Source organism: Rhizobium sp. BK008, assembly GCF_014197345.1.
Lineage (GTDB): Bacteria > Pseudomonadota > Alphaproteobacteria > Rhizobiales > Rhizobiaceae > Rhizobium > Rhizobium anhuiense.
In genome coordinates this window covers 1-54,245 of sequence record NZ_JACIFK010000004.1, presented here as the reverse complement: position 1 = coordinate 54,245, position 54,245 = coordinate 1, and the positions used below count along the sequence as shown (strand labels likewise).

Sequence of the window (54,245 nt, the reverse complement as noted above, 5' to 3'; positions counted from 1 at the left end):
TGACGGCGATCGTCATCTCCTTCTCCTTCCTCGCCTTCCTGCTGGTGCTGACCTATCGCGCCTATCAGGACCTCGGCACCGACGACACCAACGACATGCGCGCCGCCGAGCCCGACGACCGGCCGCTGCCGCCATTGGGGTATTGAGGCGGATGCTGGTGCGGATGCTTGCCCCATGGCAAACCCTTTCTCGCGGTAGTGGAGGCGTCACCTGATGGCCGCCCCAACCACCGTCGATCTCTCCGATGCCCTGATCGCCGCCCCGGTGCCGCTCGCCCATTGGCTCGCCATCCTGCCGGTCGCCCATTGCATCACGCTCGGTGCGGTTCTGCTGATGCTCCGTGGCTATCCACGTGTGCAGGCCTGGCTTGCCATATCAGGGCTTGCGGGCCTGGCGCTGATCGATGCGGCGCTGCTCGCCAAGGTCGCAGCCGAAGGGCCGCTGACCATGGTCATGGGGCGCTGGCTGCCGCCCTTCGGCATCGCCTTCACCGTCGATCTCTTCGGTGCGCTGATGACCTTCACAGCAGCTCTTGCGGCGCTCGCCGGCGGCATCTATGCGCTGGCCGATATCGGTCAGAGCGGCCGGCGGTACGGGTTCTTCCCGCTGCTCATGCTGCTGATGGGCGGCGTCACCGGCGCCTTTCTCACAGGCGATATCTTCAATCTCTATGTCTGGTTCGAGGTGCTGCTGATCTCTTCCTTCGGGCTGATCATCCTCGGCTCCGAACGTGAACAGATCGACGGCGCGCTGAAATATGCGGTGCTCAATCTCATCGCCACGACGCTGTTCCTGATCGGCGTCGGCATTCTCTATGCTGCCTTCGGCACGCTCAACATGGCCGATATCGCCGCAAGAGCGAGGGATTTGCGCGGCACCGCACCGCTGATGACGCTGGCGAGCCTCTTCCTGCTCGCCTTCGGTATGAAGGCGGCCGCCTTCCCGGTGAATTTCTGGCTGCCCGCCGCCTATCATACGCCGCGCATCGTGGTCTCCGCGCTGTTTGCCGGCCTGCTCACCAAGGTCGGCATCTACGCGCTGATACGGGTGATCGTCATGCTGCTGCCGGTGGAACGCGCGGAACTGAGTCCGCTGATCGCGCTCACCGCTGCCGCTACCATTGTCGTCGGCGCTCTCGGCGCTCTTGCCGAAAACGATATCCGCAGGCTGTTCGGCTATGTCGTCATATCGGGCATCGGCAACATGCTCGCCGGCGTCGCTCTCGGCGGCGTCAGCGGCCTTGGCGGCATCAGCGGCGCGGTCTTCTATGCGCTCCATTCCATGGTGCTGATGACCGCACTTTATCTTGCCGCCGGCGAGATCGCCCGGCGCGGCGGCGGCTTTTCACTGTCAGCCCTCGGCGGGCTCTACCGGCAAAGCGGCGGCTTCACCGCGCTCTCCCTGGTGCTCTTCCTGGCTGCCTGCGGCTTGCCGCCCTTTTCCGGCTTCTGGCCGAAAGTCATGCTCGTCAAGGCCTCGCTCGATAGCGGCGCCTGGTGGCTGGCGGCGGCGATTCTCGTCGGCGGTTTTTTGACGACGATCGCCTTCGGCCGCCTCTTCCTGCTCGTCTATTGGCGCCCGGCGGCGATGGTGCTCGCTCCGTCGAGAGCGAACTGGCGCACCGGCCTGCCGCTCGCCGCGCTGACGGCGCTGGTCATCGGCTTCGGCATCCTGCCGGAGCGGCTGCTGGCGCTGTCGCAATCGGCGGCCGCCGGCCTTGTCGAACCAGGGGCCTATCTTCATTCGGTCTTCCCGGGAGGCGCGCGGTGATCGCCTTCCTCTTCAACCTGCTGCTGGCCATTGCCTGGGTCGCCGTCACCGGCAGCGCCTCGCTGCACAATCTCGTCTTCGGCTTCCTGCTTGGGGCCCTGGCGCTGGTCGTCATCCGCGACTCTTTCGGCGGCAAGGGGGGGCATATCCCTCGCATCGGCCCGCTGCTCTCGCTCGCCGCTTTGTTCCTGAAGGAATTGTCGCTGTCGGCCTGGAAGGTCACGGTCACCGTGCTCTCGCCCGATATGAAGCTGAAGCCCGGCATCTTCGCCTTCCCTTTGACGGTGACGAGCGATTTCGAGATCACCTTGCTCGCAAACCTCATCACCCTGACGCCCGGCACGCTTTCGGTCGACGTCTCCACAGATCGCCGCACGCTCTATGTCCACGCGCTCGATTGTTCCGATGCGGAGGCGAGCAAGCGTGACATCGCCAACGGTTTTGAACGCAAGATCATGGAGGCCTTCCGGTGATCACACCTGCCGCCATCGTCGCGGTCGCATCCTCGGCCGCACTCATCATCCTCGGCCTGGCGCTGATTCTGACGGTCTGGCGCGTCGTCGCCGGGCCGACATTGCCGGATCGTATCCTGGCGCTCGACATGCTGACCGGCATCGCCATCGGTTTCATCAGCGTCATCGCGGTCAAAACCGGCTTTTCGCTCTATATCGATATCGCCATCTCGCTCGGTCTCGTTGGCTTCCTGGCGACGGTCGCCTTCGCCCGATTCGTGCTGTCGCGCGGCAACATCAAATCGCCGCCTTCCGCAGCTGCAGCAAAGGGTGGCGGGAATAAGCGCCGGGCAGGGGGCAAGACGCGATGATGGATTATCTCGTGGCTGCGATCACCGCTGCGTTGCTGATTGCCGGTGCGTTCTTTGCGCTGGCGGCGGCGATCGGCCTGATCAGATTGCCCGATCTCTACATGCGCATGCACTCGGCCTCGAAGGCCGGTACGGTCGGCTCAGGCCTGCTGCTGCTTGCCGCCGGCCTCTATTCGCAAGATCTGGCGATTCTCGCCCGCGCCATTGCCGGCTTCGTCTTCTTCCTGCTGACGGCGCCGGTGTCTGCCCATCTGCTTGCCAGAGCTGCCCATCATTCGGGATATGATCTGGCTGCACTCTCGGTTCGTGACGATATGCCGGATCGCTGAGCCTGTGCTGTTTGGCGACTTTACCAGATTTATGCAAAACTTATGCACAGGAAGCTGTGAGTAAAGCTTGCCGGAAAGCCCTTCAATTCTTCATCTGTCATTTTTTCTCAAGAAAAACGACAAATAATAATTGGCCTTTTGGCCAAACGATGGTATTTGAAAATGCAAGTAGAGTTCTGATTGTGAATTGCAATCGTACTGCTTCCAAGTCCCTCAGTTTTGATTTTTAATGTCTAAACTGAGGCCGTCGCGTGGAGCATGACGTAGTGGTTTCCAGTCAGGCAGTATAAGAATAGGTATCGGTCTTCGGAATCTAGGGGTGGATTTCGCGTTTTTCGAAACAGAAGGTCGCTTCCTGTACTTTTGCTGTTCGCTTCTACGAGGCGGGTCTTTGACGTGTCAGTCAAAGACCGTTTGAGCATGCTAACAGGAGAAAGAATATGACGGATATAGCGACCGGCAATGCGCCGGAGCTGCTTGTGGAACTGACGGCCGACATCGTCGCGGCTTATGTCAGCAACCATGTTGTACCGGTCAGCGACTTGGCCAATCTGATTTCCGACGTGCATTCGGCACTGAGCAACACGTCCGTTCCGCAGCCTGCTGCGGCGATCGTCGAAAAGCAGAAGCCTGCAGTTTCTGTCCGCAAGTCCGTACAGGACGAGCAGATCACGTGTTTGGAATGCGGCGGCAACTTCAAGTCCCTCAAGCGTCACCTGATGACGCATCACAGCCTCTCGCCGGAAGAATACCGCGAGAAGTGGGACCTGCCGACCGATTACCCGATGGTAGCGCCCGCCTATGCCGAAGCGCGTTCGCGCCTGGCAAAGGAAATGGGCCTGGGTCAGCGCCGCAAGCGCGGCCGCGGCTGAGCTTTTTCGAAAGCGTCGACGACAAGAGCCGGGCCTAGTGCCCGGCTTTTCAATTTGTGGAACTTCGCTCTCGACACGGCGTCATGCCATTGCTGTCCGGTTCGCGCAGGCGCGGCATCACCTTCGCCCCGTTTACGGGGGCCGAAGGATGGGTCGAGACCCTGTGGCTCGAACCCGGTAGGTTAGAGTGAGGGGCCGGTCTCATGTTTTTGTGTGCCGTTTCAAGGCGAGGAAAATAATCTTTCCAGTATTTCGAGCCTGCGCAAATGATTCGTGCGGATGTCCAGAGAGCGTGCGCGATCCCGTCTTATGCTTTGCCGGCGGACTTAGAATGTATTCCTATACTATGAGAAAGTGTGAATATACTGGATTCACCAGAGCGGGCGCTTGCGAATCCACCGCCTGTTTGCTTCAAAGCCGATCGGCCATGATCGCGTTCAAGCCGCGACGCGGACTTTCGCCTCTTCGCGGATCCGGTTCACCATCGAGCGCAGTCCGTTCGAGCGCTGCGATGATAGGTTCTCCACCAGCCCGATCTTCGAGAAAATCTCGAAGGCATCGAGCCCGGCAATTTCGGATGCCGGCTTGCCGGAATAGGTGGCCAGCACGATGGCGACGAGACCGCGCACGATATGGGCGTCGGAATCACCCTCGAAACTCATGACCGGGTTGTCGGGATCGCCTGTCGTATGCGTCACCAGCCAGACCTGGCTGGCGCAGCCCATCACCTTGTTCTCGGAGGTGCGCTTCTCCTCGGCCAGGTCGGGCAGCGCCTTGCCGAGTTCGATGACATAGCGGTAGCGGTCTTCCCAATCGTCCAGGAAAGCGAAGTCGTCGATGATCTGGTCGAGGGATGCCATGGAGAAGCCTTTCACTGTTAAAGCAGTTCCAGCAAAAGTGCGCAGCGGTTTTGCGTCCGGAATGCGTGAGGAAATGCTCTAGATGTGCATATAGGTGAAAGACCGGCAGTTTTGAACCACTAAAGCAATTCCAGGAAAAGTGTGAAGCGGTTTTCCCAGGCAAAGCGCGAAGCGGTTTGGCCAGGAATTGCGCAAACAATAGAAAAAACGCCGTGAGGGATGGGCATCCTCACGACGCAGCAACATGCTGAATTAAACAGGGCAGGCACGTCAGGCATGGGGCATCTCCGCGTCATGCGGACCACCGATGCAAGCTGTAAAACCGAAAGGCACTGCGGGCGGGTGCCCGCGAAATTTCGTCAGATCGCCGGCTTTGGCGTCGGCAGCGGAATCGCGCCCGTTACCACCGTCTCGGCTGCGGCATCATCCTCGACGGGCGGGCGGTAAGGCATCGGCTGGTTGAGCGCGGCCTTTGCCTCGCGCACCTTTTCCTGGATGGTGGGTGCTGCCAGCGAAGGCATGTTGAGTGCGACCGGCGTCTGCGGTTCGCCAAGCTTAGCGGTCGCCGGCGCCTCGTCCCTGAACTGGCTGTCGAGAAGTTCATAGGCGACGCGGGCGCCCTCGCGGGCCCGGTAACCGAGTGCGGTGAGGGTTTCGCCGCCCTTGGCGCAGACCTCGGGTTTTTCCGAGCACATGCCGGTGAGATAGTCATAGGCGCCGCTGGCCGCGGTGAAGGCGTCAGAAAGCTGCAATTGCGGGCCGCTGGCGAACTTGTCGGAACTCTCCGTGCTGAAGACGGAGAGAAGCACGAGCACAAGGCCAAACCAGAAGGATCCTTTGATCAGAAACCACATTGTCGTTGCCCATCCTGTTTCCCGTCCGGTTCTTGTCGCCGAATCAGGCCGGTTGTCCGGTGTGTTTTCACCCTACCGCCAAGTTGCGAATGCCGCTTTTCGAAACTCACGCGCATTTGCGGCAAATTTAGTTCAAATTTTAGCGAACGGCATTTGAGGGACATTTTAGTCGAATGCGAGCGATCGGCGTTAAGCATCAGGGCAGGACCTCCTTGCAATTGCAGGGCTTTTGCCGGCTCGCCTTGCCACAGGAGTTAACGCAATGCTGAAATATGAGGAAAATCCGTCGCTTACCTGCTATTAACCACAAAAGGCAAAGACGCTTCCAGATGCCTCAAAACGGGAAATTCGGTCGTTTCAGGCTGTGAACTGCGCTTTTGCCTTATCCTTTCTTTAAGTCGCCAAGGCCTATTGTCCGGATCGATAGACAGCCTTTTGGGCGGGTATTGCGTGCGTGTATTGAGTAACATTGGCGGCTGGGTGACGGCCCTCGTAGACCGGGCAGCGACAAGCTGGCTCTCCCGGACCGGGGGCGGTGAAGCCGTGCGTCAACGCGAGCTCGCGATCCTGCGCCGCCTCGTGCTGTTCTCGTCGGTCGCTCTTGTCGCCGCGCCCATCGGTCTTTCGGCGGTCACCAGTCCGGCTGTCGCGCTGCCGGCCGGTGTCGCCATGGTCTGCGCCGCCTTTCTCTTTTCCGCCGTCGGCAGCATCGCGCTCGCCCGTCAGGGTTCGTCCGCCGGTATCGCCACGCAGTCGGCCGAGGATTTCTTCCTTGCCGCCACTCCCGGCCTCGTCTTCTTCCTCGACCCGCACGGCAGTGTGGCGACCGTCGGCGGCCGCGACCGGCGCGATTTCCTCGCCTGGATGCGCGATCCCAAGGGCAGGGGCTTTCTGGAGCAGGTGCATGTCTCCGACCGCATTCTTTTCCTGCAGGCGCTCGATGACATGCGCCGGGGCGAGGATGCGGCAAGCGTCGATCTGCGCCTCGATCGGCCCTCGGTCTCGCGCGATCAGCGCCAGTTCGCTTATCTCAGAATGGACATGACGGCCCGGCGCGATGCCGACGGCGAACTTGCCGCCATCATTGCCCAGCTGCGCGATGTCTCCGTCGAGCAGCAGCTGCGTGACGAAGCCCAGAACCGCGCGGCCGATGCCGAATCGGCAAACGACGCCAAATCGCGCTTCCTCGCCGCCGTCAGCCATGAGCTGCGCACGCCGCTGAACGCCATTCTCGGTTTTTCCGATATCCTGATCGGCGAATATTTCGGCAAGTTCGAAAACGACCGCCAGCGCGAATATGTCGGTCTGGTCCGCGAATCCGGCGCGCATCTGCTGTCCGTCGTCAACACCATGCTCGACATGAGCAAGATCGAAGCCGGTCGCTATGAGCTGATCCTCGAAGCCTTCGATATTTCGAGCTCCGTCAAATCTTGCGAATCGATGCTGGCATTGCAGGCCAAGACCAAAGGCCTCACGCTGACCAGCCGTATCCAGCGCGGCCTCGGCGAGATCGTCGCCGATCAGCGCGCCATCCAGCAGATCCTCATCAATCTCGTCGGCAATGCCATAAAGTTCACCGAGGCCGGCGGCGTCGTCTCGGTCGATGCGGCGGCGCGCGACGGCATCCTCAAGCTGACGGTCAGCGATACCGGCATCGGCATCCCGGCCGACAAGCTGGCCTCGCTCGGCCAGCCCTTCGTCCAGATCCAGAACGACTATACCCGCCGGTTCGAAGGCTCCGGCCTCGGCCTTTCCCTGGTCAAGGGACTGGTGGCGCTGCATGGCGGACATTTCGCCATCGCCAGCCAGCCGGGCGAAGGCACGATTATCACCATCGAGATCGCGGTGGACGGCTCGGGCGCCAAACACGCCGAAGACGCCGGCCATGGTGCGACTGTCGAGTTTCCGCCGCGGCTGAAGGGCGCGGTCAATACAGGTGCAGAACTGGAAGAGGGGCGCTTCGATGGCCGCGCGCAAGCGAAAATCGCCTAAGGGAAAAAGGGGACGGCAGCAGCCGGGCCTACTGATGTCAGGCGCCGCCGCCCTCGGCGGGCTCAGCCTGCAGGGCGCATCCGCGCTCGGCGGCGTGATCGGCCGCAATCCGTCGGTCGCCGGCGGCACGATCACCTTCGTCGTTATCTTCTCCTTCGTCGCCGCCAATGCGCTCTGGTATCAGCCGGGTCTGCATCCGCACCCGATCTTCCGCACCCGCGATCCCCAATCTCCAGCCGTGCTCGGCGCCCGCCGCCTGGCCGAGGATCAACAGGGCGACGTCACCACCTTCCGGATCGAACGGCCGGAGGATGCCGCCACCACCAACGCGACGCCAGCGCCGGCGGCACCCGGTCAGCAGCCGAGCCAGCTCGTCATGGAGATCCAGCAGCAGCTGGTGCGCCGCGGCCTCTATAACGGCACCCCCGACGGCATCATCGGTCCGCGCACCAGTGCGGCCATCCTCTTCTTCGAGGAGACCGTCGGCATGGCCCAGACCGGCGATCCGACGCCGGAGGTGCTGGCGGCGCTGAAGACCGATGCATCAGGCCCTTCGACCGTGCCCGCCGAAAAGCCGGCCGAGGATGTGAGCTCGAAGGCGGCGGCGGAAGACCCGGTGGCAGCCGCGATCCGCAGCGCCGAAAAGACGGTCAAAACGTCTCCATCGGCCGCAAAGCAGGTTCCCTCTGGCGGACTCACCAATGTCGATCTGGTGCTGAAGATCCAAAAGGGCCTTTCCAACATGGCCTATGCCAATGTCGGCGTCGACGGCGTCGCCGGCGAGCAGACCCGCGCAGCCATCCGGCATTTCCAGAAGCACTACAACCTGCCCGAAAACGGCGAGCCGACCGAGGCGGTGCTGAAGAAGCTCAAGGAAATTGGCGCGATCTAGCGGCTCCGCAGTTACCGAGCGGGCCTTCTCTCTACAACCTAAGTCTAAGGTGCGGCCGCTGTTTGCAACTTGTTAACCATGTTGCCTGAAGCTTTTCTGATTGAGGCGGGGGAGCGTCGGCATGCATGCGCTGAAGGCGATAGACGATCTGGCCGGAGAACCGGCGGTCGAAGCGGAAGGCCCTGATCCCGAGGCGTTGCGCCATATCCTGCTGCGCCTTGCCGAAGAGGCTTCCACCCTTGGCATCGATCTCGTCGATATCGCCGGCGCCATACAGGATATGGCGGGAATGTCGGCTCGGCATGCCTCCGCCTTCGATGATGTCACCCGTACCGCGCTTTCGATCGCCGAGACCAACCGCTCGGTCGCCGTATCGTTGCGCGAAACCGACCGCACGGCGGCAGAGGCTCGTAACATGTTGAAGGAATCGGCCGACCGTCTGACGGGCTCGGTCGCCGAGATCGGCCACATGGTTCAGTCCTCGAACGAGATCGGCACTGAGATCGCCGGCTTCTCCAAGTCGCTTGCCGATGTCGACAACATCGCCGAGGAGATCAGTACCATCGCCCGCCAGACCAACCTGCTGGCGCTGAACGCCGCGATCGAGGCGGCGCGCGCCGGCGATGCCGGCAAGGGTTTTGCGGTCGTTGCCGCCGAGGTCCGGGCGCTGTCGCTGCAGACATCGAAGGCGACCGGCTCCATCCAGCAGACGCTCGACGAACTGCGTGTGAAGATCGACCGGCTGTCGGCCGTCGGCAGCGATGCGCGCGACAGTGCGGCCGGTGTGCGCGACAAGTCGGAGGCGATGCGCGGGGCCTTCGAAAGCATGGAACATGTCATCACCCGCATCCTCGACAGTTCGACTGTCATGGCCAACACCACTGAGGCTGTCGATCTGCAATGCGCCGGCTTCGTCGGGAAACTCGGCGAGATGTCGGCCGAGGTCGCCGGTTCGAATGTCAGGTTGCAGCAGGCGGCAAAACGCGTCGACAGCGTCGTCGGCCTCTCGGAAACCCTGATCCAGCTGACGGCGAGCGCCGGCGTCAAGACCGCCGACAGCCGTTGGATCGAGGAGGCGCAGTCGGTGGCGAGGCAGATTTCCGCCGCCTTCGAACGCGCCGTTGCCGAGGGACAGATCGGGCTCGATGCTCTGTTCGACCGGCGTTATCGGCCGATACCGGGCTCGGATCCGGCCCAGGTGATGGCCGCCTTCACGGAACTCACCGATCGCCTGCTGCCACCGATCCAGGAACCCGCGGCAGCTTCGGACGAGCGTATCGCCTTCTGCGCGGCAATCGACGAGAACGGCTATCTGCCGACCCACAACCGCAAATTCTCGCAGCCGCAGCGCCCCGGCGACGTCGTCTGGAACACCGCCAATTGCCGCAATCGCCGTATTTTTGCCGATCGCGTCGGCCTTGCCGCCGGCCGCAGCACCGCGCCCTTCCTCGTCCAGACCTATCGGCGTGACATGGGCGGCGGCAATTTCGTGATGATGAAGGATATCTCCGCTCCGATCACCGTCCGCGGACGGCATTGGGGTGGATTGCGGCTCGCAGTCAAAGTCTGACCCTCGTCAAACCCTGACTCCATGGGTCAAACACTGACCCTGCATTGCCGCCGCCGGCGCGCCGGTCTATACCGCGCCGATGAGATTACGCGCCGACATCTTCGTTTCCGCCCTCCTGCGTCGCGTCTTCGCTAGCGGCGATTTTGCCGCCGTCGAGAAAAAGGGGGCGGAGGAGGCGGGTGCGATCTTCATCCGCCAGCATTTTCGCGACGGCCTGGAAACGCTCTATACGCCGGCGCCGCAGACCGCCTTCGACGAAGGCCAGGCCGGCGACCGGCTGTTCGAGATCCGCCTGTTGCGAGCCGAGCCGGAAGCGGTGCGCGCCATGCTGGAGCGTGAACGCAGGTTCGATCCCGATCTCTGGATCGTCGAGCTGGAGGCGGAGGAATTGGGAGACGTGATCCCGCTTGCCAAGGACGGCTGACAGCCGCCCCCTCGTCGGCTCAGCGATACCGCCGTCCCATGACGCGCATGTCGCGTTGCGGCGGCGTCTGGCGGATGAAGCGGTGGTTCGGCGTTTCCTGAGGGGGCGTCACATTCGGCGCCTCCGGCTTATAGGTGTAGCGATCGGCGCGCCGCCAGGCGTCCACACGGTCGTGGCATTCTTCCGGATCAAGTGCATCGAGCACCATCCAGCCGCGTGTGACGTTGTGCTGCTGTTCGGCAAGATGCGGATAGAGCCTTTCGAGCACGAAGACGGCATCAAGAAAACCCATGCCGAGGCTGGTCAGCGTCGTGGCGAGCTGTTGGCCGGAAAGATCAAGCATGATGCGCTCGGCAAGCCAGCGGCTGGCGGACAGCGCATCGGCAAGGGCTGTTGCGAAATGCGCCGCCTCGCGGGAGCGGGCGAAGCGCACCAGCAACGCCTCCTGAATGTCGGTGAGCGTGCGCAGGCCGAGCCTGTCCTCGTCGGCACGGCCGAGATGACCGGCAAGCCCGAGAAGGCGCTCGCGCAACGCCTCTTCGTTGGCCACCCGCTGTTCCTCCAGCGCATCCGCCTCATTGGTTTCGGTGGGCGTCGGCGAAAGCGGGACTGCCGGCGATTCCGTGATCGGCGCCGAGGCGGCGGCCGATCGCGGCTGGGTCTGGCGCAGCGCCACCAGCGCATCGATGACCTTCGGCGAGAGTGAATCGCGGCTGACGATCGCCTTGACATGCGCAGCACCCTGCATGCGCGCGATGGTGATCAGCGTATCGTCGGCAATTGCCTTTGAGGCGGCAAGAAAAGGGGCGGCGATCTCGATCGGCTGATTGCCGATGAACAGCGCCACGGCGGCCGGCATGTTCTCGCATTGGGACAGGGCTGCGACCGCCTGGCGCTTGGCCTCGTCGGAGGAGGCTTGGAACAGCGGCATGAAAAGCTCGGCAAATTGGCGCAGTTCGGACCGTGTCGGATGCGACAGGTTCTCAAAACTGCTGACAGTCGCCATCAATACCACGTCCTTTTTCCTGACGGCCAAGGGGCCTTCTAGGTCTCGAAACCGGTCACGCACAACAATACCCCGAAAACGCAGAATAAGGGGACCACAGGCCGATATGCGCTGGCGGAACGCATGTCGGGCCATACGGTTATGAATAAATCCTACACCGGTACGGTTAATGCATGCTGAAGATTTTATTAAAATGTAACAGAAATATACACGCAACGCGTGTCGCGGCACGGTTGGCCGGCAATATCAGAATGCGCGGTTTGAAAGGGCGTTGGGCCGCCTGCGTATCGCCGCTGTGATTGCGGAAAAGTTCAGGCGATCCTGTGATCGCGCAGCGCGTGCAGCAGCTTTTCGCGGCTGTCGTAACCGGCTTGATAGAGGTCGAGTGCGGTGGATGCCGCAAACTGCGCCTCGACGCTTCTGATGTCGATGCGCCGTTCCGCGCACCAGTCGTCGAGCGCACTGCGCAGCACGTCGAGATCATCAGGCGAGAAAGAAGAATTCACCAGCAAAGACACCGCTTGCACTCCGCATTCCGGCAAGAGCGTGGATGATCCGCGATCGATCGGGGCCCGGAAACGTATGATCGATGAGAGCAACAATACGCGCATCTCAGTCGCTCGCAATTAAATATTTTCATGAAGCATTTTTGCAACACCGCCTTTTTCCGCGCGTGTAAGCTTGCCGCCTCAATGCCAACTATATGAATTGTTTCTAATTTTACGCGTCGATCTCCAACCCGGTCTTTCCGTGGGCGGCGTGAAACCAAATCAACTCTTCGCGCGTTACAGAGGAAGTGAGGTGAACTGTGTTTGGCATCCGCCGAATATTAGTAAACTGTTAACTGTCATCTGTCTCAATTCGGATAGGAACGACGCGATTTGAGTGTTTGGATCGTTGAAACTCCGCATCACGGTATTTCAATCAGGTGCCGTGGGAAAGGCGCGAATGCCCTCGGTCCGGTCATCCCGGTTCCGCAGGACGCGCCGGCCCGCACATTGGCGGGCAGGGTGAAATCCATCGCAAGTTCATCCGTCTCGGGCAGTGCATGGAGACGAGAATGGCAATAGTAGTCGCATTGGCGGATCGGCGGCCGCGGGCGCCGCGTCGTCCGGACAAAGAGCCCCGCGAAGCCAAGATCCTCTGGTTCACCGGCGTTCGCTACGAGCGCTTGGCCGAGAGCCCGAAACATCGTCCGGCGCCCGCGCCGCGCGTCAACAAGAAGTAACCGCTTGTTCAACCTCAGCGAGCGGTGAATTGCTCGCAGCCGGCTTCCGTGAGAAAGTTGCGCGCGGCCTCATTAAAGCTCGCCTGCGGCGCCAGCGTCCGCAGCACGGCATAGCCGTCCGGCCGTGCCATTTCCACCAGGATCGCCTGCTGCAATTCCTGCGGCAGGTTCTTGCGCAGGTCCGTCAACTGGATCGGACCGCCGGCCAGCACATCGAGCGCCCCGCCGACCGACGTCCTGTCGTTCATGCTGAAGACCTCATTGGAGGCGCTGTCATAGATCGCGATCGACCAGAAGGGCACATTGCCCTTGGCGGTGAAATGCACCGGCCCATCTTCGATGTCGAAGGAGCAGACAGCGGTGCGCACGAAGGGGTCGCCATTGGCAAGGCCGGCCTCGTCATACCGGTCGGCGAGCAGATAGAAATTGTTGAGATCGCCCTCCGCCTCCACGCGGGTCGCCGCATCCCTGCCGGTGAAATGCGGCAGTGACAGGATGATGACGAGATGCAGCAGCGCTGCGCCGAAAAGACCGGTGAGGATAGCGAAGAATATCCTAAGCATTGCCGCATCCGGTCTTGGTGAGCTTCGGCATGGCGAGGTCGATCACGCCGGAGCTGCCGGCGGTCGGGGTGTCGAACAGCGTCAGCACCAGCCGGAAGGTGCCGGCTTCCGGCAAGGCTAGCCAGTTGCCCGGCTGCGCGACGGCTGCGATCTCGATCGAGAAGCTGCTGTCCGGCTGGCGAAGCACCGTCCAGGAATTCAGCGCCGAGGGATGTCCGGTCTTCACCGCCGCCGGATTGCCGCCATTGTCGGCGGTAAAGAGGGTCCAGAGCCGGGCAGGCGGCGTCTGCCCGCTGATGCGGTAGCGGCAGTTGGCATTCAGCCGGCCGCCCTCGTCGTCGACGCTCGCCGTAAAGGTCAGGCCCTCGGCGCTGCCATAGAGCAGCTTGCCGGCGCGCGCCCGGTGCGACTTGGCGTAAGGGTCGGCTTCGACCGTCTGCAGCGCCGGAAACGCCTCCCAGGCGCCGAGCTTGATCGCCCCGAAACCCTGCGTCGCATCCAGCGCATAAAGCGAAATCATGATCCCGCCGCCGAAGGCGACGATCAGCGTGATCGCGATAAAGAGGGGGAATCGAAACACGTCAAGACCTTGGAAACCATATCGGATGAAAGGGTTACCACTGATTCTGGCGGGGTGGAATGGCGCGCCGCGACATAGGCGCCGATTGATCCCCGGTTGGTGGTGGCAGCCGGATGAGGGGCAGGCACCGAAGATCTGCCGGGTCGAGGATTTCTGAATCTGCGCGTGATGCCGCCAACTACTCCGCGCTCGCCACCTTCGCAGGCGCGAGCGGAGCGGCATTCTTCAGCTTCTCGCCGAGCTTCTTGAGGATGTCGGTCGATTGAACCGAGAGCATGCGCGGCCGGATGAGCTGCGGCAAACCGTCCTGCGGCTTGGCGGCGGCGGTTTTGGCGAGGTCCTTTTCCGAGGGCAGGGGGTTTTCGATGCCGGGAATGGCGCGCAGCGTCACACCCTGATGGGCATAGTCCATAGCGCGCTTGAAGGTCATCGCCGGCAGCGAGCCACCGGTCATCTCGTTGGTCGATGTATAGTCGTCATTGCCGAACCAGACGGCGCAGGTGTAGTTGCCGGTGTAGCCGACGAACCAGGCGTCGCGATAGGCCTGCGTCGTACCGGTCTTGCCGGCGGTCACAATGCCGTTGTCGAGGGCTGCCTTGCGCGCCGTGCCGACATAGGGAACGCGCGACAGCATCTGGTTCATATAGGCGTCGGCCTGTTCCGAGAGCACACGTTTCGGCGCCGGCTCGTCGCGGTCGAAATCATAGAGCACGTCGCCGTCGTAATCGAGGATCTGGGTGATGCCGTGGCGGCGCGACTGGTAGCCGCCGGCCGGGAAGGTGGCATAGGCCGTCGCCTGGTCGAGCACCGTCACCTCGGAGGTGCCGATCGGGATGGTGACGTCGTCGCGGATCGGCGTTTCGACGCCGAGGTTCTTCGCCATCGCCCGGATCGGCTGAATGCCGAGTTTTTCCTTGGCGAGCCGCACCGGCACGGTGTTGATCGACTGGGCGATCGCGGTCTCGAGCGTGATGCGGCCGGCATAGCGGTTGGCATAATTATGCGGGCTCCAATTGCCCCAGGAGATCGGCGCGTCGACGATCGTCGTCTGCGGCGTCATCCCGCTCTCCATCGCCACCGAATAGGTGTAGACCTTGAAGGAGGAGCCCGGCTGGCGCAGTGCCCTGGTGGCGCGGTTGAACTGGCTCTCGCCATAATCCCGGCCGCCGACCATGGCGCGCACGGCGCCGCCGTTTTCGATCATCACCATGGCACCCTGCTTGGCGTGATAGGCCTCGCCATATTCGCGCAGCGACGTTTCGACCGAATCCTCGGCCGCCTGCTGGATGCCCATGTCGATCGTCGTGCGCACGATCAGCGAATGCTGGTGGAAACGCGGTGAAAGCCGCTGCACCTCGTCGAAAGCCCAGTCGAGGAAGAAGTCAGGCGATTCCACTTCGTTGCGGTCGACGACGGTCGCCGGATTGCGCCGGGCGGCGATCACCTGGCCTTCGGTCATCAGTCCGCTCTGCACCAGATTGGTCAGCACTTCGTTGGCGCGAGCACGCGCTGCCGGCAGGTTGACATGCGGCGCATATTTCGCCGGCGCCTTGAACAGGCCGGCAAGCATGGCGGATTCGGCAAGGTTCACATCGGTGATGTTTTTGCCGAAATAGAACTGTGCCGCCGCCGCGGCGCCAAACGTACCGCCGCCCATATAGGCCCGGTCGAGATAGGTGGAGAGGATTTCCTTCTTGGAAAGGTTCGCCTCGAGCCACAGCGCCAGGAAGGCCTCGGTGACCTTGCGGTCGATCGAGCGTTCGTTGGACAGGAACAGGTTCTTGGCGAGCTGCTGGGTCAGCGTCGAGCCGCCCTGGACGACCTCGCCGGCGCGCGCATTCTCGCTCATGGCCCGGAAGAGGCCGATGAAATCGATGCCGAAATGGTCGAAGAAGCGCCGGTCCTCGGTGGCGATCACCGATTTGATCAGCGAATCCGGCAGCTCGTCGATCGGCACGGAATTCTGGTGGATGACGCCGCGGTGGCCGATGACGTTGCCGTAGCGGTCGGTGAAGGTGACAGCGAAATCGCCGCGATTGCGCCAGTCCTCCTTGGTCGCCTCGAAGGCGGGCTGGGCGAGCAGCAGCATCAGCACCGAGCCGGCCGCCCCGAGCGTCAGCCCTTCGCCGGCAAGTTCGAAGACCATGCGCTTCCAGCCGCGCACGCGGAAGCGGCGGAAGAAGATGGTGATGTCTTCCCAGATCTCGGCGGCGCGGAAGCCGGCGTTCCAGACGGTCGAATCGATCCAGGAATCGATGCGCAACAGAATGTGACGGCTCTTCCTAGGCCGCTTGTCCGCCGCCCCGTTCGCCACTTTTCCGGGCTCGTTGTCTGGCCCGTTTTCTGGGTTGTCCGGATCCTGCACGTCCTGTATTCCCGCCTGATCGTGCTTCGGTCATCTCCGACGAAAGCGCAAGGCCCGCATATGGCCGCAAAGCTCTCCGATACCAGGAGAGAATTCTCCGAGTACCAGGAGTATATTGAAGAATTGATTGATTTTGCGGCTGATAACAAGAGAGATGCATGAGGGTCACGCGAATTTGCGGGCCGCTGTTGCAAGAAACGAACGATGAACGATCTGCCCTTCTGGAAGAGCAAGACGCTGGCCGAAATGACCGTCGCCGAGTGGGAAAGCCTCTGCGATGGCTGCGGCCTCTGTTGTCTCAACAAGATCGAGGAATGGGACAGCGGCGATATCTATTTCACCTCGGTGAGCTGCAAGCTGCTCGACGGCGAAAGCTGTCGCTGCTCCAGCTATGAGAACCGCTGGGACTTCGTGCCGGATTGTGTGCAGCTGACCAAGGAGAACGTGCCCGATATCGCCTGGCTGCCGCCCACCTGCGGCTACCGGCTGGTCAATGAAGGCCATGACCTCTACTGGTGGCACCCGCTCGTCTCCGGTGACCCGGAAACCGTTCATGCCGCCGGCATTTCCGCGCGAGGCCGCACGATCAGCGAAAACGAGATCGATATCGACGATCTCGAGGACTACGTCGTCGACTGGCCGCTGACCGTGGGTGAGGTAAAGGACGATGAGGAAGCCTGAGGCGGCCGGCGCTCCCGGCTTTCTGTTGCGGGGCGAGTGACGCATTCGCACTGCCGCCTCCCGTGCGAGATATAAAATTGGCGCCGGCCGCTGCTTGATTATTGAAAAGTGAGACCCCACTTGCGGTGCGACCCGCTGGTCCGGGCCCCTCTGGCGAGAGCTTCGGCACTCTTGCGATGTCGGACCTCTTCTCCGACAACCAGTGCCGACAGGGGACTATCCTTGAATCTCTCTTTTTTGTTCGTCGAGTGGCTGGGAACGCCGCTCTGGATGTGGTCGAGCTTTTTCGCCCTCGTCATCGCCATTCTGTCGTTCGATCTCGGTATTCTTCATAAGCAGAACAAGGAAATCGGCGTCGGCGAAAGCGTCAGGCTTTCCGCCCTCTATATCGCGCTCGGCCTCGCCTTCGGTGGTTGGGTATGGTGGTATCTCGGATCCGAGGCGGGCCTTGCCTATCTGACCGGCTTCGTCGTCGAAAAGACGTTGGCCCTCGACAATGTCTTCGTCATTGCCCTGATCTTCTCCTTCTTTGCCGTGCCGCGCATCTACCAGCACCGGGTGCTCTTCTGGGGCATTCTGGGCGTCATCCTGTTGCGCGCCATCATGATCGGCGTCGGCGCCACGCTGGTCGCCGAATTCGCCTGGCTTCTCTATATCTTTGCCGCGTTCCTGATCGTCACCGGCATCAAGATGCTGTTCGTCAAGGAGGCCGAGCCTGATGTCTCGAAGAACGTCCTCGTCCGCTTCATGCGCAGCCGCTTTAACGTCACCGACGAACATCACGGCGAGCGGTTCTTCGTCAGAAAGGCAAACCCCAAAACGGGAGGGATGACCTGGTTCATCACTCCGCTCTTCATGGCGCTCGTGATGGTCGAAGTGGCAGACGTCATCTTCGCCGTGGATTCGGTGCCTGCGATCTTCGCGATCACCACCGATCCGTTCATCGTCTACACCTCGAACATCTTCGCGATTCTCGGCCTTCGCGCCCTCTATTTCGCGCTGGCGGCGATGATTCATCGCTTCCGCTATCTGAAGCCCGCGCTTGCCATCGTGCTGATCTTCATCGGCTCGAAGATCTTCCTCGCCGATCTGCTGGGCCTGGAAAAATTCCCGGCCGCGCTCTCGCTCAGCATCACTTTCACGATCATCGCCGCCGGCGTGGTCTGGAGCCTTCTGAAGACGCGGGATCCGCAGCAGCCCGCCTGAGCGGGCTCTGCACACGCAAACGCTAACAAAGGAAGGAACCGGATATGATTTCGAATTTCATCGGCTGGATTTTTGCCCTCCTCGTCGTCGGTCCGCTGCAGGCTGAGATACAGGAGCAGGCTGAGCGCGCCCGGCTTCCCGTGGAGATCGTCCGCCAGTCCCAGGCCTGCCTGGCATCCCAGGGGCCGCAGCTCATCGAGCGCGCCGCCGGCGACTACGGCTGGGCGGCGGCCACAGTCGTCAGCATAGCGATCGGCTATACTGCGCCGGCAGAACTTCTCGACGGCAGCGACCCACAATGCGCAGCCCTTGCCAGCGCCCTGAAGGGAGCCGGCGAGGGTGCGTGACCGCGACCAGCTGAAAATGGACCGTGTGATTGATCACGACGGAAATAGACGACCGCGCGGTGTGGCCACCGCGCGGCTTCGGGAGATGCTGGAACTCGCCCGGGCGAAAGGCGGACTCTCCATCGGCGAGGCTCTGGAGGCGATGGGCCCGACCAGCATCGCCTTCACCATCCTGTTCCTGGCAATCCCGGCTCTAACCCCGATCCCCGGGCCGTTCGGAATGGTTTTCGGCACCGCGCTTGCGCTGGTCTCCCTCCAGATCGTCGCGGGTGGCCGGAAGGTCTGGTTGCCCGCTATCATCAGGGATCGCCGGGTTTCGTCCGTGGCGCTTGATCTTATCGTGGGTCACGCGGTCCCGGTGATCGCCCGGGTGGAAAAGCTCGTGCGCGCCGGCCGGCTGCAGGCCCTCACCGGCCGAACGGTACAGGCGCTTCTCGGCATTCCTGTCTTTCTGCTCGCCGTCGTGATCGCGCTGCCGATCCCCTTCGGCAATATTCTGCCGGTGTTGTCGCTGGTGGTGCTCGCCGTTGCCCTGATGGAGCGGGATGGTCTCGTCACCCTGATCGGACTGCTGCTCACATCGGCGACGATCGTCGCGACCGCCGCCTTGCTTTATTTTATCAAGGCGATGATCTTCACGGCCTCCTAGGCTGAATGGACAGGTACCGCGCCGAGGAAACGCCGCAACTCGGTCTCGACATAGGCAGCCACCGGCCCTTCGGCGCCAAAACCCCACCAGAGCAGCGAACCCTGCCATTGCGACAGCATCAGCCGGGCGATCGTCTCCGGCGCCTTCGCCGATCCGAAACATTGCGCGATATCAGCCATCAGCGCTGTTCCCCAGGCAGCACCCCGGGCGCGCAGCACCGGATCGCGGAAATCCTCGCGAAGCACCAGCAGTCCTTCGCCATAGGCGGCGGCATCGTCCCCGTAGTCCTGCGACAGGCCGACGAGCAACGCGACGGCGCCGTCCGGGGTTTTCGGCACGGTCCCGGCAAGTCGCGCCGTTTCCGCGTCAAGCCTGTCCCAGGCATAAAGCAATGCTGCGCGCAGCATCGCCGCCTTCGTTGCGAAACGCTGCACCAGCGTCGAGCCGGAAAGGCCGCTTGCTTTCGCCACCGCCGCAAAGGTCGCCGCATCCGGCCCCTGTGCCTGGATCAGCGCAAGCACCATGGCGAGAAGCTGTTCATCGGAAACTGTGCGGCGGCGCGGCATGAAATTCCTCTCGCATTCATGTTGAATGTAAACGATCATTCGTTTATATACAACCAACCCCGGAAACCCGGGGCGCTTTCCATTTCGGCGTGAGAGCCGTTTTAGCGTGGAGGATGGAGAAGTGACAGCGAACTTGCGGGAGAAAGTGGCGTTGGTGGCGGGAGCTACGCGCGGCGCCGGCCGGGGCATTGCGATGGAGCTCGGCGCCGCCGGCGCCACCGTCTATGTCACCGGGCGTACGACACGCGCGCAGCAATCCGAATATATGAGACCGGAGACGATCGAGGAGACGGCCGAGCTGGTGACCGCTGCCGGCGGCAAGGGCATTGCCGTGCAGGTGGACCACCTCGTCAATCAACAGGTCGAGGCGCTGGTCGCCCGCATTCGCGAGGAAGCCGGCCGGCTCGATATTCTCGTCAACGACATCTGGGGCTGCGAGAAGCTGTTCGAATGGGACAAATCAGTCTGGGAGCATTCGCTGGACAAGGGCCTGCACATGCTGCGGCTCGGCATCGAAACACATCTGATTACCGCCCACTACGCGCTGCCGCTGATGATCGAGCGGCCGGGTGGACTGCTGGTGGAAGTAACCGACGGAACGGCCGAATACAATGACACGCATTACCGGCTTTCGCCCTTCTACGATCTCGTCAAGACAGGCGTCACCCGCATGGCCTGGGCGCATGCGCAGGATCTGGCGAAACACGGCGCCACCGCCGTGTCGATCACACCCGGCTGGCTGCGCTCCGAAATGATGCTGGATGCCTACGGTGTGCGCGAGGAGAACTGGCGCGATGCGACGAAGATACAGCCGCATTTCGCCATTTCCGAAACCCCGCGTTTCCTCGGCCGCGCCGTTGCGGCGATTGCCGCCGATCCCGACCGCGGCCGCTGGAACGGCCAGTCGCTATCGAGTGGCGGCGTGGCGAAGACCTACGGCTTCGACGACATCGACGGTTCGCGGCCGGATTGCTGGCGCTACCTGGTGGAAGTGCAGGAGCCGGGCAGGCCGGCGGATGTGACGGGTTATCGCTAAAGCGAAACTGCGCGGGGTTTTGCGTCTGCAAAAGCCCGACCGATTCCAGGGAAACCGTCAACCGGTTTCCCTGGATTTTCGTAAAAACAAAAGGTCAGAGCGGTCTGCGCTTCAAAAGCGGAACCGCTCAGAGCCCGCCGGTTATCTTGCTGCGGCGAGCCGGGCTGCGTCGCGAAACGACACCAGCCGCTTCGCCTGTTCGTCCCACAGCACCAGTTTGACGCAGCGCAGGCTGTCCATGAGCGTGATGCGGCCGATATCGGCAAGCTCAGGATGGTCTCGCAGCACCTCCGGCAGCCGGTAGTAGGGCACCCGGCTCGACAGATGATGCACGTGGTGGATGCCGATATTGCCGGTGATCCAGCGCAGCACCGGCGGCAGGTCGTAATGCGAGGCACCGTGCAGGGCCGCATGCTGGAACTGCCAGTCCGGCTTCTTCGACCAATGTGTTTCCTCGAACTGGTGCTGGACGTAGAACAGCCAGACGCCGGCAGCGCCGGCCAGAAGCACGATCGGCAGATGCACCAGCAGAAAGGGGACGATCCCGACTGCCCAGATCAGCAGTGCGGCGGCCGCTGCGATGGCAAGATTGGTCGCCATGGTCGAGATCCAGGGCAGGGCGCCGGAGCGCATCATGCCGAAAGGCAGGCGCTGCTTGATGAGAAACAGCCATGCCGGTCCAATGCCGAACATCACGATCGGGTGCCGGTAGAGCCGGTAGCCGATCCGGCCCCAGCGCGACAGCGCGTTGTATTCGGCAATCGTCAGCGTCTCGATGTCGCCAACGCCGCGCTCGTCCAGGTTCCCGGCCGAGGCGTGGTGTTCTGCGTGCGCCCGACGCCAATAGTCGTAAGGCGTCAACGTCAGGATGCCGATCGTGCGTCCAACCCAGTCGTCGACGCCGCGACGGGCGAAAAACGAGCCGTGGCCGCAATCATGCTGGATCATGAACAGCCGGAGCAGGAAAGCGGCGGCGGGAACGACGAGGATGAGACCTGGCCAGAAGCTGTAATGAACCGCCGCCCATGCGGCGGCCCAGAACAGCGCGAAGGGGACGACCGTGACGGCAAGCTCGAAGGCGCTGCGTCCGGCCCGTGGCTGGCGATATTGGGCAAGGATCTTCAACCAGCCCTTCTCGGTGAAAAGGGCGGTTTGATCTTCGGATCGCTTCGGGTTTTCGTCAGGCTCGCCCGAAGGGGCAACCCGGATTTCCTCGCACTCGCTGCGGCGCGCAGATTCGATCACAGAATAGCGCCGTGAAAGGCAGCGACAGTCGAAAAGCCGAGTGCAATCACCACGGCTGAGCGAATGAGGAATAGCGGATAGTCGAAGCGGTACATGGTATGAAGAGGGGTCATTTTGTGTGGCACCTTCCGTTTTCTTTAAAACACGTTCATGCGTGATCCCGTCACGCCAGAGCGCGGCGTGCTGAAAGGGCACGCTGTGACTTTGAATCTGCGCATAATCCTTCCGCAAATCGATCTTGATTTGCGCTGTTATGCGCCATCGATGATGAGAGCCCCGTCCAGGGCTCGAGACGAGCCCCTATTTTTTTGGAGCACTGCCCTGCGGGGCGGCTTTGGTCGCCGTCTTCATCTGGTTGGCGAATGTGCTTTCCACTTTCGCAGCTTGCTTGTCCTTTTTTGGCTTCCGGACCTCGCGATTGCTTCTTACCTGTCCTTTTGCCATGGATGAGTCTCCCTTTGGATCGACATTAAAAACCGCGGCCTGCGTGGTATTCGCCCCGCTTGTCGGTCGCGACTGGAGATCGCGGGAACGTCATGAGGGGCAACCCGACAACACCGGGCCGCAGGAATGGAATGAAAATGATGCCTGCTGAAACCGCATCGCAGTCTGGAGGCGGATGACCGGAGAGGTCACCGAAAGCCAAACCCGACGTTGAGACGGGACGTCACCATGCTTTCGCGATCGGGAAAATGGCGGGGCCGGAAAACCGGTCACCGCAAATGCCGCATCGGCCAAATCAGCGAGCCCTCTTCATAGAATAAAATTGAGGTGCCATTAAGGCCATCGCCGCAGGAAAGCCATATTTCCACAGGGCTTATTCATTTAATGGAAACAGCCGGATCAGCTTCGTTCTTTCCATCTCGGCCAGGCCTGATGCCGACATGATGCCGCGAGCCAAACAGAGTTCGATATCCCGCCCGATATCGAGTGGCACCCGCATGCCACCGGCCTTGAGAAGGCGGTCGGTCATCGACAGAAGCAGATCCACTTTCGCCTGGCAGCCGTCGATCTCAAGGAGCGCCACCCGGCGCTCCTTGTCGATGTCTGCAAGATCCTTGTCCTGCTGCCGTTGCTGGTAAGCTCCGAATTGCACCCATCCGAAATAGGCGGCCGCTGCGACTGAGATACAAAGCAAGAGGGTTTTCCGCACAATAATCCTTCGGAGCCGGGCGGCTGGCTAGCCGGCGGCACGTCTTTCGCGGGGCAATCCCTGTATCGCATATCGGTTACAGACAGGAGTTACCACTTTCGGCGGGGCCTTCGGCTTGCCGAAATGGTGTTCGAGCGCCCGTGAGAGCATGGCCGGCGAGGTGACGCCCTCTTGGAACAGCCTGATCAGCAGGATGGCCGCGACGTTGAAAACCCGTTCGTCATCGATCAGGATTCTGGCGTCGTAGCCGGCGTCGTCGAGCACGCCCTGAAGCATGTCGAGATCGGACGAGGTCAGATGCGGCTTTTCTGAGGTGGAAGACATCGGTCCTCCTTTCGTCGGGGCGAGGGTATAAAAACCCTCAGTCGGCAGCGCCCGTGCGATGGCTGCCGAAGGCGGGACCATGCGCCTTTCGCTGAGGCAACGCAACGGGAATCTTGCTGCGGATATCGCACCGGTTGATGGGCAGCCCGCACCGGTCAGGGTGCGGGCCGAGATGGTTATTCCGCCGCCTGATAGCTGGGTCTCCGGGCGGCCGATGTCCGCGGACCGGCGGCTGCAAGCAGGGTGATGGCGATGGCAAGCAACGCCACGAAGGCGATGCCGGCGACATAAGGGTCCCAGCCGAAATGCGGCGCGGCGCCGAAGACCGCCGAGGCGGCCGCAAGCACGATGCCGCCGCCGATCTGGAAGGAGGCAAAGAGCAGTCCCGAGGCGAGTCCAGCCTTGTCGTCCTCCACATCGGAAAGGGCCGCGACCTGCACCGAGGGGTAGGTCAGGGCGTAACCGAGGCCGAGCGGGATCTGCGAGAACAGAACGAGCAGGATCGGGTCGACATGTCCGAGCGCGGTCACCCAGAAGATGTAGCTGAAGGCTTGCAGGCCGACACCCACCGCCATCAGCCCGGTGGCGCCGCGATTTTGCGCGAGTGTGGCAAAACGTGGCGCCAGGAACATCACGAAGACGCCGCCAAGCGCAAAGCAGAAGCCGGTGGTGAAGGCCGACCAGCCTATGGCGTTCTGATAGTAGAGCGTCGCCAGGAACTGGAAGCCGACATAGGCGCCCTGGAAGAGGGCGGCAATCGCATTGGCATGCCGAAGCTTGGCCCGACGGAACATGCCGAGCGGCACCATCGGATCGGCATGGCGCGCTTCGACCGCGAGGAAGAGCAGGATCAGCACCAGCGACGCGATGAGCGAGCAACAGGTCGGGAAGGCCTGCCAGCCCGCTGCCGCAGCGTTGGTGATCCCGAAGACGAAGAGCAAGAGCCCGGGTGTGATGGTCAGCGCGCCGGCCCAGTCGAAGGCCGGCCGCGGTCCGGTTCTTTTCGGGTCGGCCGGCAGCACCAGCGGCGCAAGAAGGAGCGTCAGGATGGCGACCGGCGCGCCCATGACGAGCGTCGCCCGCCAGCTGAAGATCGTCGCAGCACCGCCGATCACCATGCCGAGCACGAAGCCGGCGGCGCCGGTGGAGGAGAAGACGCCGAGCGCTTTTGCCCGCGCCGTTCCCTCGCCGAAGACGGAGAGCAGCAGCGCCAGGGCGGCCGGCGCGGTGAAGGCGGCGGCAATGCCCTTGATCAACCGGGCGGCGATCAGTGTCGGGCCGCTGTCGACGAAGCCGCCGGCGATGCTGGCGGTGGCAAAAATTGCCAGCGACCAGAGGAAGACGCGGCGATGGCCGAAGACGTCGGCGACCCGGCCGCCGAGCAGCAGGAAGCCGCCATAGCCGAGCACATAGGCGCTGACGGCCCATTGCAGCGAGGTCGCCTCCATGCCGAGTTCGGCCTGGATGGCAGGCAGCGCGACGCCGATGGTGGAGACATCCATGGCGTCGAGAAAATTGGCGGCGCAGAGCAGCAGCAATGCCAGCCCTGCCCCGTTTCGCGATTTGGAAAGAGTCATCGAAATCGTTCCTTATTTGCTGCCGCCTCATCGGGGGAGGTTGCCGGGCGGCAGGGAACGAGAAAATGTACAGCTTCCTTTCCTATTGCAAATTGATAGTAGCCATGCCAGGTATTACTGGTGATGATGAATGATGCCACTCTTCGCAAGATCGACCTCAATCTGCTGCTGGCCTTTTCGGTGCTGATGCAGGAGCGCAATGTCAGCCGCGCCGCAGAGCGGCTGCTGCTTGGCCAGCCCGGTCTTTCGGCCGCTTTGCGGCGCCTGCGCGAGGCGCTGGATGACGAATTGTTCGTGCGCGTCGGCCGCGGCCTGCAGCCGACGCCACGGGCCCTTTCCATCGCCCCGGCGATCGAGGATGCGCTGTCGGGCATCGAGCGTGCCATCCGCCCGCAGGCCGAATTCGATCCGGCCAGCTGGCAGGGCGAGTTCCGCATCGGCATGTGCGACAATCTCGAATCGGCCTTCTTCGGCCCGCTTGCCGCCCGTCTTCTCCAGCTCTCACCCGGCGCCCGGCTGATCGGCATCGCTTCCGACAAGCGCGATGCCGCGCGCCGGCTGGACGAGGGCGTCTTCGACTTCAGCGTCTCGGTGCACGAAGAGCCGGCCTCCTGGCACATCCGCGCGCCGCTGTTCGATCAGGCCTCGATCTGCATCTACGATGAAGCCCAGCTCCGGCTGAAGGCGCCGTTGAGCCTCAAGGATTTCGCCAATGTCGCCCATGTCACCGTTTCGTTCGAAGGCAATGCCGCGACCAGCATCGATAGCGCGCTGAGCCGCACTGGCCACGTCAGGCAGGTGGTGGCGACGGTGCCGCGTTTTTCCGCCTTGCCGACGGCGCTCAGGGCCATGCCGGCCATCGCCACGGTGCCGGAATCGATCGGTCGCTGCATGGCGCAATTGCATGGGCTGACGATCTGCCAGCCGCCGCTTTCCCTGCCGGCCGATCCCGTGACCATGCTCTATCGCCGCGTCGACCAGGCGGACGGCCGGGCGCGCTGGTTCCGCGGCCTGTTCCTTGACGTCGCCAGCGAGGCGCTCGAAGCCTCCGGCTGCCGCGTATCGATATCGAGAGCTGCGGCTTGACTCAGGGGTGATTGCATCGAGATTGTCGCCCCGGCCTCCGTCTATTCAATGACCGATTTGAACCACGTACAGAAGGCTGAAATTGATTTTTGGGGAGAAGCCCTGCAGATCAGAAAATAGCTCTCCTGTGCGAGAATCGCGATGTCCGAGAGCACGATCAGGTCGCCATTCTCGATTTCGCGGCGGCATAACTCGACCGGGCAAAGTGCCACGCCATGACCGGCAATGGCGGCGGTTGCGAGCAAATTGAAGTCTTGAAACACCGGCCCCTTTAGCGTTGGCGTCAACGGCACGCCCGCCTTGTCGAGCCACTGCGCCCAATGCGCTGTGGTCTCGTCGTGGAGCAGGTCTGCCGTTGCGATCTGTGTCGCGTGGTAGATGCTGCCCTTTCTTTCAAGATAGCGCGGACTGGCGACAGGTTGAGTGGCGCGGGAGAAAAGCTGGTGGCAAACGACGCCTTCGAAGGTGTCGGCGCCAAGCGTAATCAGTACATCGCAGCCGGTTTCACGCAGACGCTGTTCGGCCATGGCGTAGACCACCTTTATTGTGACATCCGAATGCCTCGCCAGGAAATCGCTGAGCGATGGTATCAGCCATCGCGTCGCGATGGACGGGATGCAGCCGACGGTGATCTCGGATCTCGTCCTGAGCTTCAATAATTCCGCTTCTGCGGAAATTCTTTCAAGACTGCTCGATAGGGTTTCGGCAAAGCTTTTGGCCTCGGGTGCGAGCCGCACGCCGCGTTTTTCACGCAGAAACAAGGCACGTCCGAACCATTCCTCCAAATGACGGATCTGATGGCTGATCGCGGCATGCGTGACGCGCAATTCGTCGCCGGCGCGTGAGAAACTTGAAAGACGCGCTGCCGCTTCGAAGGCTCTCAATGCGCCGAATGGAAGTGTCATCTGTAAGTTTTCCTCAGCTATCCGATAGAAATCATCATTTGTCCGAATATGGAGATCACCAGTATGACTGCAGGAAGCGGATCTGAACAGTATCGCTGACGTGTCAAATTTTCTTACACCAGGAGAGCGGAATGTATGTGCGCAGCCTGAAGGATGTCGAAGCAACCGACTATTTTGTGGAATGGGGCAATGGGACGAGCCACCGTTTGCTGACGGAAAAGGACGGGATGGGGTTTACCGTTTGTCATACGATCGTGCGCGCCAACACCGTTTCGCTTCTCGAATACCGCCAGCATCTCGAAGCCTGCTATTGCATCGCCGGCGAGGGCGAGGTGGAGGATATGGACGGCACCGTCTTTCCGATCCGTCAAGGCGATATCTATGTGCTCGACAAGCATGACAAGCATCTGCTGCGCGGCGGCCGTGACCAGGATATGATCCTCGTCAGCGTCTTCAATCCGCCGCTCGAGGGATCCGAGCGCCATAATTTGAACGACCCCTCGGGATCGGCTTATTGAGATCAGCCTATAAGGGAAAATGCGCGGTTTTCTGACGGTCAGTCGGCTTGTTACAGCTCGCCTTTATGAAAATAGGCTTCGAGCCGGTAGCCGTCCGGGTCGATGATGAAGGCGGCGTAATAGAATTGTCCGTAATCCGGCCGGATCCCCGGTTCGCCATTATCCGTGCCGCCGGAGGCGACGGCCGCCGCGTGAAAGGCATCGACCGCAGCCTCGTTCGGGGCGACGAAGCAGAAATGCAGCCCGGATCGCAGATCGGCAACAACGGGGTGTTCGACCTGCATCACCCAGAGGCCGACCCTTTCCGGGCCGTAGCCGATCATCGTGTCGGAATTGGACAGCCGCTCATATCCGAGCGGCGCCAGCGCCGCGTCGTAGAAACGGCGGGCTCTTTCGATGTCTTTTACGCCGATGGAGACGTGATCGAACATGGACGCAAACTCCCTGACTTCCCTTGGTCTCCGAAGGACGGCTCATCCCTCAAGATGGCACGACGCCAACATCTTTCAACCGCGGTCCGAAGTCAACGAAAGGGCGTCGTTCAAAAAGGCTGGCGATCCGCTCGAGCGCCTTGGCGAAGAAATCGGCGCGCCGAATTGCCGCTGTTCAGCGCAAGCCCTGCGACGCTGTCACGTGATTTGGGGGAAGGGCGGAGTAGGGGCCGGATCCTAACGCCACGGATGAGCCGGCGGGGTGTCACGAGCGATCTGCGCAGCGTCGGATAGCCTGAGCCATTCCTTCCGGTATCCGATGTTGAGAAGATTGAAGGACAGCATGTCTCTCCCGGCCTGCGAACGGCTCGCGCCGTTCACGGCATGGTCCGCGTGCGTCGGAACGCTCGCGTGATAGACGGTCCACGAACGGGCGGGTTCGATCCGGCGGTCGCGTCCGATGTCCATGGCGTAGTGGCCGGCCGCGCCGCCCTTGTTGTTGCCGACAGCAAAGGCGTTCGGTCTTCCTTCGTCTTCATGACTGTTCACGATGTCAACCTTCCGTCATTCGGGCCGTGGCCAAACGTTGTCTCGATCAGTGTTGCGCCGCTGCCGGGCGATAGGTTTAGCGGTTCCAGGCTGTCTTCCGTCGTCACCCGCTCGTGACGTTCGTCGTCACTGCGGATGCGGTATTGCAGCACATTGCCTCTCGGAGGCAGCGTGGCGGTAATGCGGTATGTATCGGGGAGTTTGGAGGGAACGATGAAGAACCCGTCCTTCAACCGGACGGTCTGCCCCACCTTGAAGATATGTGTTGCTGCCTCGCGTCGGACGGGGCGTCCGTTGCGTTGCGGGTTGCGCGTAGCGGTCATGATTGCTGGTGATCCTGTTCGAGTGCGGTTTCGAGATCTGACGGATGGATCGGCATCATCTGCAGCGTCGAACTCTGTGCGGCGATCGCCGGCAGGTGGATGAAAGCGCCGACGCGTCGCCAGGCAAGCCTGGAAACGCCATCGATCAATTCCTCGTCATAATCGACGCGATATTCCCCGGCTGGCTGTGTCCCGTCGAAACCTGGCAGGCGGAAAGGAGATGAAAAGCGGACGACGGTTTGTGTGGTGCGGCTTGTCACGGCTAAGGCCTCCGCAGGAATACGCCGATGCGTTTCCTGTATCGTTGAGATCCGAACCGGACGAACTCGGCGCTGCCGGTACATCCGCGGTCAGCGCCAAGCTCATTCCGGATCGAATACGCGAAATGCACGCCGGAACGACGTCATTATTCGCTATCGAGAATTCGGTGGTGTATGGCGGGTCGTAGGTCTCTGACACCGCGAAGCCAAGTCGGCCAAATCGACGAGACTTATCGTTACGCCTGGATTGCGTTTAAATCAAGATAAATTCGGATTTATCTATAAAAAACGCCAAATTAACTCCGCGGTCACGTAAATAAAATGGAGCGTAATGGCTCAAGAAATTCTATTCAATTCATAATTATTACAAAACATCCCGCCGAAATGATTTCCTGAATTTTTCAGCGTGAATAATATTTCTTGGCACTCCTATCAATCGAGTGCCACGGGTGCTATTTATGTGTTGCAGCCGCCATATGCGCCGGCAGCAGAAAGACCTCTATGAAATTCCGTTCACTTCACGACCGCGTCGTCATTCGACGTGCGGAAGGCGATGTCAAATCCAAGGGCGGGATCATCATTCCAGACGCCGCCAAGGAAAAGCCGCAGGAAGGCGACGTGGTCGCAGTCGGCCCGGGCCTGCGCGACAATAGCGGCACTCTCAACCCGCTCGACGTCAAGGTCGGTGATCGCATTCTGTTCGGAAAATGGTCGGGGGCAGAGGTCACGATCGAGGGCGAGATCCTTCTGATCATGAAGGAGACCGACATCATGGGCATCGTCGAAAAGATCGGAGTGGCCTCTCAAAAGGCCGCCTGATCGATCGCATTCCGATCCGTATCTCAAGACCGAACTGGACCAATATCATGTCTGCCAAGGAAATCAGATTCTCCACCGATGCGCGCGATCGCCTGTTGCGCGGCGTCGAATTGCTCAACAACGCCGTCAAGGTCACGCTTGGCCCCAAGGGCCGCAACGTCGTCATCGACAAGGCCTATGGCGCACCGCGCATCACCAAGGACGGCGTCACCGTCGCCAAGGAAGTCGAGCTCGCCGACAAGTTCGAGAACATGGGCGCGCAAATGGTGCGCGAGGTGGCGTCGAAGACCAATGATCTTGCCGGCGACGGCACGACGACGGCGACGGTGCTTGCGGCCTCCATCTTTCGTGAAGGCGCAAAGCTCGTCGCTGCCGGCATGAATCCCATGGATCTCAGGCGCGGCATCGATCTCGGCGTCGTTGCGGTGGTCAAGGAGATCCAGGCGCGGGCGAGGAAGGTCAAATCGTCAGGCGAAATCGCCCAGGTCGGCACCATTGCCGCCAATGGCGACGTCAGCGTCGGCGAGATGATCGCCAAGGCGATGGACAAGGTCGGCAATGAGGGCGTCATCACCGTTGAGGAGGCGCGCACCGCCGAGACCGAACTCGACGTCGTCGAGGGCATGCAGTTCGACCGCGGCTACCTCTCACCCTATTTCGTTACCAATGCCGAGAAGATGCGCGTGGAACTGGAGGACCCCTATATCCTCCTTCACGAGAAGAAGCTCGGCAGCCTGCAGGCGATGCTGCCAATCCTGGAAGCCGTCGTGCAGACCGGCAAACCGCTTCTGCTCATCTCTGAGGATGTCGAAGGCGAGGCGTTGGCGACGCTGGTCGTCAACAAGCTGCGCGGCGGCCTGAAGGTCGCGGCCGTCAAGGCGCCGGGCTTCGGCGACCGCCGCAAGGCCATGCTGGAAGATATTGCCGTGCTGACATCAGGCCAGATGATTTCCGAGGATCTCGGCATCAAGCTCGAAAACGTCACGCTCGATATGCTCGGCCGCGCCAAGCGCGTGCTGATCGACAAGGAGAGCACCACGATCATCGACGGTTCCGGCGATAAAGCGGCCATCCAGGCGCGCATCCAGCAGATCAAGGCGCAGATCGAGGAGACCACCTCCGACTACGACAAGGAAAAGCTGCAGGAACGCCTGGCGAAACTGGCCGGCGGCGTCGCAGTCATCCGTGTCGGCGGTGCGACCGAGACGGAGGTCAAGGAAAAGAAGGACCGCATCGACGACGCGCTGAACGCAACCCGTGCGGCGGTCGAAGAGGGCATCGTGCCGGGCGGCGGCGTGGCACTGTTGCGCGCGAAGTCGGCGCTGACGGGTTTGACCGGCGACAACGCCGACGTGACGGCCGGCATCTCGATCGTGCTCAGGGCGCTTGAAGCCCCGATCCGGCAGATCGCCGACAATGCCGGGTTCGAAGGCTCCATCGTCGTCGGAAAACTCGCCGGCAGCAATGATCACAATCAGGGCTTCGACGCACAGACGGAGACCTATGTTGATATGATCGAGGCCGGCATCGTCGATCCGGCCAAGGTCGTACGCACCGCTCTGCAGGACGCCGGCTCGATTGCGGCGCTTCTGATCACCGCCGAGGTGATGATCGCCGACATTCCCGCAAGAGACTCTGCTCCTGCAGCCGGAAATGGCGGCATGGGCGATATGGGATACTGAGGCCAGCCTGAACCGGTCCGGCGTCGCCGGACGGCGCAACCCGAACAATAGACAGGGAGAATTCCAATGTCCGTGCAGAGCAGCAGCAAGACATCGATTACCCAGCGTTTCGACAATTACCAGCCATCCAAGACGCTTCTCGTCTGGGCCTGCGTCGTCACGGCGATCGCCACGATGATCATCGGCTTCAGCTGGGGAGGCTGGGTCACAGGCGGCACGTCAAGCAAAGCGGCAGCCGCCGCCGGCGATACCGCACGCGGAGAATTGGCGTCGGCCATTTGCGTCGAGCGGTTCAAGGCGGCGCCGGATGCGAGCGCTAAACTGATCGAGTTCAAAGCGCTTAACGATGGCTACAAGCAGCGTCAGTTTGTCGAGGCGGGCGGCTGGGCAACCATGCCTGGGCAGACCTCGTCCGACAGCCGAAGTGTTCAAGGCTGCGCCACTGCGCTTGCCGTCTGACACCGTTCTTCCAGAGCGCTCCGATATATCTGCGGAGCGCTCCCACTGTTGAAGCAGGAAATGACCCATGATCCGCTTTGAAAAAAAGAGCGACCCGCAGCCAGCCGCAGACGACGCCGGCGGCGAAAGCCTCAAGAAAGTCCCTGAGGCATCAGCCGACGGGCAGAAAAAAGCCGCCAACGACAGCACGCGTCGCCGCGCGCCGCAGGCGGCGGAAGATGACGACCGGCTTATCTGAGCATAGCGTCACACCGCGGTTGACGGCCTAGCGATAATCCAGCCAGACCCCGCCGGCGTCGGCGGACTGCACGCAGTTTTCCACCCAGCGCACCCCTTCCAACCCGGCATCGACATCGGGAAAGACAAGATCTTCAATGCCCGCCGGCGCGAGGCCGCGCACTCTGTTGATGGCAAAGCCGAAGCGACGGTAGAGGTTTGCCCAGGCTTCGAAAAGGCCTTCCGGATGGCCGCCGCCGATGCGGTCGTCGATCCTGGCCTCGGGATAGAGATAGTCCATGCCGCGCTCGAGAATGCGGGTGGGTTCCCCCTGGATCTCGTAGGAGAGTTGGTTCGGCCGCTCATCCCACCATTCGATGCTGGCCTTCGAGCCGACGATGCGGATCTTCTGGCCGTGCATGGAGCCGGCATTGACGGCGCTCGACCAGATGGTGGCGATCGCGCCATTGTCGTATTCCATCAGGGTCACCGCATTGTCCTCCAGCGGCGCGCGGCTTTTGACGAAGCTCTGGCGGGTGCAGAGGAGGCGGCTGATCTTGAGGTGCGGCAGAATGACCTTGGCAATGTAGAGCGGATGGGTTCCGACGTCGCCGAGGACATAGCTGGGGCCCGCGAATTTCGGATCGACACGCCAGCGCGTCGACGGGTTCTGCTCCTCGACCGCAGCACTGTGGAAGCCGTGGGCAAATTGCAGGTTGACGATGCGGATCTCACCGAGATCGCCATTCCTGACCATGGCGCGCGCCTGCTCGATCATCTGATGGCCGGCATAGCCATAGGTCACGCCGACGATCCGACCGCGCGCTTTTGACAGCGCCTTCAACTCCTCGGCTTCGGCGATGGTAAAGCAGAGCGGCTTTTCGCAGATCACATGCAGATCATGTTCGAGAGCTGCCTTGCAGATCGCGAAATGGGTATTGTTGGGAGTTGCGATCGACACCGCTTCGATACCGTCGGCGCGTGCGGCTTCGGCGGCAAACATCGTCGCATAGTCCGGGTAGCTGCGGGCTGCGTCGAGCCCGAGATTTAGACCGAAGGCGCGCCCGCGCTCGGGATCGATATCGAAGGCACCCGCCGCAAGGGCAAAGACGTCGTCGCGATGCGCCGCCGAGCGATGAATATAGCCGATCTGGCTGCCTTTGCCGCCGCCGACCATGCCCCAGCGGATCGGCTTTCGCCTGTCATTCGTCATAGTGTTTTCCCTAAAAACCAACGGACCTGAGGTAATCGCGGCTTTGCTTCACATCGTCGAGGCTGCCGGCGACATTCCTCGGATCGCGCTCCTGCTCGACGGTGATGAAGCCGTGATAACCGATCTCCTCGAGCGTCCGCTTGACGGCGGGGTAGTCGATGATGCCGCGGCCGATCGGGCACATCACGCCCTGTCCGCAGGCCTCGAAGAAGCGGATCCTTTCACCGAGCACGCGGTCGAAGACGGCCTGGTCGATATCCTTGAAATGGACGTAGTCGAGCCGGTCGGCATAGCGGCGCAGCGTCTCCACCGGGTCCATGCCGGCATAATAAGTATGGCCGGTGTCAAGGCAGAATCCTGCGACTGCCTGCGGAATGTCACCCGCCACCCGCTCGATCTCGTCGGCGAATTCGATATAGCCGCCCGCATGCGGATGGATGACGGCGCGAACGCCGTATTTGCGCTGAGCAAGTTCGGCGATCGCCGTGATATTGGCGATCATCCCGGCCCAGGCCTTGTCGTCGAGGCGCGGCGCACGATCGGAATGGCCGGCGGCATAGTCTCGCTCGTCATGGCCCCAGTCCATGACCGTGAGATAGGGCGTCCTGAACCGCTGGCCCGCCACCTGTTCCGGCTGCGGCAGCCGGGTGATCACGGCGCAGATTTCGTCGGTCTGCCGCAGCAATGTCTCCCGATTGTCGGCGGAGACCAGATCGTCGAAGATCGTGCCGGCGACGATGAACAGATTGCGTTCGGCAAGCGCCTTGGCGACCAGCGCATCATCGAGCGGCACGTAGCCGTAGGGCCCGAGCTCAAGGCCGCCATAGCCGGCGGCGGCGGCCTCGTCGAAGACCCGCTCCCAGGCGGGAAGGTTTGGATTGCTGACGTCATCAACGCCCCAGCAGCAGGGGGCCGTCGTAATCGTGATGGTCACGGTTCTGTTCCTGATAGTGGTGATGCCGAGGGTCAGCCGCGTTTCCCGGGCCAGTATTTGTCGACATATTTCTGGATTTCGGCGCGCATGAAGCGGCCGGATTCATCGGCGCGGTCTTCCCAGCCGAAGACGCAGGCGGTGATGATGCCGTCGAAGCCGACAGCGGCGAGCGAGGAGAAGAACACATCCCAGTTGATCTCGCCCTGGTACATATCCATGTGCTGATGGATCGTCACCTTGGCGCCCGGCGGGTTGATGATGTAGCGCAGCCCTGACGACGCCTTGTGATTGTAGGTATCGGCCACATGCACATGGGCGATCAGCGGGCCGGCATCGCGGATCATCCGCGCCATGTCGTCACCGAAATAGAAAGTATGCGGCGCGCAATAGAGGAACTTGACGTTCTTCGAGCCGATGGTCTTCAGCATGTCGATCGCCGGATGCAGCGTTTCGCACCAGTCTTCCGGATGCGGCTCCATGTTGAGCGTGACACCCTCGCGCTCGAACACCGGAACGAGCTCTTCCATCGAGCGCCACCAGGCTGCCTCGCTGTGCTCGCGGGTGTGCATGCCGCCGCAGCAGTTGGAGCGGTGGCTGCGATCCGGTGACGGGCCGCGGCCGAATTCCGAGTTCATCGTATCGCAGCCCATTTCGGCCGCGATTTCGATCGCTTCCTTCCAGTAGCGCACCGCCGCCTGCCGCTCATCCTCATGCGGGCTCGCCCAGCGATACATCGGCAGCAGCGAGGCGAGCTGGACGCCATGATCCTTCAGCGCCGCCTTGAATTCCGCGATGCGTTCCTTGTGTGCCCGCGGGCGCACCCACCAGGGCAGAAAATCGTCACGCGGCGAAAGCTCGATATGCTCATAGCCGAGCTCCGCCGCCTTGCGGCAGAGGTCGTTGAGGTTGAGGTGACGGTGCATATGCGGGTCGAGTGCGATCTTCATCTGGTTCCTCCGTCATCCCCAGCCATCGCCGGCGGACGCTCCTTGATCTCGTTTCATGCTTCCGGTGCTCCTCCCGGATTGCCGCCACGATACTGCCGCGGCGCCTCGATATTCCAATGCTTCGATGATCAAATTTGATCATTGACCGTGCGAAGCGCGGATGCTCTGCTGTGTCAGCTTTGGGAGTGAATAAGCCTGTGACGAAGGTGACTTTGAAGGATGTGGCCCGGGAAGCCGGCGTCGGCACCGCGACGGTGGAGCGCGTCCTCAATAATCGCGGCGGCGTACGGCCGGAGACGGTGGAGAAGGTGTTTCTCGCGGCAAGACGGCTTGAATACCGGCAAAGCCTGCCGGTCGCCCATCGCGGCCTGATCCGGATCGAGGTGATCCTGGTTCGCCCGGAGACCAGCTTCTATTCGCGCCTGAACCGGGCGTTCGAGCGCATCGCCGCCTCGCTCGACGACAGCATCGTCGTTCACCGCACCTTCGTGCGCGAGAACGAGCCGGCGCAATTTGCCCGCTATATCGCCAACCCGACGGCCCGCCGGTCGGCGCTGATCGTGGTCGCGCCCGACCATGCCGATGTCGTCACCAGCGTGCGCAAGGCCGCAGAGCTCGGCATTCCCGTCGTCCAGATCATGACCCGTCCGGCCCCCGAACTGCCCTATGTCGGCATCGACAATTATGCCGCCGGCCGCACCGCCGCCCATTACATGTCGGGCATGCTGGCGCAGCGCCCCGGCTCCTTCGTCGCTCTCTGCCATAGCGGCGCCTATGAGAACCATAAGGAGCGGATCCGCGGCTTTTCCGCCTATCTCTCGGACCATGCTTCAAACGAGCATCGTTTCACCGAAGTCATGTTCGATCTCGACGACGAACACAATGCCATCGAACTGCTGCAAGCGGCGCTCAGGCGGGAGCCCGGCATCATCGGCGTCTATAGCGCCGGCGGCGACAACAAGGGCGTTGCCAGGGTTCTCGCGGCCAACAAGGCCGGGCGGCCCTTCTGGGTCGGCCACGAATTGACCGGGCAGACGCAGGACTATCTCCGTCGCGGTATCATGTCGATCGTGCTCGATCAGGCGCCGGAGGTCCAGGCGAGGCGTTCGATAGACCTTGCCCTGAACAGGCTTGGTCTCATCGAGGTGGAAGTCAGCGCCGAGCCAGTGCGCTTCCTGACGATCACGCGGGAAAATCTTTGAGGTGGATGTAATCGGCGTTTTGGGGCGCCGGCGCGCCCCTATTGCAACTGAGGCTTCTTGAGAAAGCTGTTGCGGTCGGCGGACTTGATGCGCAGCCAGGCTTCCCGGCCGTTCCTGAGGACCCGCATGGGGATCTCGGCGCCGGCGGGACCGCTGCTCCAGAGCTTGCGGTAGAAATCGGCCAGGCCGTCGATCTCCTCGTCGCGGATCTCCGAGATGATATCGCCCTGCCGCAGGCCCGCCTGGGCGGCCGGACCGCCTTCGGCCACGCTCATCACCACCACGCCGCCATTGCTCTCGGCGGAGAAGGCACCGAGCCAGGGCCGCGGTGGCTTGTTGACCTGGCCCCGGTTCAACAGATCGTCGAGGATCGGCGGTAAAAGGTCGATCGGCACGACCATGTTGATATCGGCGACCTCGTCGCCCTGGCTCATCTGCAGGCGAAGCGAACCGATGCCGAGAAGTTTGCCGTCCGAACCGATCAGGGCGGCGCCGCCCCATGAGTGATGAGCCGGTGCGGTGAAAATCGCCTCGTCCAGCAGATATTCCCAGTAGCCGGCAAATTCCTGCCGGGCGACGATGTTTGCCTGGACGAATTCTCCGATCCCATCGGCGAGCACGACAGGATCGCCGGGCTTGGCCGTGGCCGCGTCGCCGAGATCCACCGCCGGCGCATTCAGCGGGCCAAGCGCCTGCACCAGGCCGAAGCCGCTCTCCTGATCGTAGGCAAGCGCATGGGCGGGAACGACGCGCCCGTCATGGGTCGTGAGCCATACTTCTTCAGCCTCGGTGATGAGATAACCGATGGTCAGCACCAGCCCGTTGTCGCGAATGACCACGCCGCTGCCCTCCCGGACAGTGCCCAGCGTCTGCGCTGTAAAGGCATCTTCCGGAATGGAGGAACGGACGGCCACGACTGACCGCAGAATCGGATCGATATTCATGCTTTCATCCCGATGGGCGCCGGAGCATTCTTCCTTGAATAGGTAAGAGAATGAACGGCGGGTGCAAGGCCGTATCGGACGGAATTTCGGCAGGCCAACGCTGATGCCTGCACCAATCAAAGGTTTCACTGAGCGCCGAGACTATCTCGCATGGCTCCGGGCAGTTGAGCGCGACCATATTGCCGCGGCGAGCATCCCATCACTCTCTTGAAAGCAGTGCTGAATGCGCTTTCGGATTCATAGCCGAGCGACAGGGCAACACCGGCGATTGCTTCAGCCGAGTTCGTCAATCGGTCACCTGCGAGAAGCATGCGCCAGCGCGTCAAATAGTCCATCGGGGCAAGCCCGACCTTTTCCTTGAAGTGGAGAGCAAAACTCGACCGGGACATCGAGGCCCGTTCAGCCAGCGACTGCAAGGTCCACTTGCGGGCCGGATCGGCGTGCACCGCACGGATAGCCGCACCGATCCGCCGGTCGGCAAGCGCGAAAAGCCAGCCGACGCCGCGCGCATTCGGCGATGCGATATGGAGGCGCAATACCTGCATGAGCATGACATGAGCAAAATGCTCCGCCATCAGAAAGCCACCCGGCTGCTGGTCACGCAATTCGCGCGTCATCCGATCGAGACACCAGCGCAGCACGGCGGCGTGATCGGAATCCTTCTTCACATGGACGATCGGCGGCAGGATTCCGAGAAGGATGTCCGAATTTCCCCCCGAAAAGGAAAAACGGCTGCCGATCAGGAAGAAATCGCCGCCGCCGCCGCAAGTCGCAATCCCATCGCGGGCGATCGAATAGATCGCGTCGGACGGGATCGCTTCGAGAGTCGGATCGCTGGCGAGACGAAAGGCTCGGCGGCTCGTCAGCAGAAAGCAGTCGCTTTCCTCGAGGCGGACAGCTTCGGGGACGCCATCGACGCTCAGCCAGCACCCGCCTGATATCACCGCGTTGAACTTGATGCCATCAGGGGGCGGAAAATCGATCGCCCAAGCACCGCCAGCATCAAGCCCCGCGGAAACATAGCTGCGCGGTTTGAGCAGTGCGAGAACATCGGATAATGGGTCCATGAAGAAATCCGGACGATGGCGAAGAGATGATGGACTCTAGCGCATAGATCGTCTGGAGGCCACGCCTTATTCTCGCGGTCGTCGTGCCGAGCGACGGCAACACGGAAAAAGGGTAATTATCATGAATGACAAACAAGTCCCCATCGGCTCCGGATTTGGAGCCTACACGACTGCCGACGAGGTTCTGGCCGGTCTCGATCTTTCCGGCAAGCGCGCCATCGTCACCGGTGGCCATTCCGGCCTCGGGCTCGAGGCCACACGGGCTCTGGCGGGCGCGGGCGCTAAGGTGATCATCGGCGCAAGGAGCATCGAGGCGGCGCGCAGCGCGGTCGCCGGCATCGATGGCGTAGAGATTGATCGGATCGACCTTTCCGACCTCGAAAGCGTTCGCGTCTTTGCCGAGCGGTTCGTCGCGTCTGGCCGCAGCATCGATATGGTGATCAACAGCGCCGGCATCATGGCCTGCCCGGAAACGCGCGTCGGCGACGGATGGGAGGCACAGTTCGCGACCAACCATCTCGGCCATTTTGCCTTGGTCAACCGCCTTTGGCCGGCAATCTTGCGCGGCGCTCGCATCGTTTCGGTTTCCTCCGGTGGCCATCGCAACTCCGCCATACGATGGGAGGATATGCAATTCGAGACCGGTTACGACAAATGGCGGGCCTACGGCCAGTCGAAGACTGCCAACGCACTTTTCGCCGTGCATCTGGACAGGCTCGGGCGCGACAGCGGCATCCGCGCCTTCTCGCTGCACCCGGGCAAGATCTTTACCCCCTTGCAGCGCCATCTCGCAAAGGAGGAAATGGTCAGTGCCGGCTGGATCGATGCGGACGGCAATCCGATGGATCCGACGTTCAAGACGCCATCCCAGGGGGCCGCCACGCAGGTCTGGGCGGCGACCTCGCCGCAACTCGACGGTATGGGAGGCCTCTATTGCGAGGACTGCGATATCGCCATCCGCGCAACGGATGGAGAACCCGGCGGTGTCAGCGACCATGCAGCCGATGCCGAGGAGGCAGCGCGCCTATGGATCCTGTCGGCAAGGTTGACCGGCATTGACGCTTTCGCGGCGGCCTGAAGCCATAGCTCGCGGCAAACCCTCGTCAATGCGTGCTGAGACGCTGCCGATTGTCTTGCCGTCCTCGTGGCTCACCCGGGACTACTCGGGTGAAAGCCCGATCAACTCGATCCGCAGCGCCTCGCCGGGGCGGATGTTGCCGGAAAAGAGATCCCGCGGTGGATGACGGCTGACGTGCCAGATTGTATTTGCGCAAATAGCAGTCAAATCCGGCGACAATCCGTCATTAAAACGTATCAAGGAGTGCGCAAAAGCTGCGCCATACCGGCCAGCGTCGCTTCCCCAACTTGGCGCGCGACATTTTTCGTGACAGCGGCATTGTGCAACAATATACCGTCAATCTCATCAGGAATCAGACTGACACGGATCACGACATGAAAGACTGGCATCCCGATCTCAGCCGCAGCAGCAGTCCTCGTTATATGGCGATCGCCGACGTGATCGAAATGGATTTGCGCAGCGGGCATCTGGTGGTTGGGGACCGGCTGCCGCCGCAACGTGAACTCGCCAAGCGGCTGAATGTCGATTTCACGACGGTAGCCAGAGGTTATGTCGAGGCGCAGAAGCGCGGGCTGGTGGATTCGCATGTCGGCCGCGGCACCTTCGTCACCGGTGGCGCCGACAAGGAGCGCCAGGGTTTTGCGCCCGACGCCGCGCCCGATCCCCGCCGCGCCTCCGTCGTCGATTTCTCGATGAACATGCCGCCGGAGCCGGATGACCCGGAACTGATTGCCCGCATGCGCGAGGGCATGTCGGCGGTGGCGGCGAGCCTCATTCCGCTGCTGCGCTATCAGGGTTTCGGCGGCTCCAGCATGGACAAGGAGGCTGCAGCCTCCTGGCTCAGCCGTCGCGGGCTGGTGCCGTCGCAGGAGCGGATCTTCGTCACGCCAGGCGCCCATCCGGCCCTGCTGGCGATTTTTGGTCTGCTGGCAAAACCCGGCGAAACCGTGCTTTCGGAAGTCATCACCTATCCCGGCATGCGCTCGATCGCCGCCCAGCTGCGGCTCAATCTGACCGGCCTGCCGATGGACGAGGACGGTATCCTGCCCGACGCCTTTGCCGAGGCCTGCGAGAGATTGAAGCCGAAGGCGCTTTATCTCAATCCGACGCTGCAGAACCCGACGACGCTGACCATCCCGGTCAGGCGGCGCGAGGAAATCTGCGCCGTTGCCCGCAAATATCACGTGCCGATTGTCGAAGACGATGCCTACGGCTTCATTCCGCAGCAAGGTCCGGCGCCGCTCGCGGCAACAGCGCCTGATCTGACCTGGCATATTGGCGGACTGGCAAAATGCATCGGTGCGGGCCTGCGCCTTGCCTATGTCGTGGCGCCCGACAGCAAGGCCGTATGGCCCTTCGTCAGCGCCATGCGCGCCAACAACGTCATGGCCTCGCCGCTGACCGTGGCGCTCGCCACCCGCTGGATCGAGGATGGCACCGCCGATACGATCCTGCGCTTCATCCGTGCCGAGGCCGCCGCCCGCCAGCAGATGGTCGCCACCATCCTGCCTGCCGGCAGCTACCGCGCCGATCCGATCAGTTTCAACATCTGGCTGCCGCTTTCCAACGGCTGGACCCGCTCCACCTTCGGCAGCCATACCCGCTCCTCCGGCATCGGCGTCGTAGCAAGCGATGCCTTCACGGTGGAGGGCACGGCGCCCGAGGCGGTGCGCGTCTGCCTCGGCGGACCGATCACCCGGGAGAAGTTGCAGGGCGCGCTGGAATTCATGGCCCATGCGCTGGAAGGCCCGCCCGAGATGGCGGCCTCGTTCTTCTGACGTTCAAGCGGTGCGGCTGAACCTACCGGGCGCATCCGAAAGCCGGAAGGGTCACCCATCAAATCCGCCGCGACTCGAACCGTTCGGGATGGCCGAATGCGGCCGCCGCATTCGGTGCGCTCCCGTTATGGCGCCGCTTTGATCTCCATTTTCATGTTTGCCGTTGATCAGCCCCGGCCAGCCGGCAGGAAACCTGCGGCATTCTGACGAGTTGACTGGTAATGCATTTGCAATGTAACTATATTGAATGCATTCAATGTGCGGAATTGATGGAATCAATGTTCCGCGCCAGATAGGACGAGGTCATCATGGACACCGAATATCCGCCACTTCCTCCGATACAGACCGGCATCAGGGGACGCTGCCCGCGTTGCGGCGAGGGGCATATGTTCAAGGGCTTTCTGACGCTGCAGCCGCAATGCGAGGTCTGCGGCCTCGATTATTCCTTTGCCGATCCGGCTGACGGCCCGGCCTTCTTCGTCATCTGCTTCGCCTGCATTCCGAGCGTGCTGCTTGGCGTCTGGCTGGAGGTGGCCTTTTCGGCGCCGATCTGGGTGCAGCTTCTGGTCACCGGCCCCTTCATGCTCGCCACCTGCATTCCGCCGCTGCGGCCACTGAAGGGCTGGCTGGTCGCCAGCCAGTATTTCTACAAGGCGGAGGAGGGCAAGCTCGCCTGAGACTTGTTCAGCGTCGCGCGCAGCCGCGGCGTTGCGAAATCGAGCAGCGCCCGCAATTTCAGCGGCACCAGCCCCTGTGCGGGATAGACGAGATGCACCGGCGCCGGCGGCGGTTCGAAATCCTGAAGCAGCGGCACCAGCAGGCCGGCCATTTCGGCGCGTGCGGCCTGGTAGGAGAGCACGCGGGTGATGCCGAGACCGGCGACAGCCGCATCGACCGCGGCTTCGGCGGTGTTGACGGCAAGCCGCGAATGGATCGGCACGGTGAGATCGCGTTTCCCTTCAGTGAAGGTCCAGCTCAGCGCCGAGGCCATGCCCTCGAAGGTGACGCAGTCATGCGCGGCGAGATCGCCTGGATGCCGGGGCAGGGCGTGCCGCAAGAGATAATCGGGGCTGGCATAGACCGTGCGGCGGATCGCGCCGAGCCTTGTGGCGATCAGGTTGCTGTCCGGCAGGTTGCCGATCCGGAGCGCCACGTCGATATGATCCTCGACGAGGTTCGACAGCCTGTCGCCGAGCATTAGCTGCAGATTGATATCGGGATAGGCTTTCAGGAAATCCACCACGACGGGCAGGACATGCAGCCGCCCGAAGACGATCGGCGCGGTCATCGTCAACTCGCCTTTCGGCGCACTGTATTCGCCGGCAGCAGTCCGTTCCGCTTCTTCCACCCGGTCGAGAATTTCCCGCGCCGCCTCGACATAGGAGCGGCCCGCTTCTGTCAGCGTGATCTTCCGGTTGCTCCTCTGCAGCAGCTGGGCGTTGAGATGGGCTTCCAGGTCCGAAACCTTGCGGCTGACGGTTGCGAGTGGGGATCGCAGATGCCGTGAGGCGGCCGACAGGCTGCCCTGTTCGACAACGGCGAGAAGGACGGTCATGGCGTCGAGGCGGTCCATCCTATCCTTCCATGAATTGGGAGTATGCCTTCCAGATTAGCATTCTACTGTAGTCAGATGGAAGGCAGTAAATTGGCCGCAGATGGTTTCGAAACGGCCATCGCTATCGCGTCCCGTCGATCAGGAAGACCAAAGGAACCATCATGAAACTCTACCATCACCCGCTTTCCGGCCATTCGCACCGGGCCCATTTGTTCCTGTCGCTGCTTGGCGTGCCCTATGAACTGGTCGAGGTCGACATGGCGGCGGGCGCCCACAAGGCGCCGGGTTTCCTGAAGCTCAATCCCTTTGGCCAGGTGCCGGTCCTTGACGACAATGGCACGGTCATTGCCGATTCCTCTGCCATTCTCGTCTATCTCGCACGCAAATACGGCCGCACTGACTGGCTGCCGGAAGAGGCGGTGGCCGCGGCGCGGATACAGAAATGGCTCTCGGTTGCGGCAGGCGAGATCGCCTACGGGCCATGTGCTGCACGCCTGGTCACCGTCTTCGGCGCCGACTTCCGCACCGACGAGGTGATCGCCCGGGCGCATCGCATTCTGGCGCTGATCGAGGCGGAACTCGACGGCCGCAATTTCCTGCTCGGCGGCAATCCTGTGATCGCGGACATCGCGCTCTACAGCTACATTGCCAATGCGCCGGAGGGCAATGTCGATATCTCGGCCTATCCAAACGTCCGTGCCTGGCTTGCGCGCATCGAGGCGCTGCCGGGCTTCGTCGGCTTTCGCAAGACCAAGATCGGCCTTGCCGCATAAGATCCTCCGGGGCGGATCACCGTCCCGGTTTCCCGAACCATGCCCGCAAGGAGACCCGTGATGCTGGAGCAGACAAGACAGGACGCGCCGTCACCCTGGCATGAAGGTGAACTCGCCATGCAGCGCAGCGTCGGCGTCGTCGAGCGCATGGACGGGCCGGGACGCAATTTCCTCCGCAAGGCCATGCCGGAGCAGCACCGCGCCTTCTTTCCGATGCTGCCCTTTATCGTGCTCGGCGCGGTTGATGCCAAGGGCGACGTCTGGGCGACGGTGCGGGCTGGGCACCCGGGTTTCTTGGTCTCGCCGGAGCCGGAGATCCTTGATGTCAGCCTGGCGCGCGACCCGGCCGATCCTGCCGACGCCGGCATGGAGGATGGCGATGCGATCGCGATGCTCGGCATCCAGCTCGAGACCCGGCGGCGCAATCGGCTGAACGGTGTGATCCGCAGGGCGGATGCCGGAACTTTCCACGTGCGCGTCGGCCAGAGTTTCGGCAATTGCCCGCAATATATCCAGCCTCGCTCTTCCGCCTTTGTCCGCGATCCCGATCTGGCCACAGCGATACCGCCGCTTCATTCCGGCCAGCTCGACGATCGGGCGCGGCGGATGGTCGAGGGAGCCGATACGTTCTTTGTCGCCTCCTATGTCGATCGCAACAATGGTGAACGGCAGGTGGACGTGTCGCATCGCGGCGGCTACGCCGGCTTTATCGATGTCGGCGCCGATGGCGTGCTGACCATTCCCGATTTTCCCGGCAATCGGTTCTTCAACACGCTCGGCAATTTCCTCGTCAATCCGAAGGCGGGGTTGGCCTTCGTCGATTTCGCAACCGGCGACATGCTGCAGATGACGGGAAGAGCCGAGGTGCTGCTGGAGTCCCCTGAGATTACCGCCTTTCCACGGGCGGAACGGCTGTGGCGTTTCACCCCCGAAGCGGTCGTGTTCCGCCCGGATGCCCTGCCGCTGCGCTGGAGCCTGCCTCGCGACCTATGAGGGGAAACACCGTTTCGCCCCACCTTGCCAATCATTGTACCGATCGGTACAATGAAACCATTCAGTACCGGAGAGCTCCTTGTCCAGGAGAACCCCTTGTCCAGGAGAACCTATGTCCAGCCTCGTCCCGCCCTTCACCCTTGAGACCGCCACCCAGAAAGTCCGTCTCGCCGAGGACGGCTGGAACAGCCGTGATCCCGAGCGCGTCTCGCTTGTCTACACGCCGGACAGCCGCTGGCGGAACCGCGCCGAGTTCATCACCGGCCGCGCCGAGATCGTCGCCTTCCTCACCCGCAAATGGGCAAAGGAGCTGGATTACCGGCTGATCAAGGAGGTATGGGCCTTCACCGATCATCGCATCGCCGTGCGCTTTGCCTATGAATGGCATGACGACAGCGGCAACTGGTTCCGCTCCTATGGCAACGAGAACTGGGAGTTCGACGCCGCCGGCCTGATGCAGCGCCGCTTCGCCTGCATCAACGATCTGCCGATCCGGGAATCGGAACGCAAATATCATTGGCCGCTCGGCCGACGGCCGGACGACCATCCGGGCCTGAGCGAACTCGGTCTCTAGAGCGAACCAGGAAAGCCCGCCGGTGAAGACCCTCTACGAACGCGCCGACATCGTACCGCTGCTCGCCGAAATCTTCCGCGAGCTCGGCTATGAGGGCACGTCGCTCAGCCGCATCACCGAACGCACCGGCATCGGCAAGGGAAGCCTTTATCACTTCTTTCCCGGCGGCAAGGAGGAGATGGCGGGCGCCGTGCTCACCGAGGTCGATGCCTGGTTCGAACATGCGATCTATCGGCCGCTGAGAGAGGACGACGCCCATCAGGCGATCGCGGCGATGTGGGCGAATGCGAACGATTATTTCCGCTCCGGCCGCCGCATCTGCCTCGTCGGCGCCTTTGCGCTCGATGAGACCCGGGAACGGTTTTCAGCAGCGATCGGCAACTATTTCATCCGCTGGGTCGGCGCCTTGCGCTCGGCGCTGATGCGGGCTGGCTGTCCGGAGGAAGAGGCGTTGGCGCTCGCCGAGGAGGCCGTCGCGGGCATTCAAGGCGCGCTGGTGCTGTCGCGCGCGCTTGATAATACAGCAGTTTTCACCCGATCGCTGGAAACGCTGGCGAAACGGCTTGATGCTGTGCTGTGATGAGTCAGGCCATCGGGACGTTATGGCAACTGTGAAAATTCGCCCGGCCACGATTGACTGGCCGGGGCATTGATCGGGCGCGGTGGCGCTCGAGCTTACATCGGTATCGCTTTGCGTATATCAGCGTTGTTGTTGAGGCTGTTGGGCCGGGCGCGTATTTTCCCGTTCAGGGCGAATCTGGCGCCATTCGTTTTCCATCTGGTCGACAACGTGCTGGGGAATGGTGGTCGGGGCATTGGCGGGCATCTGCATCGGAAGTCTCCTCTTTTCGTGGTAAGGCTTCAGGGCAGGAAGATGCATTGCACAAGACAAAAGGTGTGTAAATCAGTGGCTTAAACACTTTAAACGATTAAATAGATTTTAATCGATTAAGACGGTTTTAACCATGAAATTTATGGGAAGCGCGGAATGGTTGTCCACATGGATCGGGCCTTCTTTTTCGATACTGTGCGGCGCGAACTCTTCAAGGGAGAGCTGACGCAGCCTCAGGTAGTGGGCATCACGGCGATTCTCGACGCCTGGGAAAGGCGGTTTGCCGATGCCGACCGGCGCTGGCTCGCCTATATCCTCGCAACCGCTTACCACGAGACCGCCTACACGATGCAGCCGGTCCGGGAGACGCTGGCCGATAGCGATGGGCGCGCGGTCGAGATCCTGGAGACGGCCTTTGCCGCGGGCCGGCTTTCCTGGGTAAAGACGCCCTATTGGCGGCCGGATGAGGATGGCCGCAGCTGGCTCGGTCGCGGTCTGGTGCAACTCACCCATAAGCGGAATTATCAGGCGATGAGCGTGCTGACAGGCATCGACCTCGTTGCCGATCCCGACCGCGCGATGGAGATGGACGCGGCGGTGACGATCCTGATCGAAGGCATGCTGCAGGGCAGCTTTACCGGCCACAAGCTTGCCGATCACCTGAACGCGACGACCGCGGACTGGGTGAATGCGCGCCGCATCGTCAATGGTACCGACCGGGCGGAAAAGCTCGCAGCCTATGCCATGGCCTTCGATGCGGCGATACGTCCCGATGCTGCGCATGGCATGCGCGCGCGGTTGAAGGCCTGGGGCGCGCATGTTATCGCCCGGCTGAGATCTGGAGCGCCGCGTGTCCGATAGGATGCGCCAAGGTCGCTGCATCATTTTGACAAATCTGACAGGAGCTTGCGCGTGATCCGCCATATCGTCTTCTTCACCGTGCAGGAGGAACATCTGCAGGAGGTGAGGGCCGGGCTTTCCATACTGACCGGCATTCCGCATGCGCGGCTTTTGGAAATCGGCACCAATGTGAAGACCGATCAGCTGGGCACCGAGATCGATCTCGTGGTCTACGGCGAATTCGACGACGAGGCGGCCCTTGCCGCCTACAAGGCCCATCCCGATTATCAGCTCTCGATCGATCGCGTGCGGCCGCTCCGGGAAAAGCGCATTGCCGCCGACTACGACAGCCGCACGGCGGTGACGCGACCGCTCTGATTTCCCCAGGCAGCCGGCGGCCGAGCCACATTTCGTTGAAATTTCAAGTGGATGAGAAGCCATCCGGATTCGCATCGCCCTGAATCTGACTCAACTTCTGAGCCACCGGATTCAATTTTCGAAAAGGCGACGGCAACCGATTCAAAAGATTCGCCAAAAGCGGCGGCCGGTTCATCGCCAGATCGCTGCAGCGGTCGCGTTGGGTGACGCAAAGGTGCTCTCGTCCCGATGTCGATGATAATCAAGACAGATTAAGAATGGCTGATTTTACGGGCTGGGCTCTCAGGGAGCGACCGGACTTGGCTGCGATGCGTGGGCGCCGCGCACCAGCCCCATCAGCATCAATATGAAGGCCAGTGACAATGCCGCGAGAGCGGCGCAGGCAAAAAGTGCCGGGCCGGTGCCGGCGCGGTCGAGGATGGCGGTGAAGACGACGGGGGCGATGGCATTGGCGAGGTTTTGCGGCAGCGACAGCCGGGCCGATTGCAGGCCATATTCGCCCGGCGAGAACAGCGCCAGCGGTAGAAGCGCGCGGGCGACGGTCATGACGCCGGCGCCGAAGCCGTAGAGCAGCACGAAGGTGATGAGCAGCGGCGCCGACGGACTGGCGACCAGCATCGTCAGGAAACTGATCAGCATCAGCGCGATGCCCATGACCGCACTGAGCATGGGATTGCCGCGCCGGCCGAGCAGCATGTCGAGGAAACGCGCCGAGATGCCGAGGACGCCGCGCGCTGAGCCGAGCTGTAGCGCGAAGGCCGGTGAGGCGCCGGACTGGCGGAAGATTTCGAGCAGCGATGGCGAGATGCCGAAGGTGATGAAGGTCGTGATCGTCGTCGCCGCGGCAATCAGCAGGAAGGCCTTGCGCCGCGCCGCCTTGGTGAGCGGTACCGGAGCGATTTCGGCCGTGCTGCCTTCGGCTTGCGCTACGATCGGTTTCGGCAGGGCGAAAAGATGCAGTGGCAGGCAGACGAAGAATTGCAGCGCCGCGCAGACGAGAAAGGTGAGCCGCCAGCCGACCGCCTCGTTGAGCAGGCTGAGGATCGGCCAGAAGATGGCGCTCGATAGTCCGGTGAACAGCATCAGGATGGCGATGACGCGTTTGCCGTTTACCCCTTCGCGCTCGACGACGGCGGTATAGGCCGGCGCCGACAGGCCGAACGCGCCGCCGATGCCGATGACGACCCAGGCGCAGGCATAGAGCACGATGCCGTTTGCGGCGGCAAGCAGCAGCAGGCCAAGCGCAAAGGTCAGCGAGGCGGCCGAAAGCACGCGGGCGGCGCCGTAGCGGCCGAGCCAGCGGCCGGTCACGGGGCCGGCAATGGCGCTGACCATCATCATGATCGTCAGGCCGGCAAACGCCACCTCGTTCGGTAGGCCGAGAGCAGGCGCCACGACGCGGCCCATGACACCCAGCATGTCGAAAGTCGTGCCCCAGCCGATCAACTGGGTCACGGCAAGCACGGTGACCGTCTGCGCCGAGCGGAAGCGGGAGGATTTTGGCATTGGTGCGGAGCGGCCTGAAATGGGGAGCAGCAAGGACATAACAGTTTCAACCAGCCGGCGAAAGCGGCGATCGGCATTCCGCCGCGCCATCTGCGCCTTTCCCCGATCGGGCGAAAAGATGGAATGATGACATGAATGACACGAAACATCGGTACAATTTCAGGACGACCCGATGCGGGCTGAAGCGCGCGGACATCGGCCGGTCTATCCCGGCTGCCGTCGGCCGGAATCGGAACGGCGCGGCTGATTCGCAGACAATGGCTGTGGAGGGGGCTGCCGGCTCCGCGCCTTTGGGAGAGGTGATGAAGAATGGGTGGATCCCAAGGCCGGAGGGCATCATTTTCAAGCGTGGGCAAGGCCGTCGGAGCTTGCCGCGGCGGTGGTTTCCAGGTGCTGAAACCGGCTGTCCCGAACAGTCGAGAACAGTTCTAAACGCCCTGCATTACAGCGCATTCATTTGCCATTCAGGTCACGTGAGTACATATTCGGAACAAGTTGGCATTACCTTGAAAGCATAACACATGGCCTTTCCTCTGAGCGTCGCAGCATTGGCCGCCGGACTGGTGGTATCGGCGCCCTCATCGGACGCCACGAGCACCCTTGTCCTGCGCGTGGCAGGCGATTGCAGCGCCGCCGCAGCCCAGGTCGTCGAGCAGACGGGCGGCCAGCTCCTGTCCGTGCAACCGGTGGGCGATACCTGCATCATCACCGTTCTTGTACAGGGCAATGGGCAGCGTCCACGCAAAGTGACGGTAAAGGTTCCGATGTAAGCGGAATCGGCTTATTCAGGACATTGATGATTTCAAGCGGACGAAGGCGAACCGATGCGCATCCTGGTAGTCGAAGACGACGTTAATCTGAACCGGCAGCTGGCCGACACGCTGAAGGAGGCGGGCTATGTCGTCGACCAGGCGTTCGACGGCGAGGAGGGCCATTTCCTCGGCGACACCGAACCCTATGACGCCATCATCCTCGATATCGGCCTTCCGGAGATGGACGGGGTCACCGTTCTGGAAAAATGGCGCGGCGCCGGCCGCGGCGTGCCGGTGCTGATCCTGACGGCGCGAGACCGCTGGAGCGACAAGGTCGCCGGCATCGACGCCGGCGCCGACGACTACGTCACCAAGCCCTTCCATGTCGAGGAAGTGCTGGCCCGCATTCGGGCGCTGATCCGGCGTGCGGCCGGGCATTCCTCATCCGAGATCATCTGCGGCCCGGTGCGGCTCGATACCAAATCCTCGAAGGCGACGGTCAACGGCACGACGCTGAAGCTGACCTCGCACGAATATCGCCTGCTCGCCTATCTCATGCATCACATGGGCGAGGTCGTCTCGCGCACCGAGCTGGTCGAGCACATGTACGACCAGGATTTCGACCGCGATTCCAACACGATCGAAGTCTTCGTCGGCCGCCTGCGCAAGAAAATGGGCGTCGACCTGATCGAAACGGTGCGCGGTCTCGGCTACCGCATCCAAGCGCCGAAACATGCGAATTAAGTCGCTCACCGCACGTGTGTTGCTGCTGACCACAGTCTGGTCGACGGTGGCGCTCGTCGTGATCGGCCTGTTGATCTCCACCCTTTACCGCAAGAGCGCCGAACGCGGTTTTCAGGATCTGTTGCGGGCGCAGCTTTATAACGTCATCAATTCGGTGACGATCGGCGATCAGGGCGCGCTCAGCGGCAGCCCGCAGCTCGGCGATTTGCGATTTGCCCAGCCGAAGACCGGCTGGTACTGGGTGGTGGAACCGCTTGGCACCTATACGACGGCACCGCTGGTGTCGCCGTCACTCGGCTCGGCGCTCATTCCGGTTCCCTCGGTGGTCGAAGCGCCCTTCGACAAGAATTACGAGCGCTACTACCAGGTGACGGATGCCTCCGGAAACCGCGTGCAGGTGGCCGAAACCGAAGTCGTGCTCGATACCGACGGGCGCGCAGCACGCGTCCGCGTCACCGGCAATGTCGATGTCGTCGAGGACGACGTGCGCACCTTTTCCCATAGCCTCTATCTGGCGCTTGCCGGTTTCGGCGTCGGCAGCCTGATCGTCAACGCGCTGGCGATTCTCTACGGCCTGAAGCCGCTCGACAAGGCACGCGCCGCACTGGAGCGCATCCGTGCCGGCGAGAGCGAGCAGCTGAAAGGTGACTTCCCGCGCGAGATCCTGCCGCTCGCCAACGAGGTGAACGCGCTGATCGACAGCAACCGCCGTATCGTCGAGCGGGCCCGCATGCAGGTCGGCAATCTCGCCCATTCGCTGAAAACGCCGATCGCCGTGCTTTTGAACGAGGCGCGCGTGCTGGAAAAATCCCATGGCGAGCTGGTGCGCAGCCAGGCGGAATCGATGCAGGGGCAGGTGCAGTCCTATCTCAATCGGGCCCGCATCGCCGCGCAGCGCGAATCCGTGCTCGCCCGCACCGATGCCGAGCCGGCGCTGGAGCGGCTGGTGCGCGTTATGCGCCGGCTGAACGTCGATACCGAATTCGATCTCGTCGTCTCGCCGCCGCATCTGGCCGTCGCCATGGAGCAGCAGGATCTCGAGGAGACTGTCGGCAATCTCCTGGAGAATGCGGCGCGTTTTGCCAAAAGCAGGGTGCGGCTTTCGGCCGTCGAGGCCGGCGACGACGTCAAGGGAGCGGAGGCCAGCGCACGCCGCCACTGGGTGGAGCTCGCCGTCGAGGATGACGGGCCGGGCCTGGAGCCGGACCAGATCCGCGAGGCGCTGAAGCGCGGCCGCAGGCTCGACGAGAGCAAGCCCGGAACCGGGCTCGGGCTTTCGATCGTCACCGAGATTTCCAGCGAGTATCAGGGACGGCTCGAGCTTTCCCGCGGCGAATGGGGCGGGTTGAAGGCGAAGCTTATCCTGCCCGGCATCACAAAGGATGTTGCATGAGCAACTACTTGATGTCACAAAGATACTGGCAAATGTATAGCATGCTTTGCCTTAATGCTGACACGGGGACGCTGCACTTCGATCGGCTGAAATTGACCCCTGATCGTGGTTCGACGCAATGATTTTACGCTCGCAAGGCATGATCGTTTCCGCTCTTCTCGTCGCCGTTGCGCTGTCCGGCTGCACGACGACGAAGAGCGCTGCTTCGCGCGGCATTTTTTCAGGCAAACCCCCGGCATCGGCCACCTTCATCACCGCGCTGCAGGGCGGCATCGTCGGCCGCAGCGGGGTGAACTTGAACGATAGCGACAAGCAGCGGGCGCTCGAGGCGGAATATCGGGCGCTGGAAGGCGCCGCCGTCGGCCAACCGGTGCTGTGGACAGGCAAGGATGTCACCGGCAAGGTCGTCGCGGCCGCACCCTATCAGGTCGGTTCGCAGAACTGCCGGCAATATACCCATACGCTGACCGTCGACGGCAAGGACACCGTGGCGCGAGGCGCTGCCTGCCGCAACGAGGACGGCAGCTGGTCGCCGCTCTGAATTGCGGCTTATAGCCTCAAATCTTCGTCATTCCGGCTTTGGCAGTTGGAATGAAGGCGCGCTTCACGTATTTGGGCCGGTATGCTGTTCTGGATTCTCGTTGCCGTTTTGACGGCAGTCGTCGCCGTCATCCTGCTCTACCCCCTTCTGCGCGGAGCGAAGGCGGCGGAAAATATCCGTGCGGGCGAGGCGGCAGTCTATCGCGACCAGCTGCGTGAACTCGACCGCGACCTCAGTGGCGGGCTGATCACCCCGGAGGAGGCAGACTACGCCAGGGCGGAAATCGGCCGCCGGCTGATCGCCGTCTCTGCCGACGAACCGGTTGAGACGCCGAAACCCGCACGGCATCACCGTTTCACCGAGGCCTTCGTCCTCCTGGTTCTGCCGGTTCTCGGGCTCTGTCTTTACTTGGCGACGGGCAGGCCGGACCTGCCCTCGCAGCCGCTGGAAGCGCGGCTGGAAAACCCCGGCAACGATGTGGCGGTGCTGATCACCAAGGCCGAACGGCACCTGGCCGAGAAGCCCGATGACGGCAAGGGCTGGGACGTGCTGGCGCCGATCTATTTCCGCACGATGCGCGTCAACGATGCGCAAGTGGCCTACCGCAATGCCATCCGGCTTCTCGGCCCGAGCCCGGTCCGGCTCGACGGCCTTGCCGAGACGCTGATGGCGGTCTCCGACGGCGTGGTGACGGAGGAGGCGCGCCAGGTGCTGGAACAGTCGCTGACGCTGGAGCCTGACAATCCGCGCGCCCGCTTCTACATCGCTCTCAGCAGCGAGCAGGCGGGACGGCCCGATGAGGCGCGCCAGGCCTTCGAGGCGCTGGCGAAGCAATCGCCGCCCGATGCGCCCTGGCTGCCGCTGGTCAACCAACACATCGCCAAGAACGGCGGCGCGCAGGTAGCTGTTAATCCGGGCGCCAATCCGGCTGCCCCGGGCGCCAATCCGGCTGCCCCGGGCGCCAATCCGGCTGCCCCGGGCGCCAATCCGGCTGCCCCGGGCGCCGTTTCGGCTGCCCCGGGCAATCCCACGCAGCAGGATGTTGCAGCCGCCGAGACCATGAACGCCGGCGACCGGCAACAGATGATCCGCGGCATGGTCGAAAGCCTCGATGCCAAGCTCAGCGAGGATCCGAACAATTTCGAGGGATGGATGCGGCTCGTCCGCTCTTACGCCGTATTGAACGATAGGGATCGTGCTGCCGGCGCGCTGAAGCGCGGGCTTGCAGCCTTTCCGCCGGCCGGAGAGCAAGGCCGACAACTGCTGGCGCTTGCCCGGGAACTCGGCATAGCAACGGAAGGAATGGCGCAATGACGCGCAAGCAGAAGCGCCTGGCGGTGATCGCCGGCGGCATGGGCTTCATTGCCGCCGCCGTGCTGCTGGTCATGTTCGCCTTCAGCCAGTCGGTCGCCTATTTCTACATGCCGGCCGATCTGGCGAAGACGCCGGTGGCGCCGCAAACCCGCATCCGGCTCGGCGGCCTGGTCGGCGAGGGCAGCGTCGTGCGCGGCACCGGCTCGACGGTGGAATTTGCCGTCACCGACGCCAGCGCCAATGCCGTCAAGGTGAGATATACCGGCATCCTTCCCGATCTCTTCCGCGAGGGCCAGGGCGTCGTCACCGAAGGCATGTTTACGCCGGGAACGAATGTCTTCGTCGCCGATACCGTGCTTGCCAAGCATGACGAGACCTATATGCCGAAGGATGTGGCCGACCGGCTGAAGCAGCAGGGGCTGTGGAAGGAAGGGCAAGGCGAGGACGTTCCGGGCAAGCAAGCTCAGGGCCAGGAAGTGAAGGCGACGCCATGATCATCGAGATCGGCCATTACGCGCTGGTGCTGGCGCTGGCCACGGCGCTCATCCTCTCCATCGTGCCGGTGATCGGCGCCCGTCGTCACGACCGGGCGATGATGGATGTGGCGACGATCGGCTCGCTGGCGATGTTCGCGCTGGTGGCCTTCGCCTTCGGCGTGCTGACCTATGCCCATGTCGTCTCGGATTTCTCGGTCGAGAACGTCTGGGAGAATTCGCATTCGCTGGTG

Annotated in this window: 63 protein-coding genes and 2 pseudogenes (1 of these 65 running past the window's edge); 39 read left to right on the top strand and 26 right to left on the bottom strand. The window is 62.3% G+C overall.

Annotation, left to right across the window (positions count from 1 at the left end; translation table 11 throughout):
• From FHT69_RS18010 to FHT69_RS17985, 6 genes are all read left to right on the top strand, one after another.
• On the top strand, nt 1-146 hold the final stretch of the coding sequence (locus tag FHT69_RS18010) for a Na+/H+ antiporter subunit C (protein WP_373289070.1). The gene continues 235 nt to the left of window position 1, outside the view; the window shows 146 of its 381 coding nt (coding positions 236-381); its start codon lies off the left edge, out of view; the stop codon is at nt 144-146.
• A gap of 67 nt (nt 147-213) precedes the next feature.
• Nucleotides 214-1,770, top strand: coding sequence for a Na+/H+ antiporter subunit D (locus tag FHT69_RS18005; protein WP_183844659.1), 1,557 nt, complete (start codon nt 214-216; stop codon nt 1,768-1,770).
• Nucleotides 1,767-2,243: a Na+/H+ antiporter subunit E gene (locus FHT69_RS18000; protein WP_048338353.1), complete on the top strand. Its 477-nt coding sequence runs from the start codon at nt 1,767-1,769 to the stop codon at nt 2,241-2,243. The genes FHT69_RS18005 and FHT69_RS18000 overlap by 4 nt, the downstream gene beginning before the upstream one ends.
• Nucleotides 2,240-2,593 carry a cation:proton antiporter gene (locus FHT69_RS17995; RefSeq protein WP_183844658.1) on the top strand — a complete coding sequence of 118 codons (354 nt, stop codon included), beginning with the start codon at nt 2,240-2,242 and terminating at the stop codon, nt 2,591-2,593. The genes FHT69_RS18000 and FHT69_RS17995 overlap by 4 nt, the downstream gene beginning before the upstream one ends.
• Complete coding sequence (gene mnhG, locus FHT69_RS17990; protein WP_097630690.1) at nt 2,590-2,922, top strand: monovalent cation/H(+) antiporter subunit G; 333 nt, start codon at nt 2,590-2,592, stop codon at nt 2,920-2,922. The genes FHT69_RS17995 and mnhG overlap by 4 nt, the downstream gene beginning before the upstream one ends.
• Nucleotides 2,923-3,362: 440 nt before the next feature.
• Complete coding sequence (locus tag FHT69_RS17985) at nt 3,363-3,794, top strand: MucR family transcriptional regulator (RefSeq protein WP_003557810.1); 432 nt, start codon at nt 3,363-3,365, stop codon at nt 3,792-3,794.
• 437 nt (nt 3,795-4,231) lie between these two features.
• Here FHT69_RS17985 and FHT69_RS17980 read toward each other — a convergent pair whose 3' ends face one another.
• Together FHT69_RS17980 and FHT69_RS17975 are read right to left on the bottom strand one after the other, a co-directional pair.
• On the bottom strand, nt 4,232-4,654 hold the full coding sequence (locus FHT69_RS17980; protein ID WP_028757571.1) for a SufE family protein: 423 nt from the start codon (nt 4,652-4,654) through the stop codon (nt 4,232-4,234).
• A 359-nt stretch (nt 4,655-5,013) separates the two neighbouring features.
• The gene (locus FHT69_RS17975) at nt 5,014-5,508 is read right to left on the bottom strand and encodes a DUF5330 domain-containing protein (protein WP_183905750.1); all 495 of its coding nucleotides are present in this window, start codon (nt 5,506-5,508) and stop codon (nt 5,014-5,016) included.
• Nucleotides 5,509-5,958: 450 nt separating this feature from the next.
• On the opposite strand from FHT69_RS17975, the gene FHT69_RS17970 reads away from it, so the two are divergent.
• The 4 genes from FHT69_RS17970 to FHT69_RS17955 all read left to right on the top strand — a co-directional run bounded on the left by FHT69_RS17970 (nt 5,959) and on the right by FHT69_RS17955 (nt 10,386).
• On the top strand, nt 5,959-7,500 hold the full coding sequence (locus tag FHT69_RS17970) for a sensor histidine kinase (RefSeq protein WP_048338354.1): 1,542 nt from the start codon (nt 5,959-5,961) through the stop codon (nt 7,498-7,500).
• Nucleotides 7,472-8,392 (top strand): peptidoglycan-binding protein, encoded by a 921-nt coding sequence (locus FHT69_RS17965; RefSeq protein WP_097630692.1) that lies wholly within the window; start codon nt 7,472-7,474, stop codon nt 8,390-8,392. The genes FHT69_RS17970 and FHT69_RS17965 overlap by 29 nt, the downstream gene beginning before the upstream one ends.
• 121 nt (nt 8,393-8,513) lie before the next feature.
• Nucleotides 8,514-9,962 carry a methyl-accepting chemotaxis protein gene (locus FHT69_RS17960; protein WP_183905749.1) on the top strand — a complete coding sequence of 483 codons (1,449 nt, stop codon included), beginning with the start codon at nt 8,514-8,516 and terminating at the stop codon, nt 9,960-9,962.
• Between the two features lie 79 nt (nt 9,963-10,041).
• A complete protein-coding gene (locus tag FHT69_RS17955; protein ID WP_183905748.1) occupies nt 10,042-10,386 on the top strand; it encodes a DUF1491 family protein in 345 nt (114 codons plus the stop codon).
• 19 nt (nt 10,387-10,405) lie between these two features.
• Here the strand turns inward: FHT69_RS17955 and FHT69_RS17950 are convergent, their stop codons facing one another.
• Nucleotides 10,406-11,455, bottom strand: a complete 1,050-nt coding sequence (locus tag FHT69_RS17950) for a DUF2336 domain-containing protein (protein ID WP_063476708.1) — start codon at nt 11,453-11,455, stop codon at nt 10,406-10,408.
• 248 nt (nt 11,456-11,703) lie between these two features.
• The gene (locus FHT69_RS17945; RefSeq protein WP_063476709.1) at nt 11,704-11,910 is read right to left on the bottom strand and encodes a hypothetical protein; all 207 of its coding nucleotides are present in this window, start codon (nt 11,908-11,910) and stop codon (nt 11,704-11,706) included.
• 542 nt (nt 11,911-12,452) lie between these two features.
• On the opposite strand from FHT69_RS17945, the gene FHT69_RS17940 reads away from it, so the two are divergent.
• The gene (locus FHT69_RS17940) at nt 12,453-12,620 is read left to right on the top strand and encodes a hypothetical protein (RefSeq protein WP_003546657.1); all 168 of its coding nucleotides are present in this window, start codon (nt 12,453-12,455) and stop codon (nt 12,618-12,620) included.
• A gap of 14 nt (nt 12,621-12,634) precedes the next feature.
• On the opposite strand, the gene FHT69_RS17935 is transcribed toward FHT69_RS17940, so the two are convergent.
• From FHT69_RS17935 to FHT69_RS17925, 3 genes are all read right to left on the bottom strand, one after another.
• A complete protein-coding gene (locus FHT69_RS17935) occupies nt 12,635-13,183 on the bottom strand; it encodes a membrane protein (protein ID WP_047614314.1) in 549 nt (182 codons plus the stop codon).
• A complete protein-coding gene (locus FHT69_RS17930; protein ID WP_048338358.1) occupies nt 13,176-13,763 on the bottom strand; it encodes a DUF1214 domain-containing protein in 588 nt (195 codons plus the stop codon). Before FHT69_RS17930 ends, FHT69_RS17935 begins: the two co-directional genes overlap by 8 nt.
• A gap of 178 nt (nt 13,764-13,941) precedes the next feature.
• Nucleotides 13,942-16,128 carry a transglycosylase domain-containing protein gene (locus tag FHT69_RS17925; protein ID WP_063476661.1) on the bottom strand — a complete coding sequence of 729 codons (2,187 nt, stop codon included), beginning with the start codon at nt 16,126-16,128 and terminating at the stop codon, nt 13,942-13,944.
• Between the two features lie 204 nt (nt 16,129-16,332).
• On the opposite strand from FHT69_RS17925, the gene FHT69_RS17920 reads away from it, so the two are divergent.
• The 4 genes from FHT69_RS17920 (at nt 16,333) to FHT69_RS17905 (ending at nt 19,011) form a co-directional block, all read left to right on the top strand.
• Complete coding sequence (locus FHT69_RS17920) at nt 16,333-16,809, top strand: YcgN family cysteine cluster protein (protein ID WP_048338360.1); 477 nt, start codon at nt 16,333-16,335, stop codon at nt 16,807-16,809.
• A 222-nt stretch (nt 16,810-17,031) separates the two neighbouring features.
• Nucleotides 17,032-18,015, top strand: coding sequence for a TerC family protein (locus tag FHT69_RS17915; protein WP_127430385.1), 984 nt, complete (start codon nt 17,032-17,034; stop codon nt 18,013-18,015).
• A gap of 44 nt (nt 18,016-18,059) precedes the next feature.
• The gene (locus FHT69_RS17910; RefSeq protein WP_127430384.1) at nt 18,060-18,362 is read left to right on the top strand and encodes a hypothetical protein; all 303 of its coding nucleotides are present in this window, start codon (nt 18,060-18,062) and stop codon (nt 18,360-18,362) included.
• Between the two features lie 25 nt (nt 18,363-18,387).
• Entirely contained in the window at nt 18,388-19,011 is a 624-nt protein-coding gene (locus FHT69_RS17905) for an exopolysaccharide biosynthesis protein (RefSeq protein WP_063476710.1), read from the top strand.
• Here the strand turns inward: FHT69_RS17905 and FHT69_RS17900 are convergent.
• Nucleotides 19,008-19,577: a TetR family transcriptional regulator gene (locus FHT69_RS17900; RefSeq protein ID WP_063476662.1), complete on the bottom strand. Its 570-nt coding sequence runs from the start codon at nt 19,575-19,577 to the stop codon at nt 19,008-19,010. The genes FHT69_RS17905 and FHT69_RS17900 overlap by 4 nt on opposite strands.
• Before the next feature lie 121 nt (nt 19,578-19,698).
• Here FHT69_RS17900 and FHT69_RS17895 point away from each other — a divergent pair, with 121 nt between their 5' ends.
• Nucleotides 19,699-20,613, top strand: a complete 915-nt coding sequence (locus FHT69_RS17895) for an SDR family oxidoreductase (RefSeq protein WP_063476663.1) — start codon at nt 19,699-19,701, stop codon at nt 20,611-20,613.
• Between the two features lie 141 nt (nt 20,614-20,754).
• Here the strand turns inward: FHT69_RS17895 and FHT69_RS17890 are convergent, their stop codons facing one another.
• From FHT69_RS17890 to FHT69_RS17870, 5 genes are all read right to left on the bottom strand, one after another.
• Nucleotides 20,755-21,858 (bottom strand): fatty acid desaturase, encoded by a 1,104-nt coding sequence (locus tag FHT69_RS17890; RefSeq protein WP_047614325.1) that lies wholly within the window; start codon nt 21,856-21,858, stop codon nt 20,755-20,757.
• A 300-nt stretch (nt 21,859-22,158) separates the two neighbouring features.
• On the bottom strand, nt 22,159-22,302 hold the full coding sequence (locus FHT69_RS17885) for a hypothetical protein (protein ID WP_164735919.1): 144 nt from the start codon (nt 22,300-22,302) through the stop codon (nt 22,159-22,161).
• A 373-nt stretch (nt 22,303-22,675) separates the two neighbouring features.
• Entirely contained in the window at nt 22,676-23,011 is a 336-nt protein-coding gene (locus tag FHT69_RS17880; protein ID WP_047614326.1) for a hypothetical protein, read from the bottom strand.
• 27 nt (nt 23,012-23,038) lie between these two features.
• Entirely contained in the window at nt 23,039-23,416 is a 378-nt protein-coding gene (locus FHT69_RS17875; protein WP_174824448.1) for a hypothetical protein, read from the bottom strand.
• Between the two features lie 95 nt (nt 23,417-23,511).
• On the bottom strand, nt 23,512-24,912 hold the full coding sequence (locus FHT69_RS17870) for an MFS transporter (RefSeq protein ID WP_063476665.1): 1,401 nt from the start codon (nt 24,910-24,912) through the stop codon (nt 23,512-23,514).
• A gap of 123 nt (nt 24,913-25,035) precedes the next feature.
• Here FHT69_RS17870 and FHT69_RS17865 point away from each other — a divergent pair, with 123 nt between their 5' ends.
• Nucleotides 25,036-25,998 carry a LysR family transcriptional regulator gene (locus FHT69_RS17865; protein ID WP_063476666.1) on the top strand — a complete coding sequence of 321 codons (963 nt, stop codon included), beginning with the start codon at nt 25,036-25,038 and terminating at the stop codon, nt 25,996-25,998.
• Between the two features lie 41 nt (nt 25,999-26,039).
• Here the strand turns inward: FHT69_RS17865 and FHT69_RS17860 are convergent, their stop codons facing one another.
• On the bottom strand, nt 26,040-26,903 hold the full coding sequence (locus tag FHT69_RS17860) for a LysR substrate-binding domain-containing protein (protein WP_183905872.1): 864 nt from the start codon (nt 26,901-26,903) through the stop codon (nt 26,040-26,042).
• A gap of 131 nt (nt 26,904-27,034) precedes the next feature.
• On the opposite strand from FHT69_RS17860, the gene FHT69_RS17855 reads away from it, so the two are divergent.
• On the top strand, nt 27,035-27,421 hold the full coding sequence (locus tag FHT69_RS17855; RefSeq protein WP_048338366.1) for an ectoine synthase: 387 nt from the start codon (nt 27,035-27,037) through the stop codon (nt 27,419-27,421).
• Nucleotides 27,422-27,471: 50 nt separating this feature from the next.
• Here the strand turns inward: FHT69_RS17855 and FHT69_RS17850 are convergent, their stop codons facing one another.
• From FHT69_RS17850 to FHT69_RS34285, 4 genes are all read right to left on the bottom strand, one after another.
• Nucleotides 27,472-27,852: a VOC family protein gene (locus FHT69_RS17850; protein WP_047614333.1), complete on the bottom strand. Its 381-nt coding sequence runs from the start codon at nt 27,850-27,852 to the stop codon at nt 27,472-27,474.
• Between the two features lie 237 nt (nt 27,853-28,089).
• Nucleotides 28,090-28,401: a hypothetical protein gene (locus tag FHT69_RS17845; RefSeq protein WP_127430383.1), complete on the bottom strand. Its 312-nt coding sequence runs from the start codon at nt 28,399-28,401 to the stop codon at nt 28,090-28,092.
• On the bottom strand, nt 28,398-28,724 hold the full coding sequence (locus FHT69_RS17840; RefSeq protein ID WP_127430382.1) for a hypothetical protein: 327 nt from the start codon (nt 28,722-28,724) through the stop codon (nt 28,398-28,400). The genes FHT69_RS17845 and FHT69_RS17840 overlap by 4 nt, the downstream gene beginning before the upstream one ends.
• A complete protein-coding gene (locus tag FHT69_RS34285) occupies nt 28,721-28,984 on the bottom strand; it encodes a hypothetical protein (RefSeq protein WP_183905747.1) in 264 nt (87 codons plus the stop codon). The genes FHT69_RS17840 and FHT69_RS34285 overlap by 4 nt, the downstream gene beginning before the upstream one ends.
• A 501-nt stretch (nt 28,985-29,485) precedes the next feature.
• Here FHT69_RS34285 and groES point away from each other — a divergent pair.
• The 4 genes from groES (at nt 29,486) to FHT69_RS17815 (ending at nt 32,182) form a co-directional block, all read left to right on the top strand.
• Nucleotides 29,486-29,803 carry a co-chaperone GroES gene (gene groES, locus FHT69_RS17830; RefSeq protein ID WP_127430380.1) on the top strand — a complete coding sequence of 106 codons (318 nt, stop codon included), beginning with the start codon at nt 29,486-29,488 and terminating at the stop codon, nt 29,801-29,803.
• Between the two features lie 47 nt (nt 29,804-29,850).
• On the top strand, nt 29,851-31,485 hold the full coding sequence (groL, locus tag FHT69_RS17825; RefSeq protein ID WP_168333882.1) for a chaperonin GroEL: 1,635 nt from the start codon (nt 29,851-29,853) through the stop codon (nt 31,483-31,485).
• Between the two features lie 66 nt (nt 31,486-31,551).
• Nucleotides 31,552-31,944, top strand: coding sequence for a hypothetical protein (locus FHT69_RS17820; protein WP_047614341.1), 393 nt, complete (start codon nt 31,552-31,554; stop codon nt 31,942-31,944).
• Nucleotides 31,945-32,011: 67 nt separating this feature from the next.
• A complete protein-coding gene (locus tag FHT69_RS17815) occupies nt 32,012-32,182 on the top strand; it encodes a hypothetical protein (protein ID WP_164735918.1) in 171 nt (56 codons plus the stop codon).
• A gap of 27 nt (nt 32,183-32,209) precedes the next feature.
• Here FHT69_RS17815 and FHT69_RS17810 read toward each other — a convergent pair whose 3' ends face one another.
• From FHT69_RS17810 to FHT69_RS17800, 3 genes are read right to left on the bottom strand one after another with little or no spacing between them, the layout of a single operon-like run.
• Entirely contained in the window at nt 32,210-33,373 is a 1,164-nt protein-coding gene (locus FHT69_RS17810; RefSeq protein ID WP_183905746.1) for a Gfo/Idh/MocA family protein, read from the bottom strand.
• 10 nt (nt 33,374-33,383) lie between these two features.
• Nucleotides 33,384-34,307, bottom strand: coding sequence for a TIM barrel protein (locus tag FHT69_RS17805; RefSeq protein WP_168333885.1), 924 nt, complete (start codon nt 34,305-34,307; stop codon nt 33,384-33,386).
• A 32-nt stretch (nt 34,308-34,339) separates the two neighbouring features.
• Nucleotides 34,340-35,254 (bottom strand): sugar phosphate isomerase/epimerase family protein, encoded by a 915-nt coding sequence (locus tag FHT69_RS17800; protein WP_183905745.1) that lies wholly within the window; start codon nt 35,252-35,254, stop codon nt 34,340-34,342.
• A 197-nt stretch (nt 35,255-35,451) separates the two neighbouring features.
• Here FHT69_RS17800 and FHT69_RS17795 point away from each other — a divergent pair, with 197 nt between their 5' ends.
• Complete coding sequence (locus FHT69_RS17795; protein ID WP_047614349.1) at nt 35,452-36,456, top strand: LacI family DNA-binding transcriptional regulator; 1,005 nt, start codon at nt 35,452-35,454, stop codon at nt 36,454-36,456.
• Between the two features lie 38 nt (nt 36,457-36,494).
• Here the strand turns inward: FHT69_RS17795 and FHT69_RS17790 are convergent, their stop codons facing one another.
• Together FHT69_RS17790 and FHT69_RS17785 are read right to left on the bottom strand one after the other, a co-directional pair.
• Complete coding sequence (locus tag FHT69_RS17790; RefSeq protein ID WP_183905744.1) at nt 36,495-37,400, bottom strand: S1C family serine protease; 906 nt, start codon at nt 37,398-37,400, stop codon at nt 36,495-36,497.
• Nucleotides 37,401-37,525: 125 nt separating this feature from the next.
• Nucleotides 37,526-38,467: an AraC family transcriptional regulator gene (locus FHT69_RS17785; RefSeq protein WP_183905743.1), complete on the bottom strand. Its 942-nt coding sequence runs from the start codon at nt 38,465-38,467 to the stop codon at nt 37,526-37,528.
• A gap of 121 nt (nt 38,468-38,588) precedes the next feature.
• On the opposite strand from FHT69_RS17785, the gene FHT69_RS17780 reads away from it, so the two are divergent.
• The 3 genes from FHT69_RS17780 (at nt 38,589) to FHT69_RS17770 (ending at nt 42,000) form a co-directional block, all read left to right on the top strand.
• Complete coding sequence (locus FHT69_RS17780) at nt 38,589-39,545, top strand: SDR family NAD(P)-dependent oxidoreductase (protein ID WP_183905742.1); 957 nt, start codon at nt 38,589-38,591, stop codon at nt 39,543-39,545.
• Nucleotides 39,546-39,919: 374 nt separating this feature from the next.
• Nucleotides 39,920-41,323, top strand: coding sequence for a PLP-dependent aminotransferase family protein (locus FHT69_RS17775; protein WP_047614519.1), 1,404 nt, complete (start codon nt 39,920-39,922; stop codon nt 41,321-41,323).
• Between the two features lie 308 nt (nt 41,324-41,631).
• Nucleotides 41,632-42,000, top strand: a complete 369-nt coding sequence (locus tag FHT69_RS17770) for a DUF983 domain-containing protein (RefSeq protein ID WP_025554894.1) — start codon at nt 41,632-41,634, stop codon at nt 41,998-42,000.
• On the opposite strand, the gene FHT69_RS17765 is transcribed toward FHT69_RS17770, so the two are convergent.
• Entirely contained in the window at nt 41,970-42,896 is a 927-nt protein-coding gene (locus FHT69_RS17765) for a LysR substrate-binding domain-containing protein (RefSeq protein ID WP_025554896.1), read from the bottom strand. The two genes, FHT69_RS17770 and FHT69_RS17765, sit on opposite strands and share 31 nt — an antisense overlap.
• A gap of 143 nt (nt 42,897-43,039) precedes the next feature.
• On the opposite strand from FHT69_RS17765, the gene FHT69_RS17760 reads away from it, so the two are divergent.
• The 4 genes from FHT69_RS17760 to FHT69_RS17745 all read left to right on the top strand — a co-directional run bounded on the left by FHT69_RS17760 (nt 43,040) and on the right by FHT69_RS17745 (nt 45,798).
• Nucleotides 43,040-43,651 (top strand): glutathione S-transferase family protein, encoded by a 612-nt coding sequence (locus tag FHT69_RS17760; RefSeq protein WP_063476677.1) that lies wholly within the window; start codon nt 43,040-43,042, stop codon nt 43,649-43,651.
• Nucleotides 43,652-43,711: 60 nt separating this feature from the next.
• Nucleotides 43,712-44,644 carry a pyridoxamine 5'-phosphate oxidase family protein gene (locus tag FHT69_RS17755; protein ID WP_097542681.1) on the top strand — a complete coding sequence of 311 codons (933 nt, stop codon included), beginning with the start codon at nt 43,712-43,714 and terminating at the stop codon, nt 44,642-44,644.
• A 112-nt stretch (nt 44,645-44,756) separates the two neighbouring features.
• Complete coding sequence (locus tag FHT69_RS17750; RefSeq protein ID WP_097542680.1) at nt 44,757-45,218, top strand: DUF1348 family protein; 462 nt, start codon at nt 44,757-44,759, stop codon at nt 45,216-45,218.
• A 22-nt stretch (nt 45,219-45,240) separates the two neighbouring features.
• Nucleotides 45,241-45,798: a TetR/AcrR family transcriptional regulator gene (locus FHT69_RS17745; protein ID WP_183905741.1), complete on the top strand. Its 558-nt coding sequence runs from the start codon at nt 45,241-45,243 to the stop codon at nt 45,796-45,798.
• Nucleotides 45,799-45,918: 120 nt separating this feature from the next.
• On the opposite strand, the gene FHT69_RS34570 is transcribed toward FHT69_RS17745, so the two are convergent.
• Nucleotides 45,919-46,050 carry a hypothetical protein gene (locus FHT69_RS34570; RefSeq protein WP_280178068.1) on the bottom strand — a complete coding sequence of 44 codons (132 nt, stop codon included), beginning with the start codon at nt 46,048-46,050 and terminating at the stop codon, nt 45,919-45,921.
• Nucleotides 46,051-46,206: 156 nt separating this feature from the next.
• Here FHT69_RS34570 and FHT69_RS17740 point away from each other — a divergent pair, with 156 nt between their 5' ends.
• Both FHT69_RS17740 and FHT69_RS17735 read left to right on the top strand, forming a co-directional pair.
• The gene (locus tag FHT69_RS17740; RefSeq protein WP_183905740.1) at nt 46,207-46,911 is read left to right on the top strand and encodes a hypothetical protein; all 705 of its coding nucleotides are present in this window, start codon (nt 46,207-46,209) and stop codon (nt 46,909-46,911) included.
• Between the two features lie 51 nt (nt 46,912-46,962).
• The gene (locus tag FHT69_RS17735) at nt 46,963-47,268 is read left to right on the top strand and encodes a Dabb family protein (protein ID WP_003546748.1); all 306 of its coding nucleotides are present in this window, start codon (nt 46,963-46,965) and stop codon (nt 47,266-47,268) included.
• Nucleotides 47,269-47,550: 282 nt separating this feature from the next.
• Here the strand turns inward: FHT69_RS17735 and FHT69_RS17730 are convergent, their stop codons facing one another.
• Nucleotides 47,551-48,774, bottom strand: coding sequence for an MFS transporter (locus FHT69_RS17730; protein ID WP_183905739.1), 1,224 nt, complete (start codon nt 48,772-48,774; stop codon nt 47,551-47,553).
• Between the two features lie 521 nt (nt 48,775-49,295).
• On the opposite strand from FHT69_RS17730, the gene FHT69_RS17725 reads away from it, so the two are divergent.
• The 7 genes and pseudogenes from FHT69_RS17725 to FHT69_RS17695 form a co-directional block, all read left to right on the top strand.
• Nucleotides 49,296-49,544 (top strand): hypothetical protein, encoded by a 249-nt coding sequence (locus FHT69_RS17725; protein ID WP_025554677.1) that lies wholly within the window; start codon nt 49,296-49,298, stop codon nt 49,542-49,544.
• A 54-nt stretch (nt 49,545-49,598) separates the two neighbouring features.
• Entirely contained in the window at nt 49,599-50,270 is a 672-nt protein-coding gene (locus FHT69_RS17720; RefSeq protein WP_018241306.1) for a response regulator transcription factor, read from the top strand.
• A complete protein-coding gene (locus tag FHT69_RS17715; protein WP_025554680.1) occupies nt 50,260-51,663 on the top strand; it encodes a sensor histidine kinase in 1,404 nt (467 codons plus the stop codon). The genes FHT69_RS17720 and FHT69_RS17715 overlap by 11 nt, the downstream gene beginning before the upstream one ends.
• 118 nt (nt 51,664-51,781) lie before the next feature.
• A complete protein-coding gene (locus FHT69_RS17710; RefSeq protein WP_025554682.1) occupies nt 51,782-52,204 on the top strand; it encodes a membrane protein in 423 nt (140 codons plus the stop codon).
• A gap of 50 nt (nt 52,205-52,254) precedes the next feature.
• Nucleotides 52,255-53,518, top strand: a pseudogene (gene ccmI / locus FHT69_RS17705) (c-type cytochrome biogenesis protein CcmI).
• Entirely contained in the window at nt 53,515-54,012 is a 498-nt protein-coding gene (ccmE, locus tag FHT69_RS17700) for a cytochrome c maturation protein CcmE (RefSeq protein WP_025570243.1), read from the top strand. The pseudogene ccmI and the gene ccmE overlap by 4 nt, the downstream one beginning before the upstream one ends.
• Nucleotides 54,009-54,245: pseudogene (locus FHT69_RS17695) on the top strand (heme lyase NrfEFG subunit NrfE); the annotation flags it as partial. The gene ccmE and the pseudogene FHT69_RS17695, both read left to right, overlap by 4 nt.

What these genes read in the sequence shown, in the direction of transcription:
- FHT69_RS17770 (WP_025554894.1), top strand. Translation starts at nt 41,632, where the DNA reads ATGGACACCGAATATCCGCCACTTCCTCCGATACAGACCGGCATCAGG.
- FHT69_RS17955 (WP_183905748.1), top strand. Translation starts at nt 10,042, where the DNA reads ATGAGATTACGCGCCGACATCTTCGTTTCCGCCCTCCTGCGTCGCGTC.
- FHT69_RS17740 (WP_183905740.1), top strand. Translation starts at nt 46,207, where the DNA reads ATGGTTGTCCACATGGATCGGGCCTTCTTTTTCGATACTGTGCGGCGC.
- FHT69_RS18005 (WP_183844659.1), top strand. Translation starts at nt 214, where the DNA reads ATGGCCGCCCCAACCACCGTCGATCTCTCCGATGCCCTGATCGCCGCC.
- FHT69_RS17810 (WP_183905746.1), bottom strand. Translation starts at nt 33,373, where the DNA reads ATGACGAATGACAGGCGAAAGCCGATCCGCTGGGGCATGGTCGGCGGC.
- FHT69_RS17840 (WP_127430382.1), bottom strand. Translation starts at nt 28,724, where the DNA reads ATGACCGCTACGCGCAACCCGCAACGCAACGGACGCCCCGTCCGACGC.
- FHT69_RS17760 (WP_063476677.1), top strand. Translation starts at nt 43,040, where the DNA reads ATGAAACTCTACCATCACCCGCTTTCCGGCCATTCGCACCGGGCCCAT.
- groL (WP_168333882.1), top strand. Translation starts at nt 29,851, where the DNA reads ATGTCTGCCAAGGAAATCAGATTCTCCACCGATGCGCGCGATCGCCTG.
- ccmE (WP_025570243.1), top strand. Translation starts at nt 53,515, where the DNA reads ATGACGCGCAAGCAGAAGCGCCTGGCGGTGATCGCCGGCGGCATGGGC.
- FHT69_RS17800 (WP_183905745.1), bottom strand. Translation starts at nt 35,254, where the DNA reads ATGAAGATCGCACTCGACCCGCATATGCACCGTCACCTCAACCTCAAC.
- FHT69_RS17875 (WP_174824448.1), bottom strand. Translation starts at nt 23,416, where the DNA reads ATGGTCCCGCCTTCGGCAGCCATCGCACGGGCGCTGCCGACTGAGGGT.
- FHT69_RS34570 (WP_280178068.1), bottom strand. Translation starts at nt 46,050, where the DNA reads ATGCAGATGCCCGCCAATGCCCCGACCACCATTCCCCAGCACGTTGTC.
- FHT69_RS17780 (WP_183905742.1), top strand. Translation starts at nt 38,589, where the DNA reads ATGAATGACAAACAAGTCCCCATCGGCTCCGGATTTGGAGCCTACACG.
- FHT69_RS17985 (WP_003557810.1), top strand. Translation starts at nt 3,363, where the DNA reads ATGACGGATATAGCGACCGGCAATGCGCCGGAGCTGCTTGTGGAACTG.
- FHT69_RS17850 (WP_047614333.1), bottom strand. Translation starts at nt 27,852, where the DNA reads ATGTTCGATCACGTCTCCATCGGCGTAAAAGACATCGAAAGAGCCCGC.
- FHT69_RS17750 (WP_097542680.1), top strand. Translation starts at nt 44,757, where the DNA reads ATGTCCAGCCTCGTCCCGCCCTTCACCCTTGAGACCGCCACCCAGAAA.
- FHT69_RS17900 (WP_063476662.1), bottom strand. Translation starts at nt 19,577, where the DNA reads ATGCCGCGCCGCCGCACAGTTTCCGATGAACAGCTTCTCGCCATGGTG.
- FHT69_RS17860 (WP_183905872.1), bottom strand. Translation starts at nt 26,903, where the DNA reads ATGACACTTCCATTCGGCGCATTGAGAGCCTTCGAAGCGGCAGCGCGT.
- FHT69_RS17710 (WP_025554682.1), top strand. Translation starts at nt 51,782, where the DNA reads ATGATTTTACGCTCGCAAGGCATGATCGTTTCCGCTCTTCTCGTCGCC.
- FHT69_RS17965 (WP_097630692.1), top strand. Translation starts at nt 7,472, where the DNA reads ATGGCCGCGCGCAAGCGAAAATCGCCTAAGGGAAAAAGGGGACGGCAG.
- FHT69_RS17980 (WP_028757571.1), bottom strand. Translation starts at nt 4,654, where the DNA reads ATGGCATCCCTCGACCAGATCATCGACGACTTCGCTTTCCTGGACGAT.
- FHT69_RS17725 (WP_025554677.1), top strand. Translation starts at nt 49,296, where the DNA reads ATGGCCTTTCCTCTGAGCGTCGCAGCATTGGCCGCCGGACTGGTGGTA.
- FHT69_RS17720 (WP_018241306.1), top strand. Translation starts at nt 49,599, where the DNA reads ATGCGCATCCTGGTAGTCGAAGACGACGTTAATCTGAACCGGCAGCTG.
- FHT69_RS17885 (WP_164735919.1), bottom strand. Translation starts at nt 22,302, where the DNA reads ATGGCAAAAGGACAGGTAAGAAGCAATCGCGAGGTCCGGAAGCCAAAA.
- FHT69_RS17870 (WP_063476665.1), bottom strand. Translation starts at nt 24,912, where the DNA reads ATGACTCTTTCCAAATCGCGAAACGGGGCAGGGCTGGCATTGCTGCTG.
- FHT69_RS17755 (WP_097542681.1), top strand. Translation starts at nt 43,712, where the DNA reads ATGCTGGAGCAGACAAGACAGGACGCGCCGTCACCCTGGCATGAAGGT.
- FHT69_RS17855 (WP_048338366.1), top strand. Translation starts at nt 27,035, where the DNA reads ATGTATGTGCGCAGCCTGAAGGATGTCGAAGCAACCGACTATTTTGTG.
- FHT69_RS17975 (WP_183905750.1), bottom strand. Translation starts at nt 5,508, where the DNA reads ATGTGGTTTCTGATCAAAGGATCCTTCTGGTTTGGCCTTGTGCTCGTG.
- FHT69_RS17715 (WP_025554680.1), top strand. Translation starts at nt 50,260, where the DNA reads ATGCGAATTAAGTCGCTCACCGCACGTGTGTTGCTGCTGACCACAGTC.
- FHT69_RS17785 (WP_183905743.1), bottom strand. Translation starts at nt 38,467, where the DNA reads ATGGACCCATTATCCGATGTTCTCGCACTGCTCAAACCGCGCAGCTAT.
- FHT69_RS17730 (WP_183905739.1), bottom strand. Translation starts at nt 48,774, where the DNA reads ATGCCAAAATCCTCCCGCTTCCGCTCGGCGCAGACGGTCACCGTGCTT.
- mnhG (WP_097630690.1), top strand. Translation starts at nt 2,590, where the DNA reads ATGATGGATTATCTCGTGGCTGCGATCACCGCTGCGTTGCTGATTGCC.
- FHT69_RS17960 (WP_183905749.1), top strand. Translation starts at nt 8,514, where the DNA reads ATGCATGCGCTGAAGGCGATAGACGATCTGGCCGGAGAACCGGCGGTC.
- FHT69_RS17910 (WP_127430384.1), top strand. Translation starts at nt 18,060, where the DNA reads ATGATTTCGAATTTCATCGGCTGGATTTTTGCCCTCCTCGTCGTCGGT.
- FHT69_RS17765 (WP_025554896.1), bottom strand. Translation starts at nt 42,896, where the DNA reads ATGGACCGCCTCGACGCCATGACCGTCCTTCTCGCCGTTGTCGAACAG.
- FHT69_RS17775 (WP_047614519.1), top strand. Translation starts at nt 39,920, where the DNA reads ATGAAAGACTGGCATCCCGATCTCAGCCGCAGCAGCAGTCCTCGTTAT.
- FHT69_RS17790 (WP_183905744.1), bottom strand. Translation starts at nt 37,400, where the DNA reads ATGAATATCGATCCGATTCTGCGGTCAGTCGTGGCCGTCCGTTCCTCC.
- FHT69_RS17815 (WP_164735918.1), top strand. Translation starts at nt 32,012, where the DNA reads ATGATCCGCTTTGAAAAAAAGAGCGACCCGCAGCCAGCCGCAGACGAC.
- FHT69_RS17940 (WP_003546657.1), top strand. Translation starts at nt 12,453, where the DNA reads ATGGCAATAGTAGTCGCATTGGCGGATCGGCGGCCGCGGGCGCCGCGT.
- FHT69_RS17865 (WP_063476666.1), top strand. Translation starts at nt 25,036, where the DNA reads ATGATGAATGATGCCACTCTTCGCAAGATCGACCTCAATCTGCTGCTG.
- FHT69_RS17920 (WP_048338360.1), top strand. Translation starts at nt 16,333, where the DNA reads ATGAACGATCTGCCCTTCTGGAAGAGCAAGACGCTGGCCGAAATGACC.
- groES (WP_127430380.1), top strand. Translation starts at nt 29,486, where the DNA reads ATGAAATTCCGTTCACTTCACGACCGCGTCGTCATTCGACGTGCGGAA.
- FHT69_RS17935 (WP_047614314.1), bottom strand. Translation starts at nt 13,183, where the DNA reads ATGCTTAGGATATTCTTCGCTATCCTCACCGGTCTTTTCGGCGCAGCG.
- FHT69_RS17820 (WP_047614341.1), top strand. Translation starts at nt 31,552, where the DNA reads ATGTCCGTGCAGAGCAGCAGCAAGACATCGATTACCCAGCGTTTCGAC.